This is a genomic window from Arcicella sp. (genome assembly GCF_964672035.1).
The window spans coordinates 1-42,584 of sequence record NZ_CBABQS010000036.1 but is presented as its reverse complement, the minus strand read 5'-3'; the positions used below and the strand labels follow the sequence as shown (position 1 = coordinate 42,584).

The following is a 42,584-nucleotide window of genomic DNA, read 5'->3' as shown; positions in this document are numbered from 1 at the left end:
CATATAAGCGTTGTTGGCGTTCATCTAATTGATTGAAATAATTGCGTTCTTCGAGAGTAATTTCCATAAAACTAAAAGTCAGTATTGAATACGAAGATACAATATTTTGAAAATTAATTAGACCAACTTATTATTTACACGTTACTAAGCTGTGAAAAAAACTTCTTTAATAATCATTGTCCCTTTTATTTTACTTTCATTTACCGTCCAACAAAAAGTAAAATTAAAACCTACAAAAATAAGCCAAATTTGCGCATATGAACAAAAAATGCGTGAACAAGGCTTGGTGAATGTTCAAGAAATTGACCCTAATATTTTGGTAGAATTGAAATATTCCACAACGGATAATTTTGTTGGTAAAGACGTTTATGGATGTATTACCAATTGTTTCCTCCAAAAAAAACCTGCCGAAATGCTTTCCCATGCGAATGATTTATTGAAAAGGAAACATCCAAATTATCGGCTTTTGGTGTATGATGGAGGGAGACCTTTGAGTAGTCAGAAGGTTTTGTGGAATTCACTGACGCAATATTCTCCCAAACAACGAGCAACCTACGTGGCAAATCCTGCGCAAGGCTCGATACATAATTATGGAAGTGCGGTTGATTTGACGATTGCTACAACAGACGGTACGCCGCTTGACATGGGAACGGAATATGATTTTTTCGGAGAATTGGCGTATCCCAAAAAGGAAAATTACTTTCTGAACATAGGAAAATTGACAAAACAGCAAATTGCCAATCGTCAATTGCTCAGAAGTGTAATGAAATCTGCCGGATATATGCCAATTGAATACGAATGGTGGCATTTTAATGCAGTTTCTCGACAGACTGCTAAAGCGACCTACAAGATTATTCCATAAAAATTGTTCGATTTTAAAATAGAAGTGTTCGGAAACGGACACTTTTTATTTTTGTAAATTAGTATAAAATGTTGATAATCAGTTGTTTAGATTAGTTGGTATTGTCTTTGACTATTTTTAAATAATTAATAAAATGTCACTCAGACATCAATACACGAAGATTTTGATAAAATTCCTCTTTGAGTCTTTCAGTCTTGTTGGCAAGAATAATTTTGAAAATTACAAAATTCACAATTTCCATTTATCCATGAGAGATAGCCGTTTATCCCAAACATTTTTAAATCAAAAATTATCATTCGTAACATTGAACTATCAAATCACAAATGCCATGAATCGTTTTCCCTTATTACTCTTATTAATTACCTGTTTGACTTTCCAACCGAAAGCCCAAAATGCAGTTCAAGCCAGTGGTACTGAAACCAAATTGGGCTTGCAAGAAGCCGTGAATATTGCGCTGAAAAATAATATTTCCGTTAAACAAAGCCAGAATCAAGTATTGTTGAATACGTTACAATTGCAGCAATCAAAGTTCAATCAATTGCCTAATGCCAGTGGTAATATCAGTGAATCTTTTAATTTTGGACGGAGTTTAGATCCATTTACCAATACGTACATTGATAATAGTGTGAATTATAACCAGATTAGTGTTAATACCAATGTGATTATATTCAATGGTTATCAACTTAAAAATACCATTGCTCAAAATGATATTCTTTTGAAAGCCACCCAATTTGATTTGCAGGCAATGAAGGAAAATATCTCTTTGCAAGTAGTGTTATCTTATTTGAATATTATGAATGCTGAGGACCAATTAGCCATTTCAAAAACGCAAATTGCCATTACGGCCTTGCAAATAGATAAAACTGATAAATTGGTAAAAGCGGGTTCGTTGGCACAATCAAATTTATTTGATTTAAAAGCACAATTAGCCACCGAAGAAACAACCGTTATTAATAATCAAAGTACCTTGGATTTAGCTAAACTGACGCTTTTACAATTATTGAACGATAGAAATATTACGGATGTAAAAGTGGACAGAATTTCTGTACCTACGCCCGCAACATCTGGTTACGAAGCTTCAATTGATAAAGTTTATCAAACAGCAGAAGGTAGTCAACCTACCGTAAAAGCCGCTGATTTAAGAATAGCTGGTGCGGATAAAGGCATCGAAATTGCCCGAGCAGGTTTTCTGCCTATCGTTACGGCTAATGCCAACTTTGGAGGAAATCAATCTAATAGACAGAAAAATTATATTCAATCTGGCACAAAAGACCAAAATTTTGGCATTGTAAAATTCAACGGAACAGATTTCCCGCTGATAGTTTCTCAACCTAATTATGTTGAAAACGGGACAACCAGCTATTTTACGCAACTCGGAAACACGGCCAATTATGGTTTTGGTGTTAATGCCAGTATTCCAATCTTTAGTAGATATAACAATAAAAGCAACGTTACTCGAGCCAAAATTCAAAAAGAAAATGCTAATTTGAACGCTCAACAAACTCGTTTGACTTTGAGACAAAATATCGAAACGGCTTATACAAACTTGACAAATTCCGCTAAAAGATACGATGCTTTCTTAGTTCAGGTTTCAGCCTTAGAAGAATCATTCAGAGCGGCAGAAAGCCGTTTCAATGCAGGAGCAATTGATTTTGTAAGTTATAGCCTACAGAAAACAAATCTCGACAAAGCAAAAGGCAACCTTGTACAGGCAAAATATGACTTCATTTTTAGAACTAAAATCTTAGATTATTATCAAAATAAACCGCTTACTTTTTAATTAGCTATGAGCTTTGGGCTATGAGCATTGAGTTTTCAATTAAACTTATTTTCTCATGGCTCAATGCTCATAGCTCAAAGCTAAATTAATTATGGCAAAGAAATCTTCAAATAAAATCTGGTGGATACTCGGGGGTGTGGTTGTCCTTTTGGGCGGTGGCTTAGGCATTGCCAAGCAAAAGGGACTTATCGGAAAAGAACCCTCTACGGAAGTTGAATTTACAAAAGTAAAGAAAGCCGATATTATTGAGCGGGTATCTGCTTCTGGTAAAATTCAACCAGAAGTTGAAGTAAAACTCTCGCCAGACGTATCGGGAGAAATCGTAGGTCTGTACATAACCGAGGGTGATTCTGTGCGTGCTGGACAATTATTGTTGAAAATTAAACCTGATAATTATGAGTCATTATTGGCTCGTGCCGAAGCACAGGTAAATTCATCAAAAGCATCCGTTGAACAATCAAGGTCGGGACAATCTCAGTCAGAATCACGCTTGTTGAAAGCCAAAATTGATTATGACCGTAATAAAAAATTGCACGACGATAAAGTTATTTCTGATGCTGATTTTGACCAATTTAATTCACAATATTTAGTGGCAAAACAAGACGTAGAATCAGCAAAAGCCAACGTTCTGGCGGCGACATTCAACGTAAAAAGTTCAGAAGCAGCTTTGAAAGAAGCACGAGCTAATTTAACGAAAACGACTATTTATGCACCTCAAAGTGGCACCGTTTCAAAACTGAATGTTGAATTGGGTGAGCGTGTGGTTGGAACATCTCAAATGGCTGGTACTGAATTACTTAGAATTGCCAATTTGAATAAAATGGAAGTTAGGGTAAACGTAAATGAGAACGATATTACTCGTGTTTCGATGAATGATACCGTAATTATTGACGTAGATTCATACAGCGCTTCGGGACGTAAATTTAAAGGCATTGTTTATGAAATTGCGAGTTCTGCCAATGGTTTAGGAACTGCCGCCGCTGCTGTTTCGAGTGATGCTGTAACAGAATTTGAAGTAAAAATTAGGGTTTTACGTTCTTCATATTCAGATTTGATTGTTGGAAAGCGTTCATATCCTTTAAAACCAGGCATGACAGCTTCGGTAGAAATTATTACCGACCGTAAAAATGGCGTTTTGTCGGTGCCATTGGCTACCGTTACCACCCGTGACCCAACGCTGAAACCGGAGGAAGGTGATAAAAAAGATGGCGAACAAGACAACAATCAGGAGCCAGAAAAGGTTATCAAGAAAGACAAGATCAAGGAAGTGGTTTTTGTGATGGATAAAAATAGTAAAGCAAAATTAAGAGAAGTGAAAACGGGTATTTCTGATTTTGAAAACATCGAAATTTTGTCGGGTTTGAAAGAAGGAGAAATCATTATTTCGGGACCTTACATTACAGTTTCTAAAAAATTAAAAGAAGGGGAATTAGTAGCGAAGAAGAAAGCTGAAGAGAAAAAGAAGTAATAATTTTTATAAGACAATAAATTTAGTTTGGTTTAGGGTTTATGAAAAAGCCGTCTCAGAGTATCTGGGGACGGCTTTTTGTTGACTTATGAAGCAACGAGAGGTTTCCTACTCCACCAACTCGAAAGAAGTGAGCCTGTCATATTCATAATAGGGCCAAAAAGTGCGGCAGCAAGTCCTAAAGTAGCAATTTTGCCTAATTGATTGGCTAAACCAGAAGCTAATCCAGCATTTTGCATACCAACTTCCAAGGCTACCGTTCTACAATCTTGTTCTGACATTTTCAATAATTTTGCACTCGTATATCCCAAAAAATATCCCCCAATATTGTGCATAAGCACTGCCACAATCAACATTCCGCCTACGGTTTGTAAAGATTTTTGACCAGATGCCGTAACTACCACTATCACAACGCCAATACCAATCATAGAAAGGTAAGGCAATATTTTTTGTAATTTTTTTGATAATTCTCCAAAAAACTGATTTAAAATATATCCAAAACCAATGGGAATAATCACAATTTTGGTGATGTCCCAAACCATATTCCAAAAATTAATTTCAATGAGTCCACCACCCAAAAATTTCATCAATAGGGGGGTAAGAAATGGCGCTAATAAGGTAGAAATAGTGGTGATTGTTACGGATAAAGCTACATTTGCCTTCGCAATCATACACATTACGTTAGAGGCTAATCCGCTTGGGCAACAGCCAATTAATAGGATTCCAGCGGCAATTTCAACGGGGAAATTAAATAAATGGGCAATGCCAAATCCTAAAAGGGGCATAAAAATGAAATGACAAACCGTACCAATAAAAACCGATTTAGGTGACTTAAAAACCTCCGCAAAATCATCGGCTGAAACGGTAGTTCCCATACCAAACATGATGATTTGAAGCATCGGTAAAATTAAAACACTGGATTTTATTCCGTTAAATTCAAGAAAAAATTGTGGGAAATTGTAGGCAATAATGACTGCCAAAATAATACAAATTGTGTATAAATAATCTTTCATATTTATTTAGGGGTTGGGGGCGACCGTCGCTCGGTTAGGATTTGGGGATTATTAACAAATATACCCAAAAAAGGCTTCCTTGAAAACCAAAGAAGCCTTTTAAAATTAGAATTTATTTTCTAAAATCTATTCTATAATTTACCCTACCAATTCCTTTAAATCTTCATCGTTCAATTGTTTTCTAACATCCGCCATCAACAAAAAGCGAGTGTAAAGTTTATCTAATTCTGGTTTTTCAAAATCAAAACCAATCAATTGCAAACGGTGACGAAGGGCAGCACGACCCGAACGTGAAGTCAAAACAATGGCCGATGAAAGAACACCTACATCTTCTGGTTTCATAATTTCATACGTCTCTGAATGCTTCAAGAAACCGTCCTGATGAATACCAGATGAGTGGGCGAAGGCATTGGCTCCAACGATTGCTTTGTTCGCTTGTACGGGCATTCCCATCAAATTAGAAACAAACGTTGAGAATGGATATAAAAGCTGGGCGTTTATTCCAGTATGAAAACCTAAATCTTTATGAACATTCAAAATCATGGCTATTTCTTCCAAAGAAGTATTTCCCGCTCTTTCTCCGATACCATTAATCGTAACTTCCACTTGTCTGGCTCCCGCTTGAATCCCCGCAATGGTGTTGGCAGTAGCAAGTCCTAAATCGTTGTGGTTGTGCATCGAAATCGTTGCCTTATGAATATTTGGCACGTTTTCAAACAAATAATTGATGCGTTGAAACATCTGATGGGGTAATAAATAACCGGTTGTATCAGGAAGATTTACTACCGTTGCACCCGCTTTAATCACGGCTTCAATCAATTTTGCTAAGTATTCTAAATCTGCACGACCCGCATCTTCCGCAAAAAATTCTACGTCTTCCACGAATGATTTGGCATATTTTACCGCCCAAACACCACGCTCCAACATTTCCTCCCGAGTAGAATTGAATTTATGAACAATATGCGAATCTGAAGCACCCAAACCTGTGTGAATTCTTGGATATTTTGCGTGTTTTAAAGCCGCCGCCGCTGCATCAATATCTTCTTTTTTGGCACGAGTCAGACCACAAACCGTCGCATTTTTTACCAATTTCGCAATGGCTTCCACCGAACGAAAATCGCCAGGTGATGAAATTGGAAAACCTGCTTCAATAATATCTACGCCTAAGAGTTCGAGTTGTTCAGCAACTTGTAATTTCTCTTCGGTGTTCAATTGACAACCTGGCACTTGTTCGCCGTCACGTAAAGTAGTATCGAATACTTGAATTTTCTGACTCATTATTTTGTGTTATTTGTTTTTTTCTAAGTCAAAAATACATTTATCATCCTTAAAAAACAAATCCTTAAATGTTAGCTTATAGAATTAAAATCTAAAAATTATTATTAAATGCTTATTGTTTAGGTTAATAATCTTTTTTATTCATTTTTATAAGATTAATAGTCTAAAATTATAATAAATATTGTGTAAATATTTTTTTGATAAAATATTTTTTGGAATAGTATATTTTTAAGATTACAAGAATAAAAGGGGTCTATGTTGTTTTGTGTAAATAGAATATTTTTGTTAAATTCTATTTAAAATTTTACTTTAATTTTCTGGACTGATTTAGCTGTCTTTTTAGTTGCATTAACATAGGAAAAGCGATTTATTCAAACTGAAATTTATTTATTAAAGTGTTGACTATCAATTTATTAATTGTGTTTTAAGGACATTTATTAAACAAAAATATTATTGATTTCGATTAAAAGGTTTTGCTTTTAATATAGTAGTTTTACGTACCAAAAATATTGATTTGGTTTTTTTGAAATTAGTTACCCACACAAAACAACATAGACCCTGAAAAATTAAAGGAACGCCAATCGTTATTGGACAATTTGATAGGGCAAGGCAACCAATGATTTATTTTCAACGGCGGTTGCAACCATTGGACAATCCGTAGAATATTTTTATAATTCGATTCATTAAAAAACATCCAGATTACCTCAAAAGTATAGCTCTGAAAATGGGTCATTTATTCACATTTATTCTAAGTTGGCTGCCGCTGTGTTACTTTTACTTAATTTCTAACCCGTAATTCGCATGATTTATCAAGAACTTTATTATCACAGAGGAAATCAAGGGTAAAGCAAAATCAGTTCTTAAAATGAAGGTAAATTTTATTGATGACACCTCTTTAAATATCTACGAACCAGGAAGTTATATTCTTGACAAATATAAATATGGTTATCAAGCGATGTCAAAATAAGATGAGTTAATGCATCATTGGGATAATACGCTACATCATCCTCAAATATATACATTTCCATATCATCAACATTTTGGTAATGAGCTCAATGTCGATCCCTCTAAAAATATAACTTTGTATGAAGTTTTAATATTCATCCAGAACTCTTTGTAATTCCCATGACCACCTTCCAAACAATCCTACAAAAATTCGGAGAAAAAGGCGAAAAAACGGGCTGGACTTATATCGAAATTCCTGCCCACATTGCCCATGAAATTAAACCTGACACGAAACTCGGTTTTCGAGTAAAAGGCTTGATTGATAGCTTTCCAGTAAAATTACTGGCTCTTTTACCGATGGGAGAAGGCGATTTTATCATTCCTATGAACGCCAAAATCCGCAAAGGAATCCGCAAAGAAGAGGGCGCAATGGTGACAATCAATTTGGAAGAAGATAAGGATGAATTACCGCAATCGGAGGAATTGATGATGTGTTTGGAAGATGAACCAAAGGCTTTAGAAACGTTCTTGAAATTGCCTAAAAGTCATCAAACGTATTATTCAAAATGGATAGAATCTGCCAAGACAATTGAGACAAAAACCAAGCGAATAACCATGACCATTCAAGGAATGTTGATGGGTCTGACTTATCCAGAAATGGTGAAATATTATCGAAGTTTATCTTCAAAATAACCCCAATTGCTCATTACTGCCCAATTTAGCCGTATAATAATCATTGACATCTTTGTATTCATCGGGCAGGTTTTTGCGAGTACAGGAGATGTTAAAATGCGTAAAAATTTTCTCTAATTCATCCGCTGCTTTGTGTCCTGCCACATCATTATCCAAATAAAAAACCACGTTGACTCGCTGAAATAATTTTGCCCATTCTTTTTTGAAAATATTGGCAGTTCCTAAGCTCACCGCCGTTTTTCCTTCCTGCACGAGTCTCATACAATCAAATGCTCCTTCGGTTACATATACACTCTCGCCAGACCGAACTTTTAACAAAGAATCTACATTAAAAAGCGTTAAAGGCTGATTATTCAAAAAACAATAACGGTTTGTACCTTCTGGTGGTTTGCCAATAACTCGCCCTTGCAGATACACAATTCTGCCATCTCGATAATAAGGAATTATCAAAGAATGGGAATAAAAAATCAAATTATTTTTGACATTATAAAGCCCCGATTCTTGTAAATCAATGTACGAAAAACGTTGCTTCATATACCAGGTTACTTCGGTATAATCTTTAATGGCAAATATTCTAAAATCCTTGATTGTTTTTTCAGTAAAGCCTCGATGCTGCAAATAATCAAAGGCAGTTTTGGATAAATCATTCGTTTTCTGCTGTAAACAAAAGTCTCTGAATGCCTCATAAATCTGTGAATGAATCTCAGTAGTTGGTTTATCTTTTGCTGGAAAATTCCTTATTTCAGGAGCATTCAAGACGTTTATTTTAGGAAGAGGCTTCTTCTGAGTTTTATTATATTGCTGAAAACCAACGATATAGTCTTTCGCCATATCGCTGATAGTCGTTTTAATATCAAGGTTTTTGATTTCGGAATATAGCGTTATGGAATTGCCCGTTTTGGCACAACCGAAGCAATAAAAACTATTGGTGTGTGGATATAAAACCAACGAAGGCGTATCGTCCTCGTGGAAAGGACATTTCATGCGGTGACGTTGAACTTCTAAGCCCAAATCTTCCGCTACTTGCAGAATAGAAATCTGATTGAGTTCGTCAAGAATATTCATTGTTTTTGTGAGTAAAAATAAATCAAAAACCCCACAAAAGAAAACTCTTGTGGGGTCTAATGATTTCAGAACAAAAAGATTAGTTCATAAACTTGACTTTCAATTCGTTCAATTTTGTTTTTACCGAAGTATCAATCTGACGGTCATTTACTTGCAGAACGTATCCGCCAATTAATGTGTCGTCAATCTTCTCAATAATTTCAACTGTCTTACCAGTCGAATCTGCGACAATTTTTTGAAATTCAGCCTTTTGTGAAGCCGTCAATGGCGTTGCAGTGGTTACATAAGCCTTCTGAATTCCTTTGAATATCTCATATTGACGAAGATAATCCTCGGCAATATGTGGAAGCATCTCTTCACGGTTTTTCTTCGTGATAATTTCAAAAATAGACATTGACGAAGCGTCTACTTTACCCGTGAAGATTTTTTGTAAAATCGTCAATTTGTCAAAGTGAGATACAATCGGGCTTTTCAACAGTAAATAAAACTGATGATTATCGTCACAAACTTGGTTAAAGAGTTTCATATCTTCGTAAACCTTATCTTCAACGTTTTTTTCTTTTGCCAAATCCAACAATGATTTAGCGTATCTGTATGCAACTGTTTGCTGGGACATCTTTTTACAATTATCAATTGACAATTAATAATTAATAATTGAAATAAGAGTTTCAATCTAATAATTAACAACTGCAATCAGGTAAGCAAATAAACAAGTGAATTTTGAATTACTGATTAGAGAACTTTCTCATCACACAATCAACAAGAACCGGTTGCAGGTAATAATTAATTGTTAATTCTCAATTATTAATTCAATTTAGCATCGGCTAAAAGACTTGATACCAAAATCTCTTGAGCTTTTGGATCAGCCAATTGAGTACGCAATATTTTCTCAGCGATTTCCAAAGACAATTTTGCGGTCTCTTTTCTCAAAGATGCAACTGCATTCACTCTTTCTTGATTGAAAGCAGCACGAGCTTTTTCAATTTCCTCAGCACCTGCCTTTTGAGCATCGGATTTTGCTTGGGCAATCATTGAATCTCCTGCTTCTTTTGCTTCTTTCAAAACTCTATCACGTTCAGCACGAGCTTCGGCGATAAGTTTTTCGTTGCCTGCTTTCAAGTCAGTCATTTCTTGGCGAGTTTTTGCTGCCAATGAAAGAGCATCATCAATTGAAGCTTCACGTTCTTGCAAGGCAGACATAATTGGTTTCCAAGCAAATTTTGCTAAAATGAAAAACAATACTCCGAATATTACTAATTGCCAGATTATCAGACCAAGGGCTGGTTCTAAGATGGAAACTAACATGGTTTTGGTTGTTAAATAGCGGCGAGCATTGAGCTGTTAGCTATGAGTTTCTTGTATAGTAATTGAAGACTAATAGTCTTCTTAATTTCTAATAAACATCAGCATACTTGCCTAATGCTTTGTATGCTGATGGTAATGTTTTACTTTTTATCAAAAAACAAATCGATAAGTTAAATTGCTAAAACTATTTTTTAACCGATAACTGATAACTGTTGACTGATAAAGTCAGTAATTACCCTTTTGTAGTTACCAACAAACAGATTACTGCTGCGAAAAGAGCAACGGCTTCAACGAAGGCTGCAACGATCAACATAGCTCCTTGGATTTTTCCTGATGCTTCTGGTTGACGAGCGATGGCTTCCATTGCAGAACCACCGATTCTACCAATACCAACACCAGCACCAATAGCTGCTAAACCTGCACCAATACCTGCTAAACCTAACGCTTGAGAAACTTCTAATAACATTGACATAATTGTAATTGTTTATATTTATTAATTTGAAAATACGCTTTTAAATTGTGATTTAGTGTTTTACTTCTTAAATCGAAAATCGTCAATCGGAAATCTTAATGATGTCCTTCTTCAACAGCGGCTCCAATATAGGTTGAAACTAATACTGTGAAAATATAAGCTTGTAAGAATGCTACCAAAATCTCAATCAAGTTCATAAATACTGAGAATGGCACCGCAATAGCGGCTACTCCGATACTTTTGAAGATAAAAATCAAGGCAATCAAACTCAAAAGGATTAAGTGCCCCGCTGTAATATTGGCAAAAAGACGAATCATTAAAGAAATTGGTTTCATAAAAACACCGATAATTTCTACGGGAGTCAATAAAACTAATAACCATTTCGGAACGCCTGGCATCGCAAAAATATGTCCCCAATAAGTGCTTTTTGCACTTAAATTTGTTACGAAAAATGCAATTACTGCTAATACCAAAGTGATGGCAATATTTCCCGTTACGTTGGCACTTCCAGGAAGAAGTCCTAACATATTATTGAAGAGTATGAAGAAAAATACCGTCAATAAATAAGGGACGAAACGTCTGTAATGTTTTTCGCCAATATTTGTTTTCGCTACTTCGTCACGGATAAATATAATGATGGGTTCAAAAGCTGATTGTAAGCCCGATGGCGCTTTTCCTACACGCTCTTTGTATGATTTTGCAATCGTAAAAAAGATTACTAACAGAAGAATAACACTAATTAATAAAGAGGCTACGTTTTTGGTGATTGATAAATCTAACACGAAAGAACCATCTTCAGCAACGATTTTACCTTCTTCTAATTTAAGCCCTTCGTAGGCAACTTCTTCGTGATGTTCGTTCTTGAAACGGTTTGAAGAAAATGTAGTTAATCCTCCTTTATTCCAAACAATACAAGGCAATGGAATTGAGTAATGCGTGTGTCCAGCAGTAGCAAAATGCCACTCATGTTCGTCCGCAATATGCTCCATCATCATCTTTCCTGGGTTGAATGCTTCGGCGGCTTCTCCATGAGCATCTTCTTCACCTGTGTGGGCTTCAATAACCGCACTTTTTGTAGTAGAATCAGCGGGTTCTGTTTGACCAAAAATGGTGCTTGAAATTAAAAATAAAAAAGCAAAAATATTTGAAAAATACACTTTCTTGTTCACGGCTTCTTTGAAGTATATGGTTGATTATAAATTATATCCTTAATCTGGTTTTGTTCGTTCGTATTGATTATCAATGTGTTATAAAATAAAATAATAGATTATCTACGAAAAGTCACGCAATTTACTAAACAATCCGAATATTTCAAAACCTGTGTAACATAAATAGAGTACAAAAAAGTCGATGATGAAAGTATTGATGTCTGGAGTACTTGAATATACGAATGTTCCGATGAAAATTAGGCTCAAAATTAAACGCCCCGTAACACTGCCTAAATAGTACTGAACGAAGTTTTCACGGTTCTTGGCAAAGCCTATTTGCATGAGTATGTGATTAAGGTATGAGATAGCAAAAAAGTAGGATAAAATGACCCATTTCTGAGTATGGACATATTGGGAAAGTCCTATTTCTGGAGCAGAGTAAAACAGCAATCCAATGGTAATTGTGAAGAGAATTATTCGGAGCATTTTTTCCGTAAAGGTACGGAAAAAGCAGAAAGGGAAAAAAGAAAAAAGGAGAAAAGTAAAAAGAGAGGAAGGCAGAAAGGTTAACCTTTCTCCCTTTCTGCCTTCCTCTCTACTTAACTCCGTACTCAGCTTTCGCAACACCCACAAATCCTTGCGTAGAAACCCCTTCAGCAATAATTCTCATCGTTGCCTTAGCGTCTGTATTCCAGTAAGTTATGGTTGCTTTGCCACTCGCATCGGTTCTTACATTGGGTTGCCAATGAAGCGTTGAACGAAAATCTGGACGGATATGGTCGGCAAGAGATACATCATATTTAGGGGCATAAAATTCACGGGCAACATTATATCCCATTCGTTTTTGAATTGTTACTCCTGAAATGGGGTCTTTTGAATAATCATAATTATTCCCTCCTCTTTTGGTCAAAATGGAAATTACGCCATTGGAGGCTCTCGAACCAAAAATGGCTGCTTCAGCTCCTTTCAAAATATCAATGTTATCCACATCGCAGGGAGTGATTGAACTGAAAGCATCGGCATCTACGGGCATTCCGTCTAATAAATATAAGGGCTCTGTACTTCCCGTAAAACTTGAAATACCCCTTATCACTACCGAATATCCACCACTACCATTAGGAGAAACCTGTACACCAGCCACTCTGCCTTGTATCATCTGAAAAACGCTGGTCGCTCCTGCACACAGTATATTATCAACTTTGATGGTATTGCTGGCTTTTCCGTATATTTTACGAGCGTCAGATTCTTCATATTTTTTCGCTCTCACTACTACTTCTTGAAGCATTTGGTCTTTGTTGAGCTTTAATTTCTTTTCTAATTCAATGGCTTCATTGGCTTTTTTCAAAAAAATCGCTAAATCTTGGGCATTAAATTCCATTGGATTATAAGGCGTTTTTACAATTCTAACCTTTGGAGCGGGTTTTAGAGGGTTAATCGTTACGTCTAAATTCTTACCCCCATTTTTTTTCAAACCTTGTACAAATACTTGGGTAGTATCAAAAAAATCTAAACTGTAAAATCCGTAATTACCCAATGAATCAGTAGTTGCCGTTAGAAATTGAGGGATTTTCTTGTCATTTTTTAATACTAAGGTTAAGGTAACATTCTCGGCAATTTTTCCATTTGGTTTGACTGCTTTACCCGTTACTTCCAAGCCTGTTTCTAATAAATTATTTATTTTAGGATCTTTGTCAGCCATTAAATCTCGCCAAATAAATCTCCTCCATCCTTGGGTCATTATCAGAATATCCAAGTGGCGATTTGCATTCGTATTTTCTTTGTCAAAATAATAAGCTGGCTGTTCAATATTTCCCCGCAAGGCAGAATAATAATCCGTTCCCGATAAATTACTCACGTCTGAACTCAGTAAAAGATAGGACAATAAATTCTCTTGGTGAGGCTCGGCAATCACTTGACTTGCATCCGTAACGGCCACTGAAAAATTACCTTCCACGGGTTTTCCTTCGGCATCGGTGGCTTCCAAATTAGCAGTAACTTTCTCTCGAATCTTATAATTTGCTTTGTCAGGGATAATTTTGAGATTTATCTGTCTGTTTTGATTATTAAAAATTAAGCGTTCACAGAGAGGTTCACCTTTGGCATTCATCAAGGTAATTTGTACGATGCCATCGTCAGGAATTTTATTTTTGGGCATTGAAAGACCAAATGACTTTTGGGTTTCATTGCCTTTTGCCATAAAAATCAGTTGCCCTCTTTGGTGAGCCACCACAATAACTTCCGATGATTTATCGGCAGGTTTTGGTGAACTGTTTGCGATAAAAATCTTCACTTTTTCTTTACTCGATAAATTATCAACTGCCATCGTAAAACCTTGTTCGTGGGCATAAGGCAACGAATAAGGTCGGTATTTGCCATCGTGCTCTTTTACGTAAGCCGTATATGTTTTTTGGGATTCTGGCGTATAATTAAAAACTCCCATACCCAAATGTTCCGTGTGAAAAGCCACGACCGTATCTTTGGTATTATCCAACACAAAGCCTTCAACATCAATCCCTTTGCCCAAAATATTGAGTGCTTTAAACCCAATTCTGGAATCTAAACCAATTACAGAGTTACCGCCTTCTGGAAAAAACTGAACATCGGCAGCTTCGGTCATTTTTTGCGCATTTGAATCCGTCAAACGATTTTTTATGGAACCTTGATAAATTTTAAAATCTTGATGGAAAAAGAATTCTTCCGAATAATTTCTCATATAATTGGTATAAGCCCGAATTTGATAAACGCCTTCTTCCAAACTATCAGGCAAAGCAATGTCTCCGTACGTAGAACCATCACAATTCAATGTACGACTTGCGATAGTTTTGCCATTTGTTTCATTAATTAAATCAACGTACATCACTCGACTGACGGAGTCAATTTTATGCGTAGTTCCATCAAATAAATACCCTTTAAACCATATTGTTTCGCCAGCCATGTAGTAGGGCTTATCGAAATGCAAATAGACTTTTTCTTGAGGAGTGTTGGTACGGTACTTTTCGAGTTTTGCTAAAATTCGTTCGGTAATTGTTTCACCTTCTTGAGTGAATGTAAAGGCAGTTGTCATGAGAAATGCAATTGCCAGCAAGGCGTAAAATTTACGATTCATGTGAAGTAGAAATTGGGATTAAGCGTTAGAATAAAATTTCGTCAAATATCTAAATCCCAAACGATAAACGCAATAGTTTTATGATAGAAGGATTGAAATATCTATCAAGGAAATTTTACTTTTATAAATCCTCTAAAAATTTTACGATTATTTTATCAGAATTTAACAAAGGACGACATCACTAAAAGCGATGCCGTCCCATATTTTACTTCACTAAATTACTTATCCGCTGAACCATAATTACGGAATTATCCGTGGCTTCTTTTTTCTGTTCGTAAGCAACTAATAAATCTTTACCAACTGATAAAACCACGGGATACGTTGAAACCTCGAAATCTGGCGTTATCCATTCTTCCTTGAAACTGCCATCTTTTTCAAAAATTCGTAATCCAATTTTCGTAAAGAATTTTTCGTCTTTTTGCATAGATTGGTCCCAAGTCATCACCAATTTATTGTCCAAAACGCCCACTTGTGGATGTTTTGCCCGATTGGTTTCAATTTTATCCAGCAATTTCCCCGAACCAATTTTTGTTAATCGTACGCCAGCTTCATTTTCTTTGCCCGTAAACCATGCGGTATATAAATCCTTGCCCACTTGCGTAATGCTCGGCCCCGTGTGTGGACAAGCATTTACTTTCCATTTATCATCAAAAACAACGCTAAAATCGGTAAAACTTTTACCGCCATTTTTAGAAACTACGTGCGAAATATCCCGTGAACCATCGGCTAATAAATCACGAAAAAGGACGTGAAAATTATTATCAGTATCCACAAAAAGGTTCGTTCTGCAACATTGACAAGCATTTGAGTCTACCACAACTTCCGGAGAAAGCGTTCCATCGGATAAAGTCTGACGAAATTTCACACTGCGACCTGCATATTTCCCCAATTTTTCATCCAGCCAAACTAAACCAACTTGACCGTCGGGCAAAGTTGCCATATCACCAAAGGAATGACTCTTTCCAGCCGTTTCATCTTGGTGAACAGTTTGAGGTTCAGACCATGTTTTACCTTTATCTTTTGAAGAAATAAAGTAAAAATTACCTACAAATCGTTCGGTAGTCGTTGGCATTGAGACTTCAAAATTGGCGATTATTTCTCCATTTTTCTTGAACGCAATTTTGGGCATTCCTTCGGCGTGAATGGACATTTTTTCGGGAACTTTTACGGATATTTTCTCCGAAAAAGTATTTCCACCATCTTTAGAAATGGCAAAAAAGAAGAGATTTGCTTTGTCTCCGTCTTTCTCCGCCCAACTCAACACTGGATTTCCCTGAGCGTCGGTAGTGAATCTTGGCGTTGTTCCAACTCTTTGAATATCAGAAAGTTGAACAGGTTTATTAGGTTGTTTAAAACTCATTAAAAAACCTAAAATAGCAATAATTATGTATTTCATAAATTTGTAAATTTCAAGATGAATACTTCAATAATTAATGTTTCACCACCGCATATTTCTTAGGATTTTTATCAAACATTTCTTTGCAAACCACACTACAAAAACCAAATTGTTTTCCTTGATAAACCGAAACGTCTTTTGTGCCTTTTGCTAAGGACATTTTACAGATTGGGTCTTTAGCGTCTGCTTTCAAAACTGCACTTATTTCCGAATGCTGATGTTTTTCCTTAATTGATTTTTTTCCTTTCTGAGCAAAAATGCCAAACGTCATGCACAAAGTACAGATGAGGGTGATGATAGTTTTTTTCATGTTTTAAATACTATATTGTTATTAATTATAATGCTACGACTTAACTTATTAAAATTAAATTTCAGTAATTTGGCTCAACTTCCCGAAAGTTTTAAACTTTCGGGAAGTTCCAATTTCGATAAGTTATGTCATTCTCTATATAGTGCTACGAAAGAATTGAATGCTATTTCTTTTCTACAAAATTATACTGAAGTCCTACCACAAAAGTTCTTGGTGCGGCTGGCGTATAAGCTGTTCTGTCAGTCGCATTATTACCTCTGGTGGCATTGGTGGCATAAAGTTCATCCGTTAAATTCATAACGTTTAGGTAAAGTTCAATACGTTTCCATTGATAGCCCGTTCTAAAATTCAAAAAACTTACGCCTTTTGCGCCAAAAGCTCCTTTATCATCGTAAGAAACCGTGTTAATTTGGTTTTGATACCACGATGAAATCCGTTGCCATTCAATAGAAACTCGATAATTTTTCAACCAAGTTGGCTTATACGTAACCTCTGTATTGGCAATCCATTTAGGAGCTTGTGGCATATCTTTTCCGTTTACATTTTGCAAAACATCCGATGCTTTATTGCTCAACGTAAATTCCACAAAACGGTGAACAGCATTTGTACCGCCAAAACGAATCAACCATTGAACATTGGGTTTATACGTAATTCCGTATTCAACGCCTCGGTGCAAGGTTTTTCCAACCGACTGATAATCCGTGGAATTATCGGGCTGTTTGATGCTCAATAATTCATTTTGCCCATCCATTTGGTAAAACGCATAGTCGATATAAAGTTTATTATTCAACAACGAAGCCCAACCGCCAAATTCATAATTATCAAAATGAGCGGGTTCTAAATTGTAATAAAATAAATCGCCATTTGCTGCGGGCGTGGGACGTTTACGAAAAATTGCCGTGAGCGCTGGAGGCGAAAATCCTTTGGAATAATTGGCATAAAATCCTTTTCCATGACCCAAATCGTAGGTAAAACCAATTTTTGGCGTAACCTGACTATATTCTTTAGTTCCCGAAAAATATTCTCCCGAAGCAGTTTTTGCCAAATAATTAATATAGTCAAAAGCCATTCGGTCGTAACGTAAGCCCAACGAAAATCTAAAATTTTGTACGGGTTCAAAACCTATCTGCGTATAAATTCCTGTATTATAAATTTTCGCATCGTATTTTGACAAGAAATTGGTCGGTTCTTCTTTGCTCACCGTGTATTTTTCGACTGATTTGCCATCGGGACGTAATTGTGCCGAAAGATTAATCAAATACGCATAATACGGATTGGTTGAATAATCATAAATGCCACCGACCAATAAATTCGTTTTCAAGAACGAAAAATGCTGCGAATGTTGAGCCGAAACACCGTAAGAAGTAAACGAATTATTATTTATTTGGCTGGTTGCGGTGGATGCTCCTTGTTTCCAGATAATGGTATAATTTGGATTTTGCCCTAAAGAATTACCTCGGTAATAAGGCGTAATCGTGGTATGAGCATCATTATTCCAAGTATGTTCCAAGGAAATTCTGGCACGGGTAGCCAAGGCTTTTCGATACGCAAAATCTGCCACTGAAGTATAAGAACGGCTATAATAAGAAATACTATCACCGCCACCACCACTTTGGGAGTTATAATCAATGTATGAAATAGCCCCAATCAAACGAGTTTTATCGTTGAACGTGTATTCTAATTTTCCTGTGAAAGACTGCTTGTCAAAATCGCTATTGGTCATCCATGAATCTCTTTGTTTGGCCACGTAACCACCCAAATAAACACCTAATTTTCCAAGCGTAGCACCCGCACCAAATTGAATTCTTTTGTATCCATAACTATCAAATTGTACGCCTACTCTTGCCGTTGGAACAGAAGTTGGGCGTTGCGTAATCACATTAATTGCACCACCAACTGCCTCTGGGCCGTATAATGATGAAGCTGGCCCTTTTACCACTTCAATCGAAGAAGTAACAAAAGTATTCATTTCCAATAAAGCATTATGGTTGAAAACACCCATCGGACGGATGGGCAAACCGTCTTCCATGTACAAAAAATAGGGATTTGTTCCCATTGGCTGACGAATGCTCATCATGTGTTGCTCATTTCCCAAATTCACCATCATCACACCTGGCGTTTTGTTGATAATTTCGTACATATTCGTTGCCTTCGTATCGTTGATTAAAGTGGGCGATAACTTAGAAATTGCTACGGGCGATTGCGTACGTAAACTGGCTTCACGATTGGCGGTAACGACTACTTGTTGCAAATTTTCAATGGATGGTTCGAGGGAAACAGATAAGGGTTTATTATCTTGATAATCAACCATTTGCGTTTGAAATCCAATACTTGAAATGGTAATTTTTGAAACTTTTTGATTCGTTTCAAATGAGAATTGACCATTCACATTGGTAGTCGTTCCAGTGCTTGTGCCTTCAGCTTTTATGGATGCTCCAACAACGGGTTCTTTGGTTGTATTATCAAAAATTTTACCTTTAATTACGTTTTGGGCAAAGGAAATATTCATTGTCAACATACTGACAATGAGCAAATTATATATCGTTTTCATGTTTATTTAGTTTTGAATATTAACTTCAATTTACCATAACTCAGGCTATTTTTCGATAATAGCAAAACGCTCTCGAATGGCCAATTCGAGTTACAGCCATACAATAAATAAAAAATAATTAAACGATTGGAGGACGAAATACAAAAGAAGTGAAGCTCTGCGTGTGAGCTAATTGATAGGAATAAATGGATTTTGGGGCAGATGCTCTCATCGTCCAATCACAAGAAAAAAGTGGTGTAGTTTCAAAAACTTCTTCCATGATTTTTTTCATAGACTGGCTTTGTTTTTGCGTTTCTCTAGTAGCATTATCTTCCGCAATTTTATGTAATTTTTTTGCCAAATAGCATTGACCATTACATTTCAATTGGGGTTTGAAACGGTTTTCACAAAGGTTTTGGATGATATAATCCTTTCTCAATTCAAAATCCAAATAAACCACAGGCACAAGAATTGTTTTGACACTGATGAGCATCAAAAGCAATAGGGCTATGTAATTTTTGTGTGTCATTGGATGTTTACTAATTGAACCACAAAGGTATAATCGAAACGAATATGATCGTAATTTTTTAGTTTTTTATTCTAAACCTATCAGACTTTTCCTCCATACAGTCATGGCATAATTCAAAATTATGCCATGACTAAAAAAAGAATAAGTAACTGATTAATAGACACTTACTGCATTAACATCAACTCATCCAAACTAACTTGCACATCATCCCCAACTTGTTTTATACTATATTTCATCGGGAAATATCCTGCCTTGGCAAACTTGGCGGGCGTGGGTATGTTCTTGGTAATATTTGGTTTCGATTGCATTAATTCCAACGTTATCATTGGCTCAATGAAAGTAAATTTACCATCGTACGAACCCATGATTAAAGTCTCCGTAAATTTACCACCGTTCAATTCCGTTGATGTTGGGTTTGCCCAATGCACGCCCATCAAAGGCACTCCTGCGGGTAAACGAAAATACGGAATCGGCATGATACCATCAGGAGGAAGATTATCAAATTTCGCCGCCGTAGTATTAGTATAGGGTGGAATTACCGAACGTTCAGCGTTAGGTTGCATCATAAAATGCACGTCAAAATGGGCAACGTCATAAATACCAACGGGTTCGTGACCAGAATGGGAAAAATCAAGATAGATATGGTCAAATGGCGTTTTCCCAATGGCTTCGGTGGGCAAAGCAACCACTAAACTGGTACCTCCATTATGCGGAATATTGTTCAAAGCGCCTTTCGCTAAAGTCATACCAATCGAACTTGGTTTGTCACCCGTAAACTTAACCCAAGCATAAACTTTTCCATCGCCAATTGTCTGTTCTGCCCCTTTATAAGTTGGGTTTGGGTCAGTAACTACTTCGTCTTTTTTACATCCTGCAAGCATTATCCCCAATAAAGTACAGGTAAAAATGATATTTTTCATGTTAATTAAAATTAGATTTGTTTGTATTAATCATACAAAATTATGGCGTGTATAAATGATTTAAAATAACCTTTTATACACAATTAAATTAATTTAAACACCTGAAAATGAATACATTGCAACTTAAATTTCGTTTAAATAGCCGATAAAACCATTAAATAAATAATGAGTAACCTTTTATACCCAGCAAAAAAAATCGAATGTTTCAACCATTTATTGTTTATATTTAGAAAATAGTGAAAGGGTTTTGATTAAATTTGAGTATCGATTTGCACAGTTTTGCAACCTTTTTGATAATATTTGCAGATATTTGCAGCGGATTATTCAATAATTACTAAAGATAAAAGGAGCATTTATATAACATAAAAATATGAGTAAAATCATCAATGCTGAGAAACTACGATTAAATACTCGTGAGGATAATAAAGGCTGGAAAAAATGGGGTCCCTACTTATCAGAACGCCAATGGGGGACGGTTCGGGAAGATTATTCTCCTAATCAAGATGCTTGGAATGCCATTTCGCACGACATGGCTCGTTCGATTGCCTATCGTTGGGGAGAAGAAGGAATTGCGGGAATTTCTGATAATAAATCACATATTTGCTTTGCTTTATCGCTTTGGAATCATAACGACCATATCCTAAAAGAACGTTTTTTTGGATTAACAGGGAGCGATTCAAACCACGGTGAAGACGTGAAAGAATTGTATTATTACCTCGATTCCACGCCTACTCACTCCTACATGAAGATGCTTTACAAGTATCCGATTACGGCATATCCTTACGATCAGTTAGTGGAAGAGAGTCGCAAGCGTTCTCGGTTAGAGCCTGAGTACGAGCTACTTGATACAGGGATTTTTGAAAAAGATGAATATTTTGATGTTTTTATTGAATATGCCAAAGCGGACGAACAAGATATTCTCATCAAAATAACGGCTCATAATCGAAGCAAAAAAGATGCGCCCCTGACCATTCTGCCAACCATTTGGTTTAGAAATACATGGAGTTGGGGCTACGATAATTTCAAGTATAAACCCATGATGCGGGGAATCTCAAACAAGGCAATTGAGATTGATAACAGAAATGTTGGGCTTTTTAAACTCTACTGCGAAGAGGCAGACGAACTACTTTTTACCGAAAATGAAAGCAATTTTGAACGATTGTATGGCGTAGCTAATTATTCCCCTTATACCAAAGATGGCATCAATGAGTACATCGTAGAAGGAGATGAAAAAGCCGTCAATCCCAACGATATAGGAACAAAAGCCTCCGCTCAATACAAAAGAATCGTGAAAGCGGGCGAATCCGTAACGGTTCGTTTACGTTTGGTTGACCACTCAATTGTTGAACCTTTTGGGGGTTTTGAGGACACCATGGAGAAACGAATTCGGGAAGGAAATATCTTTTACGATGAAGTTCAACAGGATGTAAAAGACGAAGAATTATTAAAAATTCAACGGCAGGCTTATGCAGGAATGTTGTGGACCAAACAATGGTATTATTACAATGTCAATGAATGGATAAAAGGCGACCCAGCCATGCCAGAGCCATCGGGCTATCGTAAATATGGACGAAATGCCAGTTGGAGACATTTATATGCTGCCAATATTCTTTCGATGCCTGATAAATGGGAATATCCATGGTTTGCGGCTTGGGATTTGGCTTTCCATACTATTCCATTAGCTCGGGTTGACCCCAATTTTGCGAAACGACAATTAGCGGTTGTGTTGCGGGAATATTATATGCACCCCAACGGACAAATACCCGCTTATGAATGGTCATTTTCGGATGTAAATCCTCCCGTACACGCCTGGGCAACTTGGAAAGTCTATGAAATTGAAAAGGAAATGAACGGCAAAGGAGACATTTCTTTTTTAGAAAGAATTTTCCATAAATTATTGCTCAATTTCACGTGGTGGGTCAATTTGAAAGACGAAGGAGGCAATAATGTTTTCGGCGGAGGATTCTTGGGAATGGATAATATTGGGGTTTTTGACCGTTCTTCTACTTTGCCAACGGGTGGACGTTTGGAACAAGCCGATGGCACTGGTTGGATGGCCATGTATAGTTTAAATATGTTGAGAATTGCCTGCGAAATTGCTTTGGAACGTCCCGTTTATCAAGATATGGCTTCCAAATTCTTTGAGCATTTCTTGCATATTGCGGGAGCGATGCAGTCTTTGGGTGGCGATGATATTAGTCTTTGGGATGAAGAAGACCAGTTTTATTACGATATGCTTCATCTACCCAATAATGACAGTAAGTTGTTAAAAATCAGGTCAATGGTAGGATTAATTCCACTTTTTGCCGTAGAAATTCTGACGCCAGAAATGTTGGAAAAACTGCCAGATTTCAAGCGTAGAGTAGAATGGGTATTGAATAATCGCCCCGATTTGGCGGGATTGATTTCTCGTTGGTACGAATCTGGAAAAGGAGAAAATCGTTTGCTTGCTATTTTGCGGGGACATCGTATGAAGATGATTATGAAACGGATGTTTGACGAAAAGGAATTTCTTTCTGATTTTGGGATTCGCTCATTATCAAAATATCACCTCGACAATCCGTATCAATTCCGTATCAATGGCGATGTTCTGAAAGTGGATTATACGCCTGCGGAGTCCACAGGCAGTATGTTTGGTGGAAATTCCAATTGGCGTGGACCGATTTGGTTTCCCATGAATTTCTTGTTGGTCGATTCGTTGTTGAAATTCCAGACTTATTATGGCAATGATTATGAAGTAGAATATCCAACTGATTCGGGCGAGATGATGAGTATAAAAGAGGCAGCGATGAGTCTTTCAGAACGCTTAATAAAAATCTTTACACAAGACGATAAAGGCAGACGACCGATGTATGAAAATTACGAAAAACTGCAATCTGACCCACATTTTAAAGATTTAATTCTTTTCAATGAGTACTTCGATGGTGATACTGGAAAAGGTTTAGGAGCAGCTCACCAAACGGGCTGGACTGGATTGATTGCAGAATTAATTCTGACGGTTGCTAAAGAGAAGAAAGGTATTTTGAAAGATGTGATGTAGGGGAATAATGAATTTTTAAAACGCTCAATTTTGATGAAATTAAACATCAAGGTTGAGCGTTTTTATTTTATCAAATAAATTCAGCGTTTTCAAGGAAAACAATGAATTTTTTGGGTCTACGTTGAATGCTGTGGGTAATCAAATTTGAGTTTACCCGCTATGAAGTAAGTCATGTTAATAAGATTCTTAATATTTCGGAATCCTCTTACCCTTTTTTTGGCAAGCTGAATTTTAGCATTAATACTCTCCAAAATCCCGTTTGTTATTCGTGTTTGAATGTAGTTGACGATTCCAGACCAATGCGATCGCTTCATTCAGTAATTTTTTAACGTGGAATCAGTTGACAGTGATACTTGCTCTGGGAAAATTATCAGTTGCTCCTTGAATAAAAGCGGGCGATAAATCAATCGAAACCTGCTCTATTTGCTCTTTTAGACATCCTTTTGATTCTAAACAGTCTTTAATCTGAGTAACAGTATCAGCATCTTTTTCAACAACAGCATGGAGTACTATGTTCTTTTAAATCAACCCCAACGGTAATGGTAATATAGTTATGCCTTTTTTTAGAAGAAGTCTCGTCTATACCTACTTGGGTAACTTGTGAATGGTCGGTTGTATTATAAGCCTTGATACTCCAAAAATTGAAGATAGTCCAGAATCTGTTTGGATATTCACTGACGGTATCACCTACCTTGATGATCGGCATTTCACACTCTATCAGGTGCATTGCAAATGCCTCAAAAAGTAGCGTAAAGCCACTATTAGGTCTTGCACAAGGTACATTTACTTGATGAACTTGCCCTGTACTTATTACTAAACGAAGAACTCGATAATGCAAATAACACTCATGTTGAAAAAAAATTAAGTGTCGCCAAGTTCTATCAATCGTGTCATGGACAGAACATAATACTTGGCTTTTGTCCATAAATTTACTGCCTCGGTCAGTCTATATGAATATGTAAACTTTTAACATTCGAGTCTTCTGTTTGTAACTCTACTTGCGTAATTTTATAGGGGGGTGAAGACCCAATACCACTTGAAATATCTCTGTACTATTCATAATACAAAAATACGAAAAGATCAGTGACCCACAGTATTTAACATGGACCCTTTTAAAGCTGTTAAATCGTGTGTTGAAGTGCGATTTTTTTTAGGGAAAGTTAGTTTCTTCGTTCTGTGTAAACTTAAGGAGTAGAGTTTGGCTCCGTAATAACTTAATTTCTTATTAACATAATCTGCCATTTCGATAAAAGGCAAATCACCACTCCCCAAAGGAATGATTCGTCCGTTGATGTACTCATTTCTATATCTCGGATTGTTCCTCAAATGCCAAATATTCCTGTAATGTATTATAGCTATCTTCGAGTGCTGATATCAGTATTCTTTTAAAATTATTCTCTCCGTCTCCTCATAAATGTCTGATAATGGGAGTTCTCAATCAACATTTTTATTGAAATAGACCCTTCCAATGTATCGGCTTCGGAAGCTAAAAACCAAAGCCCTAAATCATTTTCTTTCCACATTACTTCCGAAAGGATACTGGTTGAGCTTATCAAAACGTATTCTCGGAGGCTTGGAATACTTCTATAAAGAGCATTTTTTTCTTCTCTATCATGAGCGTCCGTACTTTTTGGCAGGATTTCGATGATGATAACGGGATTCATTATTACATCTTTTTTACCTTCCAAAATTTTTTATCCCCGCAAACTACCATTAAATCTGGGTAAGGATAAAGCGTATTGGCTGGGACATGGAGTTTCCTATCTCTTTAAAAAGATTGACAGGATTTTTTTTCTCAGAAACGAGCCAATTAATACTGAACAATTTTCATTGACAATATTATGTTTGAAACTTGCTCCCGCCGTGGCAAATATTTCTCCTTGAAAATATTCGCTTTATAAGCGGCTTTTCGCTCCATTTGTAGATATTTTTCTAATGCTGACAATTTTTCTCTGTTTATTACTCAAATCTACAAAACCGACCGATAAAAAAACTCGCAAAAGCGAAACCTTTACGAGTTTTTTGTATCGAAAAAATGAGGAGTCTTATCTTGTAATTTCAATAATTTCAAATTCCATTGCCCCCACAGGCGCTTGAATTTGAGCTATATCACCCACTTTTTTTCCAAAAAGTCCTTTCCCAAAAGGTGAAGAATTTGAGATTTTCCCAGCCGCTAAATCAGCTTCTTCTTCCGAAACAATTGTATAAATTTTTTCCATGCCATTTTTGACATTTTTTATCTTCACTTTCGACAAAATCGAAACGATTGAATTATCAACATTTGTTTCATCAATCACACGAGCATTTGCCACTACTTCATTGAGCTTCATAATCTTTAATTCCAACAGTCCTTGTGCATCTTTGGCTGCATCATACTCAGCGTTCTCACTCAAATCGCCCTTATCACGTGCTTCCGCAATTTGTGCTGACATATCTGCACGTCCAGCAGTTTTAAGATACTGTAATTCAGCTTTCAATTCATCAAATTTTTCCTGCGTATAATATTGAAATTTTGCCATAGTTATGTTTGTTTTCTGTTATCCTAAATAGAAAAAAAAATACTGACAACGTGCCAGCAGGTATTTTAATTTAAAAATGTGTTATCTTGAAAAGCATTTATGCTCATCGTAAAATTTTCAAACGATTAATCTTTACATTCCTAATACAAACAAAAAGAACGGCCTAAGACCGTTCTACAAGATTTTTTATGACCTTTGCAGAAACATTAATTTATGTAATATTTTCCTGTTTTTGTTTTACTTGCATTTGCTATAAATATTGGAACAACAAATTTACGAAAACTTTAAGAAATTCAAAGTGTTTTTTTAGCATAATAGTTAGGAATTAGGTTTTTGGGGTTAAGCATCAGTGAAGTAATTAACTGATTATCAGAATTTTATAAAAATAAGTCGTTTTAAATAAGAATTTATTGATAAGAAAATGAGAATAATATTCATGGGAACTCCCGACTTTGCGGTTGAGAGTTTACGAATTTTAGTAGAAAATAAATATAACGTCGTGGCAGTGATTACTGCTCCCGATAAACCCGTTGGACGTGGGCAAAAATTGGGAATGTCGCCCGTGAAGGAGTACCTTTTAGAGAATGCTCCTAACATTCCGATTCTACAACCTGATAAATTGAAAAATCCAGAATTTTTAGAAGAATTAAAGGGCTATCAAGCTGATTTGCAGATTGTTGTGGCTTTTAGAATGTTGCCAGAAGTTGTTTGGATGATGCCGAAATTAGGTACTTTTAACCTTCATGGTTCGTTGCTTCCGCAATATCGTGGAGCCGCTCCCATCAATTGGGCGATTATCAATGGAGAGACTGAAACAGGTGTTACAACTTTTTTTTTGAAACAAGAAATTGATACAGGGTCGATAATTTTTCAAGAAAAAGAGCCCATTTCACTTACGGATAATGTGGGTGATGTCTATAATCGGCTCATGCACAAAGGGGCTGGATTAGTTTTGAAAACCGTAAAAGCCATTGAATCGGGTGTTTATCCGCAAGAACCACAGGACGAAACGGGAGAAATTCACCATGCTCCGAAGATTTTTAAGGAAACTTGTCAGATTGATTGGAATCAGCCTGTGAAAAAAGTGCATGATTTTATCCGTGGGCTTTCGCCTTATCCTGTGGCCTGGACGATGTTGAATGATAAAACTTGTCGGATTTATGAAGCGAGGATATTGGAAGCGGAAAATCCGTTGTTGTCTGTGTCTTCACAGATAACCGGTTCATACACCACCGACGGCAAAAAATACCTTCATTTTCAATGTGCTGATGGCTTTTTGGCGATTGAGAATTTGCAATCAGAGGGCAAAAAACGGATGGGAATTGAGGAGTTTTTGAGAGGGTATCGAATAATTGGTGAGTTGTGATTTATGAATTGTGAGTTATTCCATTTACAAAATTTAAATATCAATTCTGAATTAAATCGTAACAAATCCGATGAACATTGCGTCCATAAAATCACTAAATCACAATTCACTAATTCACAACTAAAAACATGGCAACTCAATTTTATTCAAAACGAAATTTGCAATTCCTTCTTCACGAAGTGCTTGATGTAGAGTCGCTTACCAAATATCCATACTTTCAAGACCATGCCCGTGAAACGTTTGATATGGTACTGGATTCGGCTGAACAAATTTCGGAAAAACTCTTGAAACCGCTTTTGACGGAGATGGATAGAAAAGAACCGCAATTGGTGGATGGCAAAATCAAAATTCACGAGGGTATGTTTCCGATTTTGAAAAAATTTGGGGAAGATGGCTGGATAAATGCGGGTTTTTCTTATGATGAAGGCGGACAGCAAATTCCTGCTACGGTGTTGAGTTCGGCGGCTTTTATTTTTCAAGCTGCTAATTATTCTTCTTCGGTTTTTCCATTTTTGACTTCTGGAGCGGCAAATTTGATTCGTAGTTTTGGTTCTCAGGAATTAAAGGAAACTTTTACGCCCAAGATGTACACAGGTGAGTGGCAAGGCACCATGGCACTTACCGAACCCGATGCAGGAAGTTCGCTTTCGGATATTTCTACCACCGCAGAATCGACTGAAAATGATGCGGAGTGCCGCCCAGGCGTTTACAAAATAAAAGGGCAAAAAATATACATTTCAGCGGGCGACCACGACGGTTGTGATAATGTAATCCATTTGATGCTTGCCAAAATAAAAGGTGGCCCTGCAGGAGCGAAGGGAATTTCACTTTTTGTAGTCCCACAGAAGAGAACCGTGAGCGATGAGCCACGAGCAATGAGCAATGAGCAAGGGATTTCGAGCGAAAACTCACAGCTCAAAGCTCACAGCTCAAAGCTACAAGACAACGACGTTTTGACCGCTGGGGTTTATCACAAAATGGGTTATAAAGGAGCGCCGATTGCCCATTTGATGGTTGGCTCGAATGATAATGCTTTTGGGTATTTGGTGGGTGAGCCACACAAGGGTTTGACATATATGTTCCAGATGATGAATGAGGCTCGTATTGGCGTGGGAATGAACGCCACCGCCATCGGGACTGCCGCTTATTATGCCTCACTCGAATACGCAAAAGAGCGTCCACAAGGGCGATTGATTTCGGATAAAGATATTACCAAACCCCAAGTTCAGATTATTCGTCATGCCGATGTGAAGCGGATGTTGTTGTTCCAAAAAGCCATTGTAGAGGGTTCGATGGCACTTTTAACGCAATGTTCGATGTATGCAGATTTAGCTTCGGTGACGGAAGGAGAGGAGCAAGAGCATTATCATTTATTGTTGGATTTACTCACGCCCATTGCCAAATCGTACCCTTCGGAAATGTGTTGTTTGACGACCTCCGCCGCCGTCCAAATTTTAGGCGGTGCGGGTTATACGACCGATTTTCCCGTAGAACAATTTTACCGTGAAGCCAGAATTCACCCCATCCACGAAGGTACAACGGGTATTCATGGCTTGGATTTATTAGGTAGAAAAATCATTATCAAAAACGGAAAATCATTGCAATTATTGGTGGCTGAAATTTTAAAAACGATTGAGAAAGCAAGTTCAATTGACCGTTTAAAGCCTTTTACTCAGAAATTGCAAGTATATTTAGGTAAAACTGACAACGTAACGAAACACCTTTTGAGCTTGGCGAGCAATGATTTAGAAATCTTTTTATCGGATGCCACTTTGTATTTAGAACTCTTCGGAATTATGACAATTGCGTGGCAATGGTTGGTGCAAGCCATCAAGGCAGAAGAGGCTTTGCAGGCAGGAGCGACGGGCGATGATTACGACTTTTACCAAGGTAAAATCTTTACGTTACGGTATTTTTATGAATATGAATTAGTGAAAATTGATTCCTTGATGAAGCGACTTTTGAGTGAGGATAATGTGACAGTGGAGATGGAGGCGGCTTGGTTTTGAGGATAATGAAAAGGCTTAACAAGTTGAATTTTGTTAAGCCTTTTTTACAATATTATGTTCGTAACTGGGTTCAGTAAAATTTAAGAGAAAATTGCATCCTCTGGAATGGTTTCAAATTTTATAAATAATGCCTTAATTGATTCTTCTGTTTGACTTTGAAACGATTTCAAGACAGTTTCCATTCATCATAATTGCCTTGCAATTTCGTTATTCTTGATATATGTTGAGGCATAATTAAAATTTGACCATCTTTTGAACGTTCTACTTGCCAATCTTTATTGGGTGTACAAAACTCAAAGAATTGTTCATCATTCATTACTGAACGAGGCATTTCTATCTTTAAGACATCGGTTTGTAATATATCAAATACTGACATAATTTTTTTTATAAGTTTAGTAGCAGTAAAACAATAACTTATGGTTTTACTGCTACTAAATTACACAATATTTATCAATAATCTCCTCCAGCGCCACCGCCACCAAAATCGCCACCACCAAAACCGCCGAAGCCACCGCCGTCACCGCCAGAACTTCCTCCGCCCCAACCAGACGAACCGCCCGATGAGAAAATGATGGGACCAGCCCAACCGCCACCCATAAAGCCACCTCCGCCACTGCGTCCACCTTTGCTATTTCTGCCGATGATGTATAAGATAATAATGACGACCAAAATAACGATAAGAAATGGAATAACCGAACCATCATCTTCCGTTGGTTCAGCCTCAAATTCTCCCGAGGCTCTTTTCATAATTTCTGAAGTGGCTTCGTCTAAACCTCGATAAAACTGACCTGCTTGGAAATAGGGCTTCAAAATGGTGTTAATGATTCTTTTAGAAACTGCATCGGTAATAGTTGCTTCCATGCCTCGCCCCGTTACAATTCTGAGTTTTCGGGTTTCGGTTGCCCACAAAAGCACCAAGCCATTATTTTTGTCTTTTTGGCCCACGCCCCAGTCTTTTGCAATTTTCATGGCGTAATCGTAGGGGTCAGAATCTCCCGTAGTTTTTACGATGACAATGGCAATTTGCGTGGAGGTGCTGTCGGCATATCCTTTGAGTTTTTGTTCCAAAGATTGTAATTCCGAAGGCGTTAATTTCATGACAAAATCATTGACTAACCTCGGAGGATTGGGCTTTGCTGGAATGTCTTGTGCGTTCAATTTTGCAGTAAACAATAAGCAGTAAGCAGTAAAAAAGAAATATATAATTAATTTTCTGGACATGAAATTGTGTTGATTGGTAATGTAGCACGTGATTGTACGATAAAAGATTTGAGTCCGATTCACGAAAGCAAACGTTGCCCGTGCTATTTCGTGCTTCAGTAATTTATCCAAATGAAATATCATCAGGTAATTCGTTCACATCATCTGATTGATACGGAAAAAAATGCTTTAATTGTTCGCCTGCCGAGTGTATGCCTTGAGCTAAACCTTCGGCAAAAAGTCCTTGTGAAAAATTGGTTTTAAGCAAAATTTTAGTGGTTTCCCAGAAGTTTTTGGGAACAACTTTATCAATGCCTTTATCGCCTAAAATAGCAAATTTCCTGTCATCGGTCGAAAGGTAAAAAAGTACGCCATTTAGTTGGGCGGTATTGCCCATCCCAAGTTCAATAAATACTTCGGTAGCACGATCGAGGACGTTATCAGTAGGGCATGTTTTTTCGATATGCACACGGATTTCACCCGAACTATTGAGTTCAGCCGCTTGAATAGCTTTAATTATATCGGCTTTTTGAGAATCAGAAAGAAAATTTTGGGACATGATTTTTGGGGTAAACGGTGAAGGATAAACGGTAAAAGGTTCACGGTAAAACATTCACCGTGAACCTTTTACCGTAAACCAAAAATATTATTTTGCACCACCACCAAAATCAACGTTTGGCGCTTTTGAAGCACCTGCATCGGCTTGGAAATATCCTTTTACTGTGAATCCTGAGAAGCTGGCAATTAAGCTGTTAGGGAAAGTTACAATATTGCTGTTGTAACCTTTTACAGTTCCGTTGAAACGGTCTCTTTCTTCTTTGATACGGTTTTCAGTACCTTCCAACTGCGACTGTAATTCCGAGAAGTTTTCGGTTGCTTTCAATTGTGGGTAGTTTTCAGCAACTGCCATCAAACGTGACAACGAACCACTCAATTGACTTTGTGCCGCTTGATATTTTTGGATATTTTCGGGCGATAAATCTTTGGCATCCAGCTTGATTTGGGTTGCACTTGCACGAGCGTTGATAACGTCCGTAAGGGTACTTTTTTCAAAATTGGCAACGCCTTGAACGGTTTTTACCAAGTTTGGAATTAAATCCGCACGACGTTGATAAGCTGTTTCGACATTTGCCCAAGAAGCCTCAACTTCCTGATTTCCAGTAGCCATTCCGTTTCTAACACCAATACCCCAAAATAATACTAAGGCAGCAACGCCCAATCCGATAAGAAGTCCTTTTGACATAATTTTTTAAATTTGAAAATTTGGTAATTTGAAGATTAATTAATTTTAATAACTTGAAACTTGAAAACAATAACATGAAAAAGGCTTTGTTCACTCTATTTTCAACTGATCATACCGTCAAATTATCAAATTATCAGCCAAATGTAGATATTTTTTTGAAATACCGATGAAATCTATGGCGAATATTTGGTTTTTGGTGGGTAACGGTTGTTATTCATTATGGATTTAAAGATTTAAGCCCTCATTTTATGAAGGATTATTTGAAATATTTTTCTGAATAATAGAACTAATGTATTCTTTTTTGTACGGTTTACAACAGGAATAATAAAAAATCATTTTTAAAAGTAATGTTAATCTCAAAATCGAATCAGGAAGCACGGAAATTTGTTAAATGCTGTATTGAGTTTCTAAATCGTTATGATTCTATCTCTGGCAATTACTTTCCAAGTATCAACCACCCTATTTTCTTGCACCACTTTCACCTCATTATACAAAGCAACGGTCGGACAAATGTGGATTGGCACACCATACCAAACATCACCAAGTGTGTATTTATCCGTATTTTCAACTTGAACAACCAAATGTTCTTCACTCTGACCGATAGGAGTTATCTCATCATTAATTAAAAATTTGATGCGAGGTAATGGTTTCTCAGCCGCAATAGATTTATGCCCTAAATCAAGGCAAAGTGTCGTTTTGTTAACGACAGAAATAATTCTCGTTGCGATTATTCCCGCCCAAAGAAAATTAAAATCTGGCATCAAGCTTTTGTATCCTGCATCCCAAAAAATGAAAGTACCTGGACTCACTTCAACGTCGTGGTGAGCTAGTGCGTGTAGCGAAAAAGTTGGCGTGCCACCCACGATAATTTTTAATTTTTTCTCCGCAAATTTTTCAATTTCAAGTTGCACAAGCGAGATTAATTGGAATACTTTAGCGGTTTTATGTTTCCTTTCCAAAACGTCCGTGTCGTGGATATGACCATCGTAGGCGTGAAGACCAATAACATGGATTCCCATTAAATTGAGGGAATTCGTGTATAAATTTAACGCATATTCTACCGAAATTCCCGTGCGATTCATGCCTATATTTAAGTCAATAAAAACATCCAATATATCATCCATAAAACAATCCGAAAGTTGCTTAGCTATATCCAGATTATCAATTACGCAAGAAAATTTTGTTTTGGGATATTGCTGTTTCAAAGCCTGTAAACGCTTAATTTTTGGCCCTAAAACTGGATAAGCAATTAATACATCTTTTGCTTTTGCGATGCCCAGCATTTCAGCTTCGGCAATGGTAGCACATTTGAATTTATGAATACCCGCTTGTATCATCATCTCCGTGATTTTCAGGAGTTTATGCGTTTTTACGTGGGGACGTAATTGCTCAATGGAATGTACTAATTCTATGGCTTTTTCGATGTTTTGTCTTGCCCTTTCTTGGTAAATTAGCAAAGCGGGCGTATCAATTTCTTCAATATTTTTTATGTCAAACCAGTTCATAAGGATGGGATTTGTTAAATAATCCTCAATTTACGAAATTACACAAAGCAAAAAATCCCATGACCATTGTAAGGTAATGGGATTTGTAATTAGTTTAATAAATATCAACTGTCGTTTTGTAGATAATTAAGAAACCTTACTTAATCAGCGGCAACTTTGTAAGTAGGATCTTCAATCACATTAACCTCAATCACTTTATCAGCATTTTTAAGTAGTTGCCGACAATCATAGCTCAAATGCTTTAAACGCACTATTTTACTCACTTTAGCATATTTTTCTGTTATTTTATTCACTGCATCTATGGCACTCATATCTACAATCCTACTTTCCTTAAAATCAATAACTACTTCATTCGGGTCATTGATTACGTCAAATTTTTCGGAAAATGTAGTCGATGAGCCAAAGAAAAGTGGCCCATATATTTCATAGTGTTTTACGCCTTTATCGTCAATATATTTTTTTGAACGAATCCGTTTGGCACTTTCCCAAGCAAAAACCAAGGCTGAAATGATAACGCCAATCAGTACTGCCAACGCTAAGTTATGAAGCCAAATGGTGATAATAGCAACTAATACACCCACAAAAATATCAGGTTTAGGCATTTTATTGATGACTCTGAAACTCATCCATTCAAAAGTTCCAAAAGCAACCATCATCATCACACCAGTTAATGCCGCCATTGGTAAAGCTTCAATAATAGGGGATGCAAAGAGAATAATGGACAAAATTGTTAAAGAAGCAATTATACCAGAGAGTCTCGCCCTGGCTCCTGCTGAAAGATTAACTAAAGTTTGAGCAATCATCGGACAGCCCCCCATTCCAAAGAAGAACCCATTGAGAATATTTGCCGCACCTTGGGCTAATGATTCTTTATTTCCATTACCAGTAGTCTGAGTAATTTCATCTACCACATTTAGCGTTAGTAAACCCTCGGTTAGTCCCACACCCGCCATGATAAGTCCATAAGGAAGAATGATATTGAGTGTTTCTAACGTTAAAGGGATATTTGGAAGATGAAAAGGAGGTAATCCACCACTAACTGAGGCAATATCTTTTACAGTTTTAGTATCAATTTGCAACCAGAAAACTAAAAGCCCAACAATAATAATGGCTACTAAAGATGCAGGGACAGTTTTTGTAATACGAGGAAAAATAAGAATTATCGTAATTGTCAAAGCAACCAAACCTACCATTGTATATAGGGATGTTCCTGATAGCCAAACGGAATGGCCGTCAATCACTGTTTTGAATTGTTCCAATTGAGCCATAAAAATTATGACAGCTAATCCATTTACAAACCCAAACATAACGGGTTGTGGAACGAGTCTAATGAATTTGCCCAATTTAAAAATGCCCACGAATAATTGAAAAATACCTGCCAAAATAACGGCGGCAAAAACGTATTCCAAACCATGAGAATTCATCAAGGCAATTAATACAACAGTCGTTGCTCCTGCTCCCCCAGAAATTAATCCCGGTCTTCCTCCAAAAATAGCGGTAACTATCCCCATGATAAATGCCCCGTACAGACCCATGAGAGGTGGAAATTTAGCTAAAATAGCAAAAGATAATGATTCGGGAATCATGGTCATTGCTACGGTTAAACCTGCTAAAATTTCTATTCTATAATCTACTTTTTGTTTAAAATCAAATAAATTGAAAATTTGCGTCATAAATTGTTTGTGCTTGGTGTGTTATGCTACTTCCAAGTTTTAGATTAAATGGAATATAGCAGTTAACAGAATTATGATTTGTTGTTAATACCTAAAAGTATCTCCCTTGAAATCAAATATTTCTATTTTCCTGCCATCTTTTTTTGTTAATATTACTTTGTTTGCCTCCTTCGCATCAATCGTTTGGATGTATTCGGCATCTTTTGGGAGATACAAATTTACATATTGTGCATCCAATACCGACCTTTTAATACTGTTTACGTAAGTATCTCCTTCATAAAATGTTTTAATATAAGATGGATAAGTAATCGTATCCCCCGTTTGATATTGTTTGACCAATTCGTTGGCAATTTTAAGATATGGATTTTCAGTACGTGCTTTGTTACGGTAGTTATATTTCAGTGATTCATCGTTTAAAACCGTGTTAATCGTTTTTCTAACAAAGAGTAATTGAACTCCAAATAAACCCCAAATAAAGTAGTTAAGGGGTTTTATCTGCTGATTTGCGTTTAATAAAGCAATACTGAGGAAAATAGTTGAATAGGGAAATGAAAATCCTGAGTAGCGTTGAGTTAGACCAAAAGTATGACCATTTTTAAAAGTCATGATGATTAAAAAAATGGTTGGAATGAAAGTTAAAAATAATAGTAACCAAAGCTGTTGTTTTTCAATACCTTGTTTGGTATCCCTCCAATATTCAACAAATAGGTAGAGTAGAAGCACACCGTTAACTATTTCTAAATATTGCCATTTTGCAGTGGAATAAATGAAATAGCCCAATATATTTATCCCAATAATGAATGATAACCATCTTCTTTGTTCTGATTTTTTAAATTTCCATAGTGAAAATACGGAGAAAATAGTAATAAAGAGAGCAACTAAAAAATTCTTTTTACCAACTATATTCGCCAGAATGTTATTACTGGCAATGAATAAATCAGTAAAAATAGGAAGAGCCTTTTTTGTTACGTTTTCAACCGTTGCCGGGTCAATATAGCCTGCGTGTGGATTTGGATTTAGATGAGCTTGTGCATAGTAAATCTTTGCTTGATAATTAAGGGTTTGGAAGGTATAATCTCCACCTCCACTGGTTATCCAATAGCTAAAAGCTAATGCACCAATCACTAAAGAGAGGGGTAGTAAAACCCAAGGTCTCGATTTCCGAACAAACAATAAAACGTACATTCCATGAACCATGAAAACCGTTGCTGTTAAAAAATGTGATAATAAACATAATGCGCATAAGATGCCGTAAAACCAATATAACCTTAACGACTTAATATCATTTTCTTCATTTTTAATAATTTTCAGAAAAATATGAGTTGCCAATAATGTTAAAAAAAAACTCATGGAATAGTTTCGAGTTTGTTGGCTAATAGCAATGAAAAATGGTTCTATCGCCATTAAAAAACACGCTAATAAAGCTAATTTAATATCTTTAAAATGTTCTGTGATAAAAAAATATAAAAGTACAATGAGTAAACAGCTAAAAATTACAGATAAAAAACGAATGGAATAATCATAAATACCAAATACCTTTATCCAATTATGCAGCACAAAGTAATAGAATGGACTATTGCCAATGTCACTTCGTCTAATACTATCGTAATAATCATCAAGGTTTTTATCTGCCCAAAATTCTTTTGGTGTAAAGGTGTTCTTCCCTACTGTATAAAAACAGTTTTTCTGAGAATTACCTTCTAAAGCCATCCCTTGACTTATGAGTATGGTTGCTTTTTCATCTAAAAATATACCATGTTTATCAAGATTATGAATTCGGATTCCGAATCCAATTACTACAATCAAAAAAAGGAAAGCGTAAGTTAGACGAGTAAGATTCATATAAATTGAATTTTAAAACACACGGAATATAATGCCGTGTGTTGAATTTAAACGTTGAAGTTATTAGTTTTTCTTACTGCAAGCGATGATAAATTGAGCGGAGAATACGTGTTTTAAAACAGGTATTTTTTCTAAGATAGGCTGTAATGAGTAGATAAGTTTTGCGGCCGGGGTCGGAAAAAAGAATGGAACATAACCTACATAAGACCAGTTAATTACTTTTCCTCCTGCATTATTAATCCATTTCTTCAAACTCCATTCAAAAAAAGACTGCTCTTCATGCTCGATATGGTATTTAGAAGTTTTTTCAATGAATTTTAAAATTGGGTTATTACCATTGGGCTCCATAATAATGATATTATCCGTTAATTTAAAGGCATTCTCAATTGCTTTTTGTTGGTCACTTAGATGATGTAAGACACCTCTAATTATACCAACATCATATTTCACGGCAGGGATTTGTAAATTTTCATCCAAAAGATTGACGGTTTCAAAAATAACATCGGGGTATATTGTAGTTGCTTTTTCAACGGCTTTTGAAGCAGGGTCAAACCCTCTGACTTCTAAATTGGGGAAGTTCTGTTTGATTTCATTGGTGTATGAACCATCTCCACAACCAATATCTATCAATGTTTTATACTGAGGCTTAATAAACTTAAAAATCTCTTCCGAAATTCTCTTGTTTGCTACATAGGATGAAAATAGTGAATTGGTTGTGTACAAAAAACCACCATTTTCTTGTACATTTTGGTTAAATACCTCTACATTTTGTTTTAACATAACTTTGGTTTTACGTATGAAAATATAGGGCTTGTACATAGTTTTATGTAATCGACTATCGTTAGATAACCAATAAAATAGCCCTTTGAAAAAACTGTTTGTAACCTATTGACTATATCCAATTTTCATCGGAGAATAGAGTAAAGTCATCATTTATTCAGAATTGTCCAGTTACAGACAATCTAAAATATAGCTGAGTAAAAATGTCAATAGGTAGAAATGTGTATTGTTTTGGGTCATTATATACCCGATATTATCCTTAGATAGAAGGGAGGAAACTGTTTTGCAATGAAAATTAGTGCAAAAAGAGAGGAAAGAATATCGCTTTATATTCTTTGTTGGGGTAGTGATTTTACTAATGAAATAATAAACTGATAGTAACGCAGAATTATGAACGTAAAATTTTATGTTTCATTTTTGATACTTTATTACACCAAAATTACCAAAACAATTACTTTAAATGTAATTGTTTTGGTAATTCTAATACAAATCTAATTACTGTTAATACCCGAAGGATTTATGTATTTAATAAATCTTGCCATAAATGAAAAATCATTGATATCATTCCGTACTGACCTTTAAAATACTAATTATGAATATTTTACAGACAGGTAATAAGTATATATACTTACCTATTCATTTATTTTATGATTTTGAATTTTTTAAAGAGAAATAGAGCGAAATGAATCCTATAATTGCCGCTATCACTGAAGCAATGAGAATTGTAATTTTTGAGCCATTTTGTAGCTCAGAATCATCAAAAGCGAGTAGGGTAATAAAAATGGACATCGTAAATCCGATGCCTCCTAAAAACCCAACGCCAATAATTGATTTCCAATTTAAGTCGTTTGGTAGTTTACAAATTCCGAAAGTGACAGCCAAAAAAGTGAGTAGCACAATACCAATGGGTTTGCCAATGACCAATCCCAAAGAAATACCTAAACTAAATTTCTGCGAAATAATTTCACTCAAATCCGTGTTTACCATAATTGCCGTATTGGCTAATGCGAACAGGGGAAGAATGATAAATGCTACTGGTTTGTGCAAAAAATGCTGCAAAATATATGAAGTTGATTTTTTGTCGCCATTACCGAAAGGGATTGCAAAAGCTAAAAGTACGCCCGTAATGGTGGCATGAACACCCGAATTCAACATAAAATACCACATCGCAAACCCGCCAATTAAGTAAGGAATGAGATTTCTGATTTTTAACCGATTCAACACAATTAAAACGATAAAAATACCCAAAGCAATGGCTAAATTTAGCAAGATAATTGCTTTGGTATAAAAAATTGCAATTACCATAATAGCCCCTAAGTCGTCAATTACAGCCAATGCGGTAAGAAATACTTTGAGCGAGGTAGGAACTCTCTTACCCAATAAAGACAAAACTCCGAGGGCAAAAGCAATGTCCGTTGCCATGGGAATTCCAGCTCCTGATTGTGTAGAAGTGCCAAAATTTAGCAATAAATATATCCCTGCCGGAATAATCATGCCTCCCAAAGCACCAAAAATTGGCAAAAGTGCATCTTTAATTTTTGAGAGTTCGCCAATGTAGATTTCTCTTTCCAATTCGAGTCCGATGAGTAAGAAAAATATGGTCATCAAGCCATCGTTAATCCAGTATTCAATGCTTTGTCCGCCTAAAGTAGTATGCCAAAAATGGGTATATTCACTCCCCAAAGCAGTATTTGCCAAGACCATTGAAATGATTGTGCAAGCAATTAACGTGATACCGCCCGATTTTTCGCTGTCAGAAAAATCTTTAAATAATTTTGTTATTTTCATCGTGGGATTTCTTAAAATTTAATTTTCAATAATCCTAATGCAACAGTTATTAGAATTTTACTTATTCATGAAGTATATTAAACCACTTCAACCACTTTGTCTCCTTGCGTTTTCAAGAATCCAATCGGCGTAATGAATTTCTCTAAACCATTGGTTTTTAACATATTAATTACTTCGTTGGCTTTGTCTTTACTCACCGAAATCAACAATCCGCCCGAGGTTTGTGGGTCGGCTAAAATGGCCCATTTTTCTTCGGACATTTTGCCAATTTTATGCCCGTAACTATCTCTATTTCTGTTTGTTCCACCAGGAACAGAACCTTGTGCGATGTATTCAAAAATGGCTTCGGTAATTAAAGGGATATTTTTAAAATCAACGACCGCACTCAATCCGCTACCTTCTGCCATTTCGGTAAGGTGTCCCAAAAGCCCAAAACCCGTTACGTCTGTCATAGCATTTACCGAACTCAATTTGCCCAATTCTTCACCCACTTTGTTGAGTTGCATCATCTGATTTGCCGCCAAATCCTTGTGTTCATCTCTGAGAATGGCCTTTTTCTCGGCGGTTGTCAAGATTCCTACGCCTAATGGTTTGGTCAAAAATAGTACATCTCCGTCTTGGGCTTTGTTGTTTTGTTTGATGTTTTCGATGGGAACGATGCCGTTTACCGCCAAGCCAAAAATTGGTTCGGGCGAGTCGATACTGTGTCCACCCGCCAGTGAAATTCCTGCTTCTTTACAAATACTGCGACTGCCATCAATCACTTGTTGCGCTACTTCGGGCGATAATTTATTGATGGGCCAACCAAGGATTGCAATGGCTAAAACGGGTTTTCCGCCCATCGCATACACATCGCTAATGGCATTTGCCGAGGCAATTCTCCCAAAATTAAAAGGGTCGTCCACAATGGGCATAAAAAAATCGGTCGTCGAAATTAGTGCCGTTCCGTTGCCCATGTCCAACACCGCTGCATCATCTTTGCTATGGTTTCCGACAATCAATTTATCGTTATCGGGCATGGCAATATTGCCTTTCAGAATTACGTCCAAAACTTGTGGTGAAATCTTACAACCACAGCCCGCTCCGTGTGAATATTGGGTTAATTTTATTTGTTCCATTGTTTGATGATAGCACACGAATTTTACGGATTAGACACGGATTTTATTTTATCCGTGTCTAATCCGTAAAATTCGTGTACCGTAACATAAATTTCATTAAAATTATCGTATTAATCTCTTTTTACTGGTTCAAACGTTCTCGTTTGAACCTCCATGAGCGTCCAAGCTCAACGCACGAATTTGATTCATTAAAATATTTGTATTAATCTTATTATCAACTACTTGAGATTCTATTTTCTGGATTAATTCTTGGGCATTTTCACGATTGTAAAGCCCTTTTTCATACCATTTGTCATAGTATTTCAGCAGGATTCTGAAGCTCTCTTTAAAGTCATTTTCCAATAAATAATTAATTGCATTTTTAGTTTCTAAACCGCCCAAACGCTTTTGAATTCGCATGATGGCCGTTACTAATTCCGATTTGGCTTGTTTGCCGTATTCTTCCGTTAAATAATTTAGTCGTTCTTCAAACGGGATGTCCATAAAGTAAACCAAACTTTTACGCATATTGTGCCACATCGCCATCGGAATTTGCATATTGCCAATTCGTTGACTTTCATCTTCCAAGAAAATTTGGGTTTGTATGTCATTTTTCGATAATGCCATTCCCAACAAATTCTCAAACATTTCTTGTGAAGGTTGGGGTGCTTGCCCAATGCCTCCCAAAGCTGAGCCTTTGTGATTTGCCAAACCTTCTAAGTCAATAATTGCGTGATTATTTTGTTGTAAACCATACAACAAAGGCGTTTTCCCCGAACCCGTAAATCCGCCAATTATTTTGAAAATATAGGGTTTTTCAAACTGCTGTAAAATCCAATTTCGATAGGTTTTATAACCGCCTTCAAGCGTAAAAACCTGAAAGCCATACAAATCTAAAAGCCAAGAAACAGCCCCGCTTCTCATGCCTCCACGCCAGCAATGCACGAGTATTTTTTTGGAAGTATGTGGTTCATTATCAGATACTTTTGAAAGGGATTCTACTTTTTCAACCATCTTTCGCATATTAGGTCCGAAGTAATCCAAGCCAAATTTTATGGCATTTTCACGGCTCATTTGCTTATAGGCCGTTCCAACAACTTTCCGTTCTTCATCCGAAAACAAAGGAAGACTATGCGCATTTGGAATATGAGCATGGGCGTATTCGCTTGGACTTCGCACATCCAGTACGAGTTGCGTTTTTGCCAATTCCAGAAAATTTTCAACATTGATTCTTTTTACTGCCATGATTAATTAGAAATATAATAACGTAAAATACTAATCCCCAACACTTAATTCCTAAAACCTGTCTACAAATAAAAAGAACACCAGAATATGGTGTTCTTGATTTAGTCTTTCTTAGATTTTTTTTCTCTTTTTTCTTCTTTCTTTTCTTTTGCAGTTTTCAGAGGCTCTTTTTTAACAGCTTTCTGCATTCCAGTTCCTTTTGCCATGACGATATTCGTTAGATATTAATGTTTGATTTTATTAATTAAGTAAAAGTAAAAATTATTTTTTGGAATGAACATTTTTTCATCAAAAGGTTTTATTTTAATGCTAAGTAACGTGTAAATAATAAGTTGGTCTAATTAATTTTCATAATATTGTATCTTCGTATTCAATACTGATTTTTAGTTATATGGAAATTACCCTCGAAGAACGCAATTATTTTAATCAATTAGATGAACGCCAACAACGCTTATAT

At 36.4% G+C, this 42,584-nt stretch carries 35 protein-coding genes and 1 pseudogene; 8 read left to right on the top strand and 28 right to left on the bottom strand.

The window, feature by feature from the left end; genetic code table 11:
* Positions 1-268 precede the first annotated feature (268 nt).
* From AC1W31_RS11515 to AC1W31_RS11505, 3 genes are all read left to right on the top strand, one after another.
* Complete coding sequence (locus tag AC1W31_RS11515) at positions 269-862, top strand: M15 family metallopeptidase (RefSeq protein ID WP_481734595.1); 594 nt, start codon at positions 269-271, stop codon at positions 860-862.
* A 133-nt stretch (positions 863-995) separates the two neighbouring features.
* Complete coding sequence (locus AC1W31_RS11510; RefSeq protein WP_481734594.1) at positions 996-2,642, top strand: TolC family protein; 1,647 nt, start codon at positions 996-998, stop codon at positions 2,640-2,642.
* Between the two features lie 91 nt (positions 2,643-2,733).
* The gene (locus AC1W31_RS11505) at positions 2,734-4,110 is read left to right on the top strand and encodes an efflux RND transporter periplasmic adaptor subunit (protein ID WP_481734593.1); all 1,377 of its coding nucleotides are present in this window, start codon (positions 2,734-2,736) and stop codon (positions 4,108-4,110) included.
* Between the two features lie 86 nt (positions 4,111-4,196).
* Here the strand turns inward: AC1W31_RS11505 and AC1W31_RS11500 are convergent, their stop codons facing one another.
* Together AC1W31_RS11500 and AC1W31_RS11495 are read right to left on the bottom strand one after the other, a co-directional pair.
* The gene (locus AC1W31_RS11500) at positions 4,197-5,123 is read right to left on the bottom strand and encodes a bile acid:sodium symporter family protein (protein ID WP_481734592.1); all 927 of its coding nucleotides are present in this window, start codon (positions 5,121-5,123) and stop codon (positions 4,197-4,199) included.
* Between the two features lie 138 nt (positions 5,124-5,261).
* Entirely contained in the window at positions 5,262-6,401 is a 1,140-nt protein-coding gene (locus AC1W31_RS11495; RefSeq protein ID WP_481734591.1) for a 2-isopropylmalate synthase, read from the bottom strand.
* Between the two features lie 976 nt (positions 6,402-7,377).
* Here AC1W31_RS11495 and AC1W31_RS11490 point away from each other — a divergent pair.
* Both AC1W31_RS11490 and AC1W31_RS11485 read left to right on the top strand, forming a co-directional pair.
* On the top strand, positions 7,378-7,521 hold the full coding sequence (locus AC1W31_RS11490; RefSeq protein WP_481734590.1) for a toxin-antitoxin system TumE family protein: 144 nt from the start codon (positions 7,378-7,380) through the stop codon (positions 7,519-7,521).
* Between the two features lie 5 nt (positions 7,522-7,526).
* Complete coding sequence (locus AC1W31_RS11485; RefSeq protein WP_481734589.1) at positions 7,527-8,039, top strand: DUF1905 domain-containing protein; 513 nt, start codon at positions 7,527-7,529, stop codon at positions 8,037-8,039.
* Here the strand turns inward: AC1W31_RS11485 and AC1W31_RS11480 are convergent.
* The 12 genes from AC1W31_RS11480 to AC1W31_RS11425 all read right to left on the bottom strand — a co-directional run bounded on the left by AC1W31_RS11480 (position 8,031) and on the right by AC1W31_RS11425 (position 20,820).
* On the bottom strand, positions 8,031-9,104 hold the full coding sequence (locus tag AC1W31_RS11480) for a CHC2 zinc finger domain-containing protein (RefSeq protein WP_481734588.1): 1,074 nt from the start codon (positions 9,102-9,104) through the stop codon (positions 8,031-8,033). The two genes, AC1W31_RS11485 and AC1W31_RS11480, sit on opposite strands and share 9 nt — an antisense overlap.
* A gap of 79 nt (positions 9,105-9,183) precedes the next feature.
* Entirely contained in the window at positions 9,184-9,720 is a 537-nt protein-coding gene (gene atpH, locus AC1W31_RS11475; protein ID WP_481734587.1) for an ATP synthase F1 subunit delta, read from the bottom strand.
* Between the two features lie 188 nt (positions 9,721-9,908).
* A complete protein-coding gene (gene atpF / locus AC1W31_RS11470; RefSeq protein ID WP_481734586.1) occupies positions 9,909-10,409 on the bottom strand; it encodes a F0F1 ATP synthase subunit B in 501 nt (166 codons plus the stop codon).
* A 232-nt stretch (positions 10,410-10,641) separates the two neighbouring features.
* On the bottom strand, positions 10,642-10,881 hold the full coding sequence (gene atpE / locus AC1W31_RS11465) for an ATP synthase F0 subunit C (protein WP_481734585.1): 240 nt from the start codon (positions 10,879-10,881) through the stop codon (positions 10,642-10,644).
* A 95-nt stretch (positions 10,882-10,976) separates the two neighbouring features.
* Positions 10,977-12,050 (bottom strand): F0F1 ATP synthase subunit A, encoded by a 1,074-nt coding sequence (gene atpB, locus AC1W31_RS11460; protein WP_481734583.1) that lies wholly within the window; start codon positions 12,048-12,050, stop codon positions 10,977-10,979.
* Positions 12,051-12,152: 102 nt separating this feature from the next.
* The gene (locus AC1W31_RS11455) at positions 12,153-12,515 is read right to left on the bottom strand and encodes a hypothetical protein (protein ID WP_481734582.1); all 363 of its coding nucleotides are present in this window, start codon (positions 12,513-12,515) and stop codon (positions 12,153-12,155) included.
* 109 nt (positions 12,516-12,624) lie between these two features.
* Positions 12,625-15,135: a TonB-dependent receptor plug domain-containing protein gene (locus AC1W31_RS11450; protein WP_481734581.1), complete on the bottom strand. Its 2,511-nt coding sequence runs from the start codon at positions 15,133-15,135 to the stop codon at positions 12,625-12,627.
* Between the two features lie 205 nt (positions 15,136-15,340).
* A complete protein-coding gene (locus tag AC1W31_RS11445) occupies positions 15,341-16,531 on the bottom strand; it encodes a sialidase family protein (RefSeq protein WP_481734580.1) in 1,191 nt (396 codons plus the stop codon).
* A 34-nt stretch (positions 16,532-16,565) separates the two neighbouring features.
* A complete protein-coding gene (locus AC1W31_RS11440; RefSeq protein ID WP_481734579.1) occupies positions 16,566-16,841 on the bottom strand; it encodes a YHS domain-containing protein in 276 nt (91 codons plus the stop codon).
* 163 nt (positions 16,842-17,004) lie between these two features.
* Positions 17,005-19,392, bottom strand: coding sequence for a TonB-dependent receptor (locus AC1W31_RS11435; protein ID WP_481734578.1), 2,388 nt, complete (start codon positions 19,390-19,392; stop codon positions 17,005-17,007).
* A gap of 118 nt (positions 19,393-19,510) precedes the next feature.
* On the bottom strand, positions 19,511-19,900 hold the full coding sequence (locus AC1W31_RS11430) for a hypothetical protein (RefSeq protein WP_481734577.1): 390 nt from the start codon (positions 19,898-19,900) through the stop codon (positions 19,511-19,513).
* Between the two features lie 164 nt (positions 19,901-20,064).
* Positions 20,065-20,820 (bottom strand): DUF5602 domain-containing protein, encoded by a 756-nt coding sequence (locus AC1W31_RS11425; protein ID WP_481734576.1) that lies wholly within the window; start codon positions 20,818-20,820, stop codon positions 20,065-20,067.
* A 370-nt stretch (positions 20,821-21,190) separates the two neighbouring features.
* On the opposite strand from AC1W31_RS11425, the gene AC1W31_RS11420 reads away from it, so the two are divergent.
* Positions 21,191-23,860: an MGH1-like glycoside hydrolase domain-containing protein gene (locus AC1W31_RS11420; protein WP_481734575.1), complete on the top strand. Its 2,670-nt coding sequence runs from the start codon at positions 21,191-21,193 to the stop codon at positions 23,858-23,860.
* 116 nt (positions 23,861-23,976) lie between these two features.
* Here AC1W31_RS11420 and AC1W31_RS11415 read toward each other — a convergent pair.
* From AC1W31_RS11415 to greA, 3 genes and pseudogenes are all read right to left on the bottom strand, one after another.
* Positions 23,977-24,920, bottom strand: a pseudogene (locus AC1W31_RS11415) (transposase).
* A gap of 331 nt (positions 24,921-25,251) precedes the next feature.
* Positions 25,252-25,524, bottom strand: a complete 273-nt coding sequence (locus AC1W31_RS11410) for a Uma2 family endonuclease (protein WP_481734574.1) — start codon at positions 25,522-25,524, stop codon at positions 25,252-25,254.
* 381 nt (positions 25,525-25,905) lie between these two features.
* Entirely contained in the window at positions 25,906-26,379 is a 474-nt protein-coding gene (greA, locus tag AC1W31_RS11405) for a transcription elongation factor GreA (protein ID WP_481734573.1), read from the bottom strand.
* A gap of 421 nt (positions 26,380-26,800) precedes the next feature.
* Between greA and fmt the strand changes: the two genes are divergently transcribed.
* Both fmt and AC1W31_RS11395 read left to right on the top strand, forming a co-directional pair.
* Entirely contained in the window at positions 26,801-27,745 is a 945-nt protein-coding gene (fmt, locus tag AC1W31_RS11400; RefSeq protein WP_481734572.1) for a methionyl-tRNA formyltransferase, read from the top strand.
* A gap of 128 nt (positions 27,746-27,873) precedes the next feature.
* Positions 27,874-29,754, top strand: a complete 1,881-nt coding sequence (locus AC1W31_RS11395; RefSeq protein WP_481734571.1) for an acyl-CoA dehydrogenase — start codon at positions 27,874-27,876, stop codon at positions 29,752-29,754.
* Between the two features lie 166 nt (positions 29,755-29,920).
* Here the strand turns inward: AC1W31_RS11395 and AC1W31_RS11390 are convergent, their stop codons facing one another.
* The 11 genes from AC1W31_RS11390 to mnmH all read right to left on the bottom strand — a co-directional run bounded on the left by AC1W31_RS11390 (position 29,921) and on the right by mnmH (position 42,127).
* The gene (locus AC1W31_RS11390) at positions 29,921-30,130 is read right to left on the bottom strand and encodes a hypothetical protein (RefSeq protein WP_481734570.1); all 210 of its coding nucleotides are present in this window, start codon (positions 30,128-30,130) and stop codon (positions 29,921-29,923) included.
* Positions 30,131-30,204: 74 nt separating this feature from the next.
* Entirely contained in the window at positions 30,205-30,912 is a 708-nt protein-coding gene (locus AC1W31_RS11385) for a TPM domain-containing protein (RefSeq protein ID WP_481734569.1), read from the bottom strand.
* Between the two features lie 166 nt (positions 30,913-31,078).
* On the bottom strand, positions 31,079-31,513 hold the full coding sequence (locus tag AC1W31_RS11380; protein ID WP_481734568.1) for a TPM domain-containing protein: 435 nt from the start codon (positions 31,511-31,513) through the stop codon (positions 31,079-31,081).
* 87 nt (positions 31,514-31,600) lie between these two features.
* Positions 31,601-32,197, bottom strand: a complete 597-nt coding sequence (locus tag AC1W31_RS11375; protein ID WP_481734567.1) for a LemA family protein — start codon at positions 32,195-32,197, stop codon at positions 31,601-31,603.
* Between the two features lie 407 nt (positions 32,198-32,604).
* Positions 32,605-33,702: a D-TA family PLP-dependent enzyme gene (locus AC1W31_RS11370; protein ID WP_481734566.1), complete on the bottom strand. Its 1,098-nt coding sequence runs from the start codon at positions 33,700-33,702 to the stop codon at positions 32,605-32,607.
* A gap of 140 nt (positions 33,703-33,842) precedes the next feature.
* A complete protein-coding gene (locus AC1W31_RS11365) occupies positions 33,843-35,375 on the bottom strand; it encodes a SulP family inorganic anion transporter (protein WP_481734565.1) in 1,533 nt (510 codons plus the stop codon).
* Positions 35,376-35,459: 84 nt separating this feature from the next.
* On the bottom strand, positions 35,460-37,217 hold the full coding sequence (locus AC1W31_RS11360) for a glycosyltransferase family 39 protein (protein WP_481734564.1): 1,758 nt from the start codon (positions 37,215-37,217) through the stop codon (positions 35,460-35,462).
* Positions 37,218-37,280: 63 nt separating this feature from the next.
* The gene (locus tag AC1W31_RS11355) at positions 37,281-37,997 is read right to left on the bottom strand and encodes a class I SAM-dependent methyltransferase (RefSeq protein WP_481734563.1); all 717 of its coding nucleotides are present in this window, start codon (positions 37,995-37,997) and stop codon (positions 37,281-37,283) included.
* 645 nt (positions 37,998-38,642) lie between these two features.
* Positions 38,643-39,785: a Na+/H+ antiporter NhaA gene (gene nhaA / locus AC1W31_RS11350; protein ID WP_481734562.1), complete on the bottom strand. Its 1,143-nt coding sequence runs from the start codon at positions 39,783-39,785 to the stop codon at positions 38,643-38,645.
* Positions 39,786-39,862: 77 nt separating this feature from the next.
* A complete protein-coding gene (gene selD, locus AC1W31_RS11345) occupies positions 39,863-40,903 on the bottom strand; it encodes a selenide, water dikinase SelD (RefSeq protein WP_481734561.1) in 1,041 nt (346 codons plus the stop codon).
* A 129-nt stretch (positions 40,904-41,032) separates the two neighbouring features.
* The gene (gene mnmH, locus AC1W31_RS11340; RefSeq protein ID WP_481734560.1) at positions 41,033-42,127 is read right to left on the bottom strand and encodes a tRNA 2-selenouridine(34) synthase MnmH; all 1,095 of its coding nucleotides are present in this window, start codon (positions 42,125-42,127) and stop codon (positions 41,033-41,035) included.
* Positions 42,128-42,584 lie beyond the last annotated feature (457 nt).

Coding starts and splice junctions, on each gene's coding strand:
- AC1W31_RS11495 (WP_481734591.1), bottom strand. CDS start 6,401: ATGAGTCAGAAAATTCAAGTATTCGATACTACTTTACGTGACGGCGAA.
- AC1W31_RS11365 (WP_481734565.1), bottom strand. CDS start 35,375: ATGACGCAAATTTTCAATTTATTTGATTTTAAACAAAAAGTAGATTAT.
- AC1W31_RS11360 (WP_481734564.1), bottom strand. CDS start 37,217: ATGAATCTTACTCGTCTAACTTACGCTTTCCTTTTTTTGATTGTAGTA.
- AC1W31_RS11450 (WP_481734581.1), bottom strand. CDS start 15,135: ATGAATCGTAAATTTTACGCCTTGCTGGCAATTGCATTTCTCATGACA.
- AC1W31_RS11395 (WP_481734571.1), top strand. CDS start 27,874: ATGGCAACTCAATTTTATTCAAAACGAAATTTGCAATTCCTTCTTCAC.
- AC1W31_RS11500 (WP_481734592.1), bottom strand. CDS start 5,123: ATGAAAGATTATTTATACACAATTTGTATTATTTTGGCAGTCATTATT.
- AC1W31_RS11510 (WP_481734594.1), top strand. CDS start 996: ATGTCACTCAGACATCAATACACGAAGATTTTGATAAAATTCCTCTTT.
- fmt (WP_481734572.1), top strand. CDS start 26,801: ATGAGAATAATATTCATGGGAACTCCCGACTTTGCGGTTGAGAGTTTA.
- AC1W31_RS11380 (WP_481734568.1), bottom strand. CDS start 31,513: ATGTCCCAAAATTTTCTTTCTGATTCTCAAAAAGCCGATATAATTAAA.
- AC1W31_RS11480 (WP_481734588.1), bottom strand. CDS start 9,104: ATGAATATTCTTGACGAACTCAATCAGATTTCTATTCTGCAAGTAGCG.
- AC1W31_RS11430 (WP_481734577.1), bottom strand. CDS start 19,900: ATGACACACAAAAATTACATAGCCCTATTGCTTTTGATGCTCATCAGT.
- AC1W31_RS11370 (WP_481734566.1), bottom strand. CDS start 33,702: ATGAACTGGTTTGACATAAAAAATATTGAAGAAATTGATACGCCCGCT.
- AC1W31_RS11445 (WP_481734580.1), bottom strand. CDS start 16,531: ATGAAATACATAATTATTGCTATTTTAGGTTTTTTAATGAGTTTTAAA.
- mnmH (WP_481734560.1), bottom strand. CDS start 42,127: ATGGCAGTAAAAAGAATCAATGTTGAAAATTTTCTGGAATTGGCAAAA.
- AC1W31_RS11505 (WP_481734593.1), top strand. CDS start 2,734: ATGGCAAAGAAATCTTCAAATAAAATCTGGTGGATACTCGGGGGTGTG.
- AC1W31_RS11420 (WP_481734575.1), top strand. CDS start 21,191: ATGAGTAAAATCATCAATGCTGAGAAACTACGATTAAATACTCGTGAG.
- AC1W31_RS11440 (WP_481734579.1), bottom strand. CDS start 16,841: ATGAAAAAAACTATCATCACCCTCATCTGTACTTTGTGCATGACGTTT.
- AC1W31_RS11390 (WP_481734570.1), bottom strand. CDS start 30,130: ATGTCAGTATTTGATATATTACAAACCGATGTCTTAAAGATAGAAATG.
- AC1W31_RS11375 (WP_481734567.1), bottom strand. CDS start 32,197: ATGTCAAAAGGACTTCTTATCGGATTGGGCGTTGCTGCCTTAGTATTA.
- greA (WP_481734573.1), bottom strand. CDS start 26,379: ATGGCAAAATTTCAATATTATACGCAGGAAAAATTTGATGAATTGAAA.
- atpF (WP_481734586.1), bottom strand. CDS start 10,409: ATGTTAGTTTCCATCTTAGAACCAGCCCTTGGTCTGATAATCTGGCAA.
- AC1W31_RS11490 (WP_481734590.1), top strand. CDS start 7,378: ATGCATCATTGGGATAATACGCTACATCATCCTCAAATATATACATTT.
- AC1W31_RS11355 (WP_481734563.1), bottom strand. CDS start 37,997: ATGTTAAAACAAAATGTAGAGGTATTTAACCAAAATGTACAAGAAAAT.
- AC1W31_RS11435 (WP_481734578.1), bottom strand. CDS start 19,392: ATGAAAACGATATATAATTTGCTCATTGTCAGTATGTTGACAATGAAT.
- AC1W31_RS11410 (WP_481734574.1), bottom strand. CDS start 25,524: ATGAATCCCGTTATCATCATCGAAATCCTGCCAAAAAGTACGGACGCT.
- AC1W31_RS11515 (WP_481734595.1), top strand. CDS start 269: ATGCGTGAACAAGGCTTGGTGAATGTTCAAGAAATTGACCCTAATATT.
- atpH (WP_481734587.1), bottom strand. CDS start 9,720: ATGTCCCAGCAAACAGTTGCATACAGATACGCTAAATCATTGTTGGAT.
- nhaA (WP_481734562.1), bottom strand. CDS start 39,785: ATGAAAATAACAAAATTATTTAAAGATTTTTCTGACAGCGAAAAATCG.
- AC1W31_RS11455 (WP_481734582.1), bottom strand. CDS start 12,515: ATGCTCCGAATAATTCTCTTCACAATTACCATTGGATTGCTGTTTTAC.
- atpE (WP_481734585.1), bottom strand. CDS start 10,881: ATGTCAATGTTATTAGAAGTTTCTCAAGCGTTAGGTTTAGCAGGTATT.
- AC1W31_RS11425 (WP_481734576.1), bottom strand. CDS start 20,820: ATGAAAAATATCATTTTTACCTGTACTTTATTGGGGATAATGCTTGCA.
- selD (WP_481734561.1), bottom strand. CDS start 40,903: ATGGAACAAATAAAATTAACCCAATATTCACACGGAGCGGGCTGTGGT.
- AC1W31_RS11485 (WP_481734589.1), top strand. CDS start 7,527: ATGACCACCTTCCAAACAATCCTACAAAAATTCGGAGAAAAAGGCGAA.